We start from the raw sequence: 57671 nt of genomic DNA, 5'->3' as shown, positions 1-57671 counted from the left end.
CATTACCCATTATCTATGCACTCAATCGCTTTGCAACCCCCTCCCACGAAAGAAAAGGAAAAACCACCACCAAAAGATGCCACCAAGCTAGCGATAGCGACAAAAACAAACAAAAAAAACCAATTGAAACAATGACTTTAATTTTCACTAAAAAAAACATTAATGACAGATTTAACGTTTTTACGATGACAAAAGTGAACATGAAAAATGGAAAACGTTTTTCTGCGTTTGAATTTTTAGTCCTTTCCACTCCGTGTAAACAAATGGCTTCATCCGCCATAAAGATGCTCAAATCTGTTACCTGGTGATGACATTCAGGAAGGGGAAATCTGGCGGATAAAGCAATAGTGTGACTTATAAGGCATTCAGATAAAAATTGAAGGCAGTGCGTCTTTTTATACAAACTCTGACTAACTGACAGCAAAAACCCCGGCAAGCCGGGGTTTTTCACTGGGTAGCAGTAATACGAAAGTGCCGTACAGAGGCATCACTTGAGATTGAGCACATCCTGCATGTCATAAAGACCGGCACCCTGCTGACCAAGCCACTTGCCCGCTCGCACAGCACCGTTGGCGAAGGTCAGGCGACTGGAGGCCTTGTGGCTGATCTCCACCCGCTCGCCGATATCGGCAAACATGACGGTATGCTCCCCCACCAGATCGCCGGCGCGAATGGTGGCAAAGCCGATGGTATTGCGATCCCGCTCGCCAGTGATCCCCTCGCGGCCATAGACGGCACACTCCTTGAGATCGCGGCCCAGGGTTTTGGCGACCACTTCACCCATGGAGAGCGCAGTACCGGATGGCGCATCCACCTTGTGGCGATGGTGCCCTTCGATGATCTCGATGTCGGTATAATCCCCCATCACCTTGGCGGCCTGCTCCAGCAGTTTGAACACCAGGTTGACCCCGACCGAGTAGTTGGAGGCGAACACGATACCGATCTGCTTGCCCGCCTCTTTCAGGGCGGCCTTGCCTGCATCATCAAAACCGGTGGTGCCGATCACCATCTGCTTGTGGTGGGCCAGCGCAAAGGCCAGATTGGCCAGGGTCACCTCGGGGCGGGTGAAGTCGATGATAAGATCAAACTCGTCACGCACCTTGTCAAGACTGTCACTGATGGCCACACCCAGATGGCCCAGCCCATTGAGCTCACCGGCATCAAGACCGATCACCGCCGAGCCCGGCCGCTCCAGCGCAGCACCAACCACCACGCCATCGGTGTTGGTGATGGCCTCCAGCAGCACCTTGCCCATACGACCATTACAGCCCATCACAGCCACACGGATCGGATTGTCCATCTCCACCCTCTCATCTCTTTTAATTATGGAAAGAGACCGTTTTACCAGCCTGTGCCAGCTTTGAAAAGCCCACAGTGAGCCAGCAGAGACAACCGACAAATAAACGAAAATATTTAATTTAATCCGAACATTTAACGGATTTAGTCAGAGTGACAAAATCGAAAGATAAAAACACCTATCCATCTGGACGTCTATCTTGACCAGGCGAGGTTGACTCACTACTGTGGGCACCCCAATGCGGCAGGATGCCCGCCCTGTTTTCCCCCTATCCCTATCCGATACAGGTACAAAGCAGTTTATGACAGGAGGTCATTGTTCAATTTCAGAGGAACACATGATCCAGACTCAACCCAGTGCCAGGGCCTTGCTGCCACTTCTGGTTTTTCTCGCACTCTTTATCGGTACCGGTACCTGGCTGACCCTGCAGGGGGTCGAGTTCGCCTTCTATCAACTGCCCGCTCCGGTTGCAGCCTTGCCTGCGGTGATGCTCGCCCTGCTGCTTGGCAAAGAGAGCTTCAACAGCAATCTGGAGACCTTCTTCAAGGGAGTCGGCCACAGCAATATCATGGCGATGTGCCTTATCTATCTGCTGGCGGGCGCCTTTGCCAGCGTGGCCAAGGCCACCGGCGGGGTTGATGCCACCGTGGCGCTGGGTCTCTCCCTCATCCCTGGCTGGGCGCTGTTGCCCGGGCTGTTCCTCATCTCTGCCTTTATTGCTACCGCCATGGGCACCTCCATGGGCACCATAGGTGCCGTGGCGCCGGTCGCGCTGGGCGTGGCACAGGCGGCCGGTATTGATCCGGTGCTGATGGCGGGAACCATTCTCTCCGGCGCCATGTTTGGCGATAACCTCTCCATCATCTCCGACACCACCATCGCGGCCACCCGCAGCCAGGGGTGCGAGATGAAGGACAAGTTCCGCGAGAACTTCAAGATTGCGGCCCCAGCTGCCATCGCGGTGATCCTGCTCTATCTGACCCTGGGCTCAGTGGGTGAATCCCCTGCCAACGGCAGCGCCATCGAGCTGTTCAAGGTGATGCCTTATCTGCTGATCCTGGGGCTGGCGCTCGCCGGGGTGAATGTGTTTGTGGTGCTGGGGATCGGTATTCTGGCCGCCGGAGCAGTGGGCATGATCAACGGCTACGCCATCGGTCAGTTCAGCAAGGATATCTATCAGGGCTTTACCGGCATGCAGGAGATCTTCCTGCTCTCCATGCTGATCGGCGGTCTCGGCGCCCTGATGGAACGTCAGGGTGGACTGGCATGGATCAGCGAGCGCATCAGCGCCCTGATTGCCCGTTTCACTCGCGAGCACAATGGTGAACAGAACGAGAAAGCCGCCGAGCTCGGCATCGCTGGGGTGGTGAGCCTCACCAACCTCTGCACCGCCAACAACACGGTGGCTATTATCGTCGCCAGCAAGGTAGCCCGGGATCTGGCCGAACACCACGGTGTCACCCCGCGCCGCGCCGCCTCCATGCTCGATATTTTCTCCTGCGTGGTACAGGGTCTGATCCCCTGGGGCGCACAGGCGCTGCTGCTGGGCTCCATCTTCGCCCTGTCACCGCTGGCGGTAGTGAGCATGAGTTTCTACCCGATGGCGCTCGCGGTGGCGGCACTGATTGCCGTGTTCGTGAAGCACCAGATGCGCGGCAAAGCTGACAAGTAACAGACCAGACGCTGGCGCGCCGACATGCTGTCAACAGGGGCCACACCCTGGCCCTTGTTGACTCACTATCGGATCAGCCAGCATTTATCCCACCGTTCCGGGCATCAGCCGTCCGGGACGGGGTTTCCCTGTCCCCCTTAACGTCAAGAGTGAATGTGCTAAGGTAGAGCGCGTTCAAGCCATCGATGCGCAGCTATACCAGAGGTTCCCCATGCATGAGTCCCAACCCGAACGTCAATCCCTGCGCCAACTGGTTCGTCAACGCCGCAAAAATCTGAGTCCGGCCGAGCAGCAAGCGGCGGCCCAACAGCTGCTGGCCCAGTTCAAGCAACACCCCGAGATCCTCGCCGCCAAACGCATTGCCCTCTATCTGGCCAATGACGGGGAGATCAATCCCTTGCCCACCATCCATTGGCTGTGGGCCCAGCACAAAGAGGTCTACCTGCCGGTGCTCCACCCCTTTACTCCGGGTCACCTGCTCTTTTTGCGCTATACCGCCACCAGCCCCATGGTACGCAACCGCTACGGAATCGAAGAGCCGGAGCTGGATATCCTGCAGGTGGTGCCCCACAGCACGCTCGATCTTATCTGCACCCCGCTGGTCGCCTTCGATGCCCAGGGCAATCGTCTTGGCATGGGGGGCGGCTACTACGATCGCACTCTCGCCATCTGGCATGAGCACAAGCTGGGCCCCAAGCCGCTCGGCATTGCCCACGACTGCCAGCAGGTGGATGCGGTCCCGCAAGAGGAGTGGGATGTACCGCTGCCCCAGATCATCACCCCGAGCCACTGCTGGCGCTTTGAATAGGCTGTTTTTGGCAGGCAGCCCCTGCTTTGTGCGCGCAAACGCAGAATAAACAGGCAAACGATTTACAAAGTCCCTCTTTTTGCCCCGGAACGTGAGCAACAAGGTCGCGACGGGGTACCGGGTTGGATATAATGCGCCCGCTTTTTTCTTAAGGAACGATCATGACTCAAGATGAAATGAAGAAGGCGGCCGGTTGGGCTGCGCTCAAGTATGTGGTTCCCGGCACCATCGTCGGGGTAGGCACCGGCTCTACCGTCAACCACTTTATCGACGCGCTGGCGACCATGAAGGACGAGATCAAGGGGGCGGTATCCAGCTCCGTTGCCTCCACCGAGCGCCTCAAGGGCTTCGGCATCACCGTATATGATCTCAACGAGATCGACGCCCTCTCCGTCTATGTGGATGGCGCCGACGAGATCAACGCAACCCGCGATATGATCAAAGGCGGTGGCGCAGCCCTGACCCGCGAGAAGATCGTTGCCGCCGTCGCTGACAAGTTCATCTGCATCATCGACAACACCAAGACCGTCGACGTGCTGGGCCAGTTCCCGCTGCCGGTGGAAGTGATCCCGATGGCCCGCGAATACGTGGCCCGCGAAATTCGCAAACTGGGTGGCAACCCGGTGTGGCGTGAAGGCGTGGTCACCGACAACGGCAACCACATTCTGGATGTGAAAGGCATGGCCATTACCGACGCCAAGGCACTGGAAGTACGACTGAACGCCATTGTTGGTGTGGTCACCAACGGCCTGTTCGCCGCGCGCGGCGCCGACGTGGTCCTGATCGGTACGCCTGACGGCGTGATTACCCAGTAATCCCGACACCGGCAGCACAGTGCAGCGGCATCCTCCCTCGCACGCCAGCGCCACTCTGCCACCTCTGACGCAGCAGCGGCGTTGATTGAGCCCCGGGATGGGATATGACCCAAACATTGCACTGTGAATAAATGACGGCGCCTGATGGCGCCGTTTTTATTTATCCCTCAACAAGTTGCATACGGATGTTTACAACATTCGTTGATAACTTCAAAGAATTTGACTTTCGTCACAAATATTCCCTCTCCCAAACGTTTTTGCTACTTTACGGTTTTCTTCGCACACCAAATCTGCACTTACGTTTGCACATACAGAGGGATCGTCATGACTGCCAAGTTTTCGTTGGACAAGGATAAAATCAAGGTTCTGCTGCTGGAGGGGGTTCACCCCAACACCGTAGAGACCTTTCGTGCCGCAGGTTACACCAGTGTGGAGTATCTCAAGACCTCGCTCTCCGAAGAGGAGCTGATCGAGCAGATCCGCGACGTCCATTTCATCGGGCTGCGCTCCCGCACCCAGATCACCGAGAAGGTACTCGACGCCGCCAACAAGCTGGTCGCCATCGGCTGCTTCTGCATCGGTACCAACCAGGTCGAGCTGGAAGCGGCCCAGATCCGCGGTATTCCGGTCTTCAACGCCCCCTTCTCCAACACCCGTTCGGTCGCCGAGCTGGTACTGGGCGAGATCCTGCTGCTGCTGCGCGGCATCCCCGAGAAGAACGCCAAGTGCCATCGCGGCGTGTGGGAAAAACTGGCCAACCGCTCGGTGGAAGCGCGCGGCAAGAAGCTTGGCATCATCGGCTACGGCCACATAGGTACCCAGCTTGGCATCATCGCCGAGAGCATCGGCATGAAAGTTTATTACTACGATATCGAGAACAAGCTCTCGCTGGGTAACGCCATTCAGGTGCCGAGCATGGTCGAGCTGCTCAATATGTCTGACGTCATCAGCCTGCACGTGCCGGAGACCGCCTCAACCAAGAACATGATCGGTGCCGAGCAGCTGCGGATGATGAAACCGGGCGCCATCTTCATCAACGCCGCCCGCGGTACCGTGGTGGATATCGACGCCTTGGCTGACGTCATCAAGAGCGGCCATATCGCCGGTGCCGCCATCGACGTCTTCCCGGTCGAGCCCAAGTCCAATGACGAAGAGTTCCAAAGCCCGCTGCGTGGCCTGGAGAACGTCATCCTGACCCCGCACATCGGTGGCACCACCCATGAAGCGCAGGAGAACATCGGGCTGGAGGTGGCCAACAAGCTGGTCAAATACTCCGACAACGGCTCCACCCTCTCTGCCGTCAACTTCCCGGAAGTGTCGCTGCCGGGCCACAAGGGCTCCAGCCGCCTGCTGCACATTCACCGCAACCAGCCGGGCGTGATGAACCAGATCAACCAGATCTTCGCCGAAGAGGGGATCAACATCGCCGGTCAATACCTGCAGACCAGCAGCCATATCGGCTACGTGGTGATCGACGTGGAGACCGAGCACAGCGAGAAGGCGCTCGCCAAGCTCAAGGAGATCAACGGCACCATCCGAGCCCGCATTCTCCACTGATAGACCCTTATCTGCGCAGCAAAAAGCCCGTCGTGATGACGGGCTTTTGTATAAGCAGAACCTAAAGGCAGCGTGATGGCTTACCACCACCCCAACAGGTTGCGGCCTACCAGCGCGCCCCACACCAGGGCATTAAGGGCCAACGCGATAAAGACGGCGGCAGAGCCCAAATCCTTGGCGCGACCGGAGAGCTCATGATGCTCGGAGCCAACCCTGTCTACCACAGCTTCAATGGCGGAGTTGAGGATCTCGACGATCACCACCAGCCAGCTGATGACGATAAGCAGCAGGATCTGGTTGAGGGAATCGCCAATCCAGAAGGCAAGTGGCATCAGCAACAGGATCAGCATCAGCTCCTGCCGAAACGCCGCCTCGTTAATCCAGGCTGACTTGAGCCCCTTCATGCTGTAACCGGTTGCGTTGATGATGCGGGTGACCCCGGTTGCCCCTGGCTTTGCCACGCTATCTACCTCATTTGGAATCGATTTTGGCCTCACATCCTATCAGAGCCCCCCAAGGTTTCAATCAGGGGACTTTTGCTTTATTTTATCTCTTTGCTTTTTCGCCCCTTGCGGCTGACACCACCCACTCGAGACTTGAGTTGTATGTCCATTCACACAGATGAATTGCGCACCCGTCGCCTGGAGTCACTGATCACTCCGAGCGAGCTTGCACACGCGTTTCCGATCACCGATACCATTGCCCAGAATCTGCTGGATGCCCGTCGCGAAGTGGAAGCCATTCTGGCCGGAGACGATCAGCGCCTGCTGGTCATTGTCGGCCCCTGCTCTATCCATGATCCCGCTGCTGCTCGCGAGTATGCCCTGCGCCTCAACGCCCTGCGCGAGCAGTATAAAGAGAGCCTCTGCATCGTGATGCGCACCTACTTCGAGAAGCCGCGCACCATCGTCGGCTGGAAAGGGCTGATCAATGACCCGCGCCTTGATGGCAGTTTCGATGTAAACGAAGGGCTGAAACTGGCGCGCAAACTGCTGGTCGACATCAACGAGATCGGCATGCCCACCGCCACCGAATTCCTCGATATGGTGACCGGCCAGTATATTGCCGACCTCATCACCTGGGGCGCTATCGGCGCTCGCACCACCGAATCCCAGGTACACCGCGAGATGGCTTCGGCCCTCTCCTGCCCGGTCGGCTTCAAGAACGGCACCGACGGCAATACCCGCATCGCCATCGATGCGGTGCGCGCCGCCCGTCACAGCCACATCTTCTATTCGCCGGACAAAGACGGCAAGATGACCATCTACCGCACCGCCGGTAACCCCTTTGGTCATGTGATCCTGCGTGGCGGCCACCGCCCCAACTACGACACCGCCAGTGTCGATGAAGCCTGTGAAGCGCTTGCCGATGTGGGCCTGCCGGAGCGTCTGGTGGTCGATTTCAGCCACGGCAACAGCATGAAGGATCACCGCCGTCAGCTGCTGGTGGCGCAAGATATCTGCGATCAGCTGCGCCGCGGCCGTACCGGCATCGCCGGCATCATGGCAGAAAGCTTCCTGGTGGAAGGGCGTCAGGATGTGGAGAACGGCTGCGCCGCCACCTTCGGCCAGAGCATCACAGATGCCTGTCTGTCATGGAACGACACCGAAACCCTGCTGGCGATGCTGGCAGAGGCTGCACTGGTACGCCTTGCCAAGCGGCAAGCCTGAGCCCCGATGACGAGTATCGGCTGGCAGATAGTCCCCCTCGACGAGACGCTGCTGGCGCAGTGGGCAACCCTGCGCCAGCAGCTGTGGCCGCACCACGCACTTTCGGCCCACCTGCAGGAAGGGGTTGAGATGTTGGCCAATGCACATCTCAACGCCTTTCTGGCGCTGGATGAGCAGAGTCAGGCGGTAGGCTTTGCCGATGCAGCCCTGCGCCACGATTACGTGAATGGCTGCAACAGCAGCCCTGTGATGTATCTGGAAGGGGTCTATGTGCAACCGGCCTCGCGCCAGCGTGGGGTGGCCCAAGCCTTGATCGCTCAGGTGGCGCAGTGGGGCCGCGAGCTGGGTTGCCGGGAACTGGCCTCCGATGCCGCCATCGACAATCTTGACTCGCAGCAGATGCACCAACAACTCGGCTTTGCCGAAACGGAGCGAGTCGTATTCTTCAAAAAGGCCCTCGGCTGACGCCAGGGCCTTGCTTGTTTCTCACAAACTGGGCATAAACCAGACCCGGCCGCCCGCCTCGATGCGCTCGGTCTTTATCTGGAACACCTGCGCCAGCAGCGCCTCATCCACCAGCTCGACACCCCCTTCGCGCACCACCGCGCCCCCTTGCAGGCAGAGAATGCTGTCGGCCCAGTCGATGGCCAGATTGATATCGTGGATGGCGAGCACCACCAGCAAGCCCTGCCCGGCCAAGGTTTTCAGCAAGCGCAATAGCGCCAGCTGGTGATGCAGGTCGAGCCCCGCCAGCGGCTCGTCCAGCAGCAGCACCTTGCCGGTCGGATTGAGGCTCGGCCACACCTGCAGCAGGGTGCGGGCAATCAGCACCCGCTGCTGCTCGCCCCCCGACAACCGGCTGAAGTCACGAGCCAGCAAGGCTTCCAGCTCCAATGCCTCGCACAATGCATTTATCGCCTCGTTCTGTCTGGCAGGTGCAACCATCTCATCGAGCCCCAGGCTCAACACCTGAAACACCGGAATATGAAACAGCTGGGGCTGACGCTGGGGCAGCATGGCGCGCCGTTTGGCAAGCTCAGGCCAACTCATGTCAGTAAGCACTTCCCCCCCCAGCAGCACTGTGCCATCGGCGGGTAAAATCCCCGCCAGCGCCCCGAGCAGGGTCGACTTGCCACTGCCATTGGGGCCAAGCAGCGCCACCAACTGGCCGCCATGCCAGCGGATATCCAGGGGAGAGAGCCGTCCGGCAATGGCGAGTGCGCGCACCTCCAGCAGCGGCGCAGCAGCACGAGAAGAAACCGGCATGGGATCAGCGGGTGACATCGGTATCTTGCCTCAACAACGGGTAAATAAGGAGACTGCGCACCCCGACCAAATCATGCAGATATTTATGCAGCACCATCGGCAGTTTGCCTCAATAGCAGGTAGATAAAGAGCGGCGCCCCCACCGAGGCGGTGATGACGCCGATAGGCAACTCCCCCGCGCTCAGGGTGGATCGAGCAACCAGATCGGCCGCCAGCAGCAGGGCCCCGCCGCCAAGCGCCGAAGCAGGCAGCAGAAAGCGCTGATCGCTGCCACCGCAGAGCCGCAGCAGATGGGGCACCACCAACCCGACAAAACCGATGACGCCGCACAACGACACCGCCACACCGGTCAGCAGACAGACCGCCAGCACCAGCCGCACCCGCATCTTGTCGACATCCATCCCCATCAGGCGGGCCTGGGTCTCCCCCAGCAGCAACTGTTGCAGCGCCTTGCCCTGCCAGCAGAGCCAACCCAGGGTGAGCGGCAGCACCAGCCACCACCAGCCGAACTGCTGGCTGCCGTAAGAGAGGCTCCCCATCATCCAGAACATGAATTCACGCAAGGAGCCGTCGTCGGCAAAGTACATCAGCCAGGTCATGGCCGCATTGGTGAGGATGCCGATGGCCACCCCAAACAACAGCAAGCGAGCATGACCGAGACGCGCCCGGCGAGCCAGCCGAATGAGCAGCATGGTCACCAGCAGGGCGCCACCAAAGGCCGCCAGCGACAGCCCCCAGCCGGGCAGATAGAAGCCGAGGGACTTGGCCACCGCCATCGCCACCATGGCGGCAAGGCCAGCGCCGCTTGAAACGCCAAGCAGCCCGGGTTCGGCCACCGGGTTGTGCAGCATCACCTGCAACACGGCGCCGCCACAAGCAAGGGCTGCGCCAGCCAAGAGGGCCAGCAAGGCGCGCGGCAGGCGCAGCTCCAGCAGGATGCGCTGTTCGAGATCGCCAAGAGGCTGCCAGGGCAGCAGCACAAACTCGCCCCAGACGAGGGAGAAGAGAAACAGCAGCAGGGTCAGCAGCGTCAGGCCACAGAGCCAGCGCCGCTGCCAGCGCTGCTGGCGGGCGATAAGGGAGAGGTACAAGGAGGATCCCCGAATAACAAGGCTTTCCCCCGGCCCTGTCGCAGCGCCGGTGGAGAAGCAGGAAAAGGGCATGATAACAGTGGCTTGCCACCCAAGGTCAAGGCTGGTAACGCTTGGCCATCACCCTTATCTCGCCGCTGGCCACCAGATTTTGCAGCGCCACCAGCAAGGGCTGGCGCAGCGACTGGTGAGGTGAGTGCTTGCTCATCCCCAGATAGAGGGTCACCGGCGTGGCGGGGCGGTAGTCCGCCTTGCCTATCCGGCTGGCATTTCCCTGACTCAGGGCATAGTCCACCTGACAGTCGGTGCCAATCATCAGCGGCAGGTGACCGCGCTGCACCATGCGCAGCAGCTGATCTTCGGTGGGTACTCCGTGCTTGTCGAGGCGGCTGTCACTGTTGAAAGGCTCAAAGTAGGCCGAGTTGAGCACATAGCCCACCTTCACCCCCTGCAGATCGCGGTATTGGTGGATCCGGGCCACATTGACCGGCTGACCATAAAACGCGGGCCAGCACTGATAGTAGGCAGGCTGCAGATAGTCGATGAACTGCGCCCGCTCGGCGGTATAGGCGAGGCCAATCATCAGATCGACCTGACCGGTCTGCATCTGCTTGAGCGCCCTGCCCCACGGCATCCGCCGTACCTGCAACTCAATGCCGCTCGCCTGTTGCAACCGGCGCAGGATGTCCATGTCGAGCCCCTGCAACCGGCCATCCGCTTGCAGGATGCGAAATGGCGGCCACAGATCGGTGGCCACCGTCAGCGTCGGGGTCGCACACACCGGCATGGCAAATAACAGTAACAACACAATCCCGCATAACTTGCCCATCCCGTCGCATACCTCGCACGGCTTATCCTGTTGGTTAAAAATACCCTCCCGCACCACGTATGAAAACCCGTGGTTCAGGGATAAAATGCGCCGGATTTTCAAGGAGAACCCTATGAACCCGATTTTCACCAGTATCGGTCTGCTGCTCTGCAGCAACGTCTTTATGACCTTCGCCTGGTACGCTCACCTCAAGAGCATGAACCATAAACCCTGGATCATTGCCGCCCTGGTGAGCTGGGGTATCGCTCTGTTCGAATACCTGCTACAAGTGCCCGCCAACCGCATCGGCCATACGGTGATGAGCGTGGGCCAACTGAAAATCCTGCAAGAAGTGATCACACTCACCGTATTCGTCCCCTTCTCTATCTTCTATCTCAAAGAAGATCTGAAATGGGACTATCTCTGGGCAGGGCTCTGCATTCTCGGTGCGGTCTTTTTTGTCTTTCGCGAGAAACTGACCGGCGCCTGAGGCTGTACACTCAATATCATCCCGCTCATGGCATCTCATTGATCGACGAGGCAAAAAAATGGAATTGCGAGACATGTTACAGATCCTGGCCAAGCAGGATGGCTCAGACCTCTATCTGTCGACCGGCGCGCCCCCCTGCGCCAAATTTAACGGCGGCCTGCGCCCCCTCAACGAAACGCCGCTGGAGCCGGGGGAAGTGGCGCGGATCGCCGCCGAGATCATGGATGGCGAGCAGAAGCAGCAGTTCGAGAAGGATCTGGAGATGAACCTCGCCATCTCCCTGCCCCAGATCGGCCGCTTTCGAGTCAACATCTTCAAGCAGCGCAACGAAGTCTCTCTGGTGGCCCGCAACATCAAGACCGAAATCCCCCGCTTTGAAGATCTCAAACTCCCGCCTGTGCTGCTCGACACCATCATGGAGAAACGCGGTCTGGTACTGTTTGTCGGCGGTACCGGCTCGGGTAAATCCACTTCGCTGGCGGCGCTTATTGACCATCGCAACCGCAACAGCGGTGGCCACATCATCACCATCGAGGATCCGGTGGAGTTCGTTCATCGTCACCGCAAGAGCATCATCAACCAGCGGGAGGTTGGCGTGGATACCCGCAGCTTCCACGCAGCCCTGAAAAACACCCTGCGTCAGGCGCCGGACGTCATTCTTATCGGCGAGATCCGCGATCGCGAGACCATGGAACATGCGCTGGCCTTCTCCGAAACCGGCCACCTTGCCATCTCCACCCTGCACGCCAACAACGCCAACCAGGCGCTGGATCGCATCATCAACTTCTTCCCCGAGGAGCGCCGCCCCCAGCTGCTCAACGATCTGGGCAACAACCTCAAGGCTTTTGTCTCCCAGCGGCTGGTGAAAACCACCGATGGCGGTCGCCGGGCCGCAGTGGAGATCATGCTTGGCACCCACACCATCCGCGACATGATCAAGCGCGGCGAATTTGGCGGCCTCAAAGAGGTGATGGAAAAATCCAAGGCCCTCGGCATGGTCACCTTCGACAGCGCCCTGTTTGATCTGGTAGTGGAAGGGGTAATTGAGGAAGAAGAGGCGGTGAAAAACGCCGACTCGGCCAACAACCTGCGCCTCAAGATCAAGTTGTGGAAGGAGAAGGGGCAGATTGCCAGCAGCAGCGATGCCACTGGCTGGAGCCTCGAACCCACCAAGGACGAGAAGGGCGATTTTTTCTAACCTGCCCCTCGAGACCCCCGGGCCCGCCCGGGGTTCTCTTTATCCAGCACGGCTGACCCGACTGATCCCTCAGCTCACGCAGATCACAACCAGTCAGCACCAACGGCGAACGCGCTGGCAATACGCCACATATTCGTCGCCGAAACGGGCGCGCAACAGCCGCTCCTCCGGCATGATCTGAAAGCGAGTCAGCCAGGCCACCAGCACGATTGGCCCAACCCAGACCCAACTTCCACCCAGATAACAGCCCCAGGCGGCCAGCCAGCAGAGCAGACCCAGATACATGGGATTGCGGCTGACACGATAGACGCCACAGGTCACCAGACGGCTGGTGTGCTGCGGCTTGGTGGGGCTGACCGTGGTCTGGTGGTGACGAAACCGTTGCAGGGCACCAAAGCCCATGATGGCCCCCGCCACGACCAGCATAGCCATCAGCGCCATTACCCAAATGCCGGGCTGGCTCTCCCCTCTTAGCCACCACATGGCCCCGGCACAGAGCAGGAAGATCAGCGGTGGTGGCAAACGTAACTCAAGATTGACCATTTTCTTCCCCTGACGAGTGTCGGCCGAACCCGTGTTGCGGTAGACTCCCACCCAGTCAGCGCCTGTTGAGAGTGACAAAGATCATAATAATAACAACAAGTTGTGGTTAAACCACCACCAATGTGGCCGACCCCGTCCAAACTATCCAACGCGAATAACAAAAAGGAATCACCATGCACAAGAAAACTCTGCTGGCTACCCTGATCTTCGGCCTGCTCGCGGGCCAAGCCGTTGCGGCTCCCTATCTGCCCCTTGCGACGGATCATCGCAACGGCCAGGAGCAAACCGCCAGCAACGCCTGGTTGGAAGTGGATCTGGGCGCCTTTGAGCACAATATCCAGACCCTCAAGGATCGTCTCGGTGACAAGGGCCCGCAGATCTGCGCCATCATGAAGGCCGACGCTTACGGTCATGGCATCGACCTGCTGGTCCCCTCCGTGGTCAAGGCCAATATCCCCTGCATCGGCATCGCCAGCAACGAAGAGGCGCGCGTCGCCCGCGAGAAGGGCTTTACCGGCCGTCTGATGCGGGTGCGTGCTGCCACCCCGGATGAAGTAGAGCAGGCCCTTCCCTACAAGATGGAGGAGCTGATCGGCAGTCTGGTGAGTGCCCAGGGTATCGCCGATATCGCCCAGCGCCACCACACCACCATTCCGGTGCATATTGCGCTCAACTCCGCCGGCATGAGCCGCAACGGCATCGACCTGCGTCTGGCCGATGCCAAGCAGGATGCGCTGGCCATGCTCAAGCTAAAGGGGATCACCCCGGTCGGCATCATGACCCACTTCCCGGTTGAGGAGAAAGAGGACGTCAAGATGGGACTGGCCCAGTTCAAACTGGACTCCCAGTGGCTGCTGGAAGCGGGCAAACTGGATCGCAGCAAGATCACCATCCACGCCGCCAACTCCTTCGCCACCCTGGCCGTGCCGGACGCCTACTTCGACATGGTGCGCCCGGGCGGCCTGCTCTACGGCGACTCCATCCCCTCCCACACCGAATACAAGCGGGTGATGGCATTCAAGACCCAGGTCGCCTCGGTCAACCACTATGCAGCGGGCAACACCGTCGGTTATGACCGCACCTTCACCCTCAAGCGCGACTCCTGGCTCGCCAACCTGCCGCTGGGCTACTCCGACGGTTATCGCCGCTCCCTGAGCAACAAGGCCTATGTGCTGATCCAGGGTCAGAAGGTGCCGGTGGTCGGCAAGACTTCCATGAACACCATCATGGTGGATGTGACTGATCTGAAAGGGGTGAAACCCGGCGACGAGGTGGTGCTGTTTGGCCGTCAGGGTGACGCCGAAGTGAAACAGGCGGATCTGGAGGAGTACAACGGCGCCCTGCTGGCGGACATGTACACCATCTGGGGCTACACCAACCCCAAGAAGATCAAACGCTGATAACACGATATGAAAAAGGGCTCCCGCGGGAGCCCTTGTTGTTATTGCTTAATTGTCTGCCGCGCTCAAGCGGCCTTTTTACGGGTCACAAACAGACTCAGCCCCATGGATGCCAGCAGGATCAACGCGACTACGCCCAGTGCAATGCCGGTCGGGATCTTGAAGATATCCAGCAGCAGCATCTTGACCCCGATAAACATCAGGATCAGCGCCAGACCGTATTTAAGCAGGGCGAAGCGATCAGCCACACCCGCCAGCAGGAAGTACATGGCACGCAGACCCATGATGGCGAAGATGTTGGAGGTCAGCACGATGAAGGGATCCGTGGTCACCGCGAAGATGGCCGGGATACTGTCCACCGCAAAGATGAGATCGCTCACCTCCACCAGCACCAGGATCAGCAGCAGCGGGGTGGCATAGCGCACACCGTCACGCCAGACGAAAAACTTCTCCCCTTCCAGGGTCTCGGTCACCTTGAAGCGACGGCGCATCCAGCCTAGCAGCGGATTGTTGGCCAGATCCGGCTCCTTGTCGGCCGCCCACAGCATTTTGGCACCGGTCAGCAGCAAGAAAGCGCCGAACAGGTAGAGGATCCAGTGGAACTGCTCGATGAGCCAGCTGCCCGCGAACACCATACCGGCACGCATCACGATGGCACCCAGCACCCCGTAGAGCAGCACCCGGCGCTGCAGCTCGGCCGGAATGGCAAAGTAGCCGAACAGCATCAGCCAGACGAAGACGTTGTCCACTGCCAGCGCTTTCTCGATGAGGTAGCCGGTGAGGAACTCCAACCCCTTCTGGTTGGCGATTTCACGGCCCGCGCTGTGATCGAGCCAGAGCCAGATAGCCAGGTTGAAGAGCAGCGCCACGCTGACCCAGATGAGGGACCAGACACCCGCCTCTTTGAGGGACACCTTGTGTGACTTGCCGCCACCGACAAAGCGTATGTCTATCCATAACAGGACCAGCACTATGCTGAAGAAACCGGTCCACATCCACCATTCACCCATGTTCACTTCTCCCAAAAACGACAAAACCCACGACCGGGAGGCAGTGGGTTTGCGTTTGGAGCAGATACACCTTGCCTCTCGGCAAGGTCTCACTTACAGCTGATTTGCATCGACTGCCCGGCTGCCGGGTGCACTGCAGGATATGGGTGCACCGTAATGACGACAAACCGGCGAGAAGTTACTCCCCTTGTTGCGCGGATAGTAGCAGCGGTAAAAGATAACGCCAAGGGGCATCTTCACTGCCGTCAAAAATAAATCGGGGCCCCATCAAGGAGCCCCACAAGCAGGTTCAACACATCCCCATCAGAGCGGGTCGACCTTGAGGCAGGAGACCGCGTGATCGAAGTTCCCCTCCAGCACTGGGCGGGTCTTGGCACACTCGGGGCCAGCCACCGGGCAGCGGGTGCGGAACACGCAGCCTGACGGAGGATTCATCGGTGAGGGCAAATCCCCCTCCAGGATCTGGATCACCTTGTTGCGCTCCAGCTCAGGGTCCGGGATCGGCACCGCTGACATCAGCGCCTTGGTGTAAGGATGCAGCGGGTTGGCGAAGATCTCCTTGCGGGTCCCCAGCTCGACGGCGTTGCCCAGATACATCACCAGCACCCGATCGGAGATATGCTTGACCACCGACAGGTCGTGGGCGATGAAGATAAGCGACAGCCCCATCTCCTTTTGCAGGGATTTGAGCAGGTTGACCACCTGCGCCTGAATGGATACGTCAAGCGCCGAGACCGGCTCGTCACAGATGATCATCTTGGGCTCGAGGATCAGTGCCCGGGCAATCCCGATCCGCTGGCACTGACCGCCGGAGAACTCGTGCGGATAGCGGTTGACCAGGTTGGGCAACAGCCCCACCTTGCTCATCATGGCACGCACCTTCTCCTTCACCTCTTCCCGTGGCAGGTTGGGGTAGAAGGTGATGAGCGGCTCGGCAATGATGTCGCCGATGGTCATGCGCGGGTTCAGGGAGGCCAGCGGATCCTGGAAAATCATCTGGATCTCTTTGCGCTTCTCGCGCAGGGCATTCTGATCGAGCTTGGTGAGATCGTCACCCAGCCACACCACCTTGCCATCGGTGGCCGGTACCAGACCGATGATGGCGCGGGCAAAGGTGGACTTGCCGCAGCCGGATTCACCCACCACGCCGAGGGTCTCCCCCTCATAGAGACGCAAGGTCACGCCATCGACTGCTTTCAGATCAGACGGCTTGGCCCAGGGCCACGCCTTGCCACTCTTTATACTGAAGTGGACCTTGAGGTCAGACACTTCCAACAGCAATTTTTTGTCGGCACCCATTTAGTTGGCCCCCTTGTTCATGGCATCCGAAACCCAGTGGCAAGCACGCTCCCGGCCGTCGTTGAACGGGGTCAGGATCGGTGACTGCTGGCCGCAAATTTCGCTGACCCGGTGGCAACGCTCCTGGAAGGGGCAGCCGGTCGGCAGACGCAGCAGGTTGGGCGGATTGCCCGGGATGGTGGGCAGCACTTCCCCTTCGGTATCGAGACGAGGAATGGCGCGCAGCAGGCCTTCGGTGTAGGGGTGGCTTGGGCGATAGAAGATATCGTCTACTTTGCCGTACTCCATGGTACGACCGGCATACATCACCAGCACCTTGTTGCAGATACCGGCGACCACGCCAAGGTCATGGGTGATCATGATGATGGCGGTGTTGAACTCGCGCTTGAGCTCGTTCATCAGAGTCATGATCTGGGCCTGTACGGTCACGTCGAGTGCGGTAGTCGGTTCGTCGGCGATCAGCAGTTGCGGCCGGCAGAGCAGTGCCATGGCGATCATCACCCGCTGACGCATGCCGCCGGAGAACTCGTGGGGATACATGCCCATCCGCTTGCGCGCTTCGGGAATTTTCACCGCATCGAGCATCCGCACCGACTCTTCGAACGCTTCCGCCTTGCTAACGCCCTTATGCAACATCAGCACTTCCATCAGCTGATCCTGCACCTTCATGTAGGGGTTGAGCGAGGTCATGGGGTCCTGGAAGATCATGGCGATCTTCTCGGAGCGGATCTTGTTGAGCTTGGACTCCGGCAGGTTGAGGATCTCTTCGCCCTGAAACTTGGCGGAACCGGTAATAATGCCGTTCTTGGCCAGCAGCCCCATGATGGCAAAGGCCGTCTGGGATTTACCGGAGCCGGACTCGCCGACGATCCCCAGGGTTTCACCCGCAGAGAGAGAAAAATTGAGGTCGTTGACCGCCACCACATTGCCATCCGGGGTCTTGAACTCGACCCGCAGATCTTTCACATCCAGTAACTTCATATAAAAACTCCTTATCGATCTTTCGTGATGCTTTCCTGTCGACCCGATGCTCGATTAACGATCTTTCGGATCGAGGGCGTCACGCAGACCATCCCCGAGGAAGTTGAAGCAAAACAGGGTCACCACCATAAAACCGGCGGGGAACAGCAGTTGCCAGATGGCCACTTCCATCGACTTGGAGCCTTCATCCAGCAGGGCACCCCAGCTGGTCATCGGTTCCTGAACCCCAAGGCCCAGGAAACTCAGGAAGGATTCAAACATGATCATCCCCGGCACCAGCAAGGTGGCGTAAACGGCCACGATACCGAGTACGTTCGGTACGATGTGACGGGTGATGATCTTCCACTTGGAGACGCCACAGACGTGGGCCGCCTCGATAAACTCCTTGCTCTTGAGGCTGAGAGTCTGGCCGCGCACGATACGCGCCATGTCGAGCCAGCTCACCGCCCCGATAGCGATAAAGATGAGTGCCAGATTGCGGCCAAAGAAGGTGACCAGCATGATGACAAAGAACATGAAGGGGAAGGCGTTGAGGATCTCCAGTACCCGCATCATCAGGCTGTCGACCCGCCCGCCGATAAAGCCGGAGGCCGCGCCATACAGGGTGCCGATGATGACCGCCACCATGGCGCCCATGATGCCGACCATCAGGGAAATCCGGCCACCCAGCAGAGTGCGCACGAACAGATCGCGCCCCAGGCTGTCGGTACCGAAGTAGTGACCCGCTTCCATATCGGGCGGCGACTGCATGGCGCCCCAGTCCGGATCGTCAAAGGTGTATTGGGACAAATGGGGGCCAAAGATGACCGCCAGACCGATGATGGTCAGAATGATCAGGCTGGTCAGGGCCGCCTTGTTGCGCAGGAAACGGCGACGGGCATCCTTCCACAGGGAGCGTCCCTCCACCACTTCCACTTTTTGCGCGAACGCCTCGACGGCATCGCGTTTTTCAGTTGAAACAACCATGATGAACTCCCGAATTAGTAACGGATCTTGGGATCGATAAAGGCGTAGAGAATATCGACCACAGCGTTAAAGGTGATGGTGAGGGCGCCGACCAGAATGGTCAGACCGAGCACCATGGAGTAATCACGGTTAAGGGCACCATTGACGAACAGCTGACCGATCCCCGGCAGACCGAAGATGGTCTCGATCACCACGGAACCGGTGATGATGCCGACAAAGGCCGGGCCCAGATAGGAGACCACCGGCAGCATGGCCGGACGCAGCGCGTGTTTCAGGATGATGTGGCGCAGCGGCAAGCCCTTGGCACGGGCGGTACGGATGAAGTTGGAGTTCATGGTCTCGATCATGCTGCCCCGCATGATCCGCGAGATGGCAGAGATGTAGTACATCATCATGCCGAACACCGGCAGCACCATAAACTGGATGCCACCCCCCTGCCATCCACCGGCAGGGAACCAACCCAGATGAATACTGAAAAACAGCACCAGCAAGGGCGCCAGCACAAAGCCCGGGATCACCACCCCGGCCATAGCCGACGACATCAGCAGATAATCGATGATGGTGTTCTGTTTCAGTGCCGCTATGGTGCCGAAGGTGACCCCCAGCAACACGGCGAAGAAGAAGGCCGTAGTCCCGATCTTGGCGGATACAGGCAACGCCTGGCTCACCAGATCATTGACGGTGAAATCCTTGTATTTGAAAGAGGGGCCCAAATCACCCTGCACCAAGTTGCCCAGGTAGGTGAGATATTGCATGCCAATGGGTTTGTCGAGCCCGTATTTGGCCTCAATGTTGGCGATGACTTCGGGGGGCAGTGAACGCTCGCTGGTAAAGGGGTTACCGGGGGCGAAACGCATCATGAAGAAAGAGACGGTGATCAAGACCAGCAGAGTCGGGATCGCTTCCAATAGCCGTTTAAAAATGAATTTCAACATAGACATTTCCTGTCCTGTACTGCTTCCAAATGGTCGCGGTTGTAATAAAGGCCCGCCGTCCGGCGGGCCCTGCTTGTTATGCGACTTGTTGCTTTAAATCAGTGAGCAATGATGTACATATCTTTGCTGTAGAGGTTATCCAGCGGGTTGGCCGGGTAGCCGCCTACATAGGGTTTGACCATACGGGCAGTCACGTACTGGTAGATGGGGGCGATCGGCATGTCCTTGGCCAGGATCTCTTCAGCCTGGACGTAGAGCTTGTTACGGGCCGCCACATCAACCTGATCACGGGACGAATCCATCAGCTTGTCGAACTCCGGATTGGAGTACTTGCCGTCGTTGTTGCCGTGGGTGGTCTGCATCAGATCCAGCATGGAGGAGGCTTCGTTGTAGTCGGCGATCCAGCCGGCACGACCTACGTCAAACTGACCCTGTTTCTTGGTTTCCAGGTAAGTTTTCCACTCCTGGTTGACCAGGCTCACCTGCACCCCCAGCTTCTTCCACATGGAAGCCACAGCCACAGCCACTTTCTTGTGGTTGTCGTCGGTGTTGTAGAGCAGCTCGAACTTCAGCGGCTTGCTGGCATCGAAACCGGCCTCTTGCAGCAGCGCCTTGGCCTTGGCATCACGCTCGGCCTGGGTCATCTTCGACCACTCGGGCGCTACCGGCTTGAAGCCATCGACGAAGTCCGGCACCAGGGTGTAACCGGGCGTCTGACCCTGCCCCATCACCTTGTCGGCGATCACGTCGCGATCGATGGCATAGGAGAGCGCAGTACGGACGCGCACATCGTCAAACGGCTTCTTCTTGACGTTGTACTGGTAGTAGTAAGTACCAACATAACCGGTCACTTTCAGCTCGTCCGGCTTCTCTTTCTTCATCTGCTTGAAGCGCTCGATGGGCATCTGATAGGTGATGTCCACTTCGCCCGCCAGATAGCGGCTCAGGTCAGCGTTGGTAGACTGGATGGGCAGATAGACCACCTTGTTGATGACGGTCTTGCCATCGTTCCAGTAGTGCTTGTTGCGCTCCACTTCGACGCGCTCGTTCACCACCCAGTTCTTCAGGGTATAGGCACCGTTGGATACCATATTTTCCGGCTGGGTCCACTTGTCACCGAACTTCTCGATCACCTTCTTCGGTACCGGATAGGTGGTGGTGTGGGAGAGCATGCTGACGAAGTAAGGGATCGCTTTCTCGAGCTGCACTTCGAAGGTGTAGTCGTCGGTCGCCTTCACGCCCAGCGTATCAGCGGGTTTCTTGCCAGCGATAATATCGGTGGCGTTGGCGATAGTCGGGATCTCCAGATACCAAGAGTAAGGAGAGGCGGTTTTCGGATCAACGGCACGCTGGAAAGCAAAAACGAAATCGTGGGCAGTGACCGGGTCACCGTTGGACCACTTGGCATCTTTGCGCAGGTGGAAGACGTAGTGCTTGTTATCCTTGGTTTCCCAGGATTCAGCCACAGCCGGGAGAATTTCCCCTTTCGGGCCGGATGCAACGAGACCCTCGAACAGGTCGCGCAGGATATTGGATTCGACCGTTCCTTCGGTCTTGTGCGGGTCAAGGGTCGCAGGCTCTGAGCCGTTGCCTTTTACCAGTTGCTGGACTTCAGCCAGCTTGGTTCCCGCCGGGACATCGGCAGCCTGAGCCACATTGACACCACCAAACAGTGCAGCCATCAGCAATGTGTTAATCATTGTTTTTTTATGAGTCATTTCCCTACTCCAACAAGAACATTCCATGCGTTTTTTAAAGTGACGGGGTTAAAACCCGCTCCCAGCATAATTCCCTGCCAATTCCGATAATGCAACAGATATTGTCAGGGTAATCGTCATTTTCTGGTCAAAAAATCAGCCATCATGTGCTTTTTCAGTATTAAAACACCAGCAAGGTGCTCATTTTTCACACAAACGACCGATTCTAGAAAAGACCGGGCAAAAAGCAACCAATAAAAAGCCGGTCACGAGGACCGGCTTTCATAAAGCGGAGCTGGCTCACATCAAACTGGGGAAAACCCCCTTGATACCGGCCACCATGATCTCGATACCCAGCGACATCATGATAAGACCCATGATACGGGTCACCACGTTGATGCCGGTGTTGCCCATGATCTTGAACAGCAGCGGCGCGGCGCGGAAGATGAGCCAGGAGCAGAAAGAGAAGACCACGACAACCACTGACATGCCGAGCAGCTGCTGCCAGTGGCTCTGGCTGGCATAGACAATCACTGAGGAGATGGCACCGGGGCCCGCCATCAGCGGCAGCGCCAGCGGTACCACGGCGATAGACTCGCGCACCGCCAATTCGCCCTTCTCCTGTTTGTTGTGCTTTACCTCGCCCAGCTTGCCCTGCAGCATCGACCAGGCAATCAGGGTAATCAGCGACCCACCGGCGATCCGGAACGATGCCAGCGAGATGCCAAACCCATCGAGGATCAGCTGCCCCATATACATGGAGACCAGCAGGATCACCATCACCGCGATATTGGCGGTGGTATTGGTTTTCATCCGCTCGGCCTGGGTATGGTGGCTGGTCAGGCTGACAAACACCGGCAACAAACCAAGCGGATTGATAATTGCGAACAAACCGACAAAAAACTTCAGATACAACGAGACGTCAATTGCTGCCATAGGCGCCTTCCAATAGAGTTTCGGGCCCAGCGGGCCAGTCCATTAATTTCGTGCGTAAATTTACATCATAGCCAGAGTGGGTACCAATCAAATAATCTCACCATTTTGAGGGTTTTTTAGTTAGTTCATCTAATGCATCCGCGCTAACTGGCATAAACCGATGCCAAAAGCCCTTTCTACCGCCCGACACGCGCCAGAAAAGTGAGCGCAAGCCTGCTTAATCATGACCAGAGAGTCCGACGATGACTGACCGAATGACCAAGCGACTCGAGAGAATCCAAGCTTTGCCTTCCTACTATTTCAGGCCAGACATCACTTCATTGACTCGGCAAGAGAGCCACAATGCAAAAACCGGGAAAGCGGGCAGAAATGGCCCCCTCGGGGAATAAAGCGGATTAGTCATGGATTAAAACAACAATCATTTTTGCAACAAACGCTGGAATAAAGTGCGTTTGTCGGTGATTTTGAAACCGATTCACTCATATTTACTAACCTATACCGCCAAAATAGCTCTGCAATCCTATGTTCGATTGCAATTAACCACTTGATAAATGTGGTTTATTACCCTGCGTTAACAAGCCTCTCACCTTTCCCTTTGATGCACATTCCGATAACATCAGTCAAACAAGGATTGTGAAATAAAATTTCTTTTGTTCTTTTGTTACACATGATCCAGATCAAGTTTTTCTGAGTCAGCCACGCTCTATAATCGACTCAGAAAGCGATTTAGTAAGGCATGTGAAAAAGCTGTTGCAACGATACCGTCTTGACAGGGCGACTATAATTGCCGGGCATTGCCAACGTCTTACTAAACAGTTTTCAAATAATCAGGAGATAAACATGGCAGTAACCAATTTGGCTGAACTGGATGCACTGGTCGCCCGCGTTAAGGAAGCCCAGCGTGAATTCGCCAGCTTCTCTCAAGAGCAGGTAGACAAGATCTTCCGTGCCGCCGCCCTGGCCGCCAACAACGCCCGTATCCCTCTGGCCCAGATGGCCGTGGAAGAATCCGGTATGGGTATCATCGAAGACAAGGTTATCAAGAACCACTTCGCCTCCGAATACATCTACAACAAGTACAAAGACGAGAAGACCTGCGGCATTCTGAGCGAAGATGATCAGATGGGTACCATCACCATCGCCGAGCCGGTAGGTATCATCTGTGGTATCGTTCCGACCACCAACCCGACCTCCACTGCGATCTTCAAATCCATGATCGCGCTCAAGACCCGCAACGCCATCATCTTCTCCCCGCACCCCCGTGCCAAGAACTCCACCAATACCGCTGCCAAGCTGGTACTGGATGCCGCTGTTGCCGCTGGTGCGCCGAAAGACATCATCGGCTGGATCGACCAACCGTCTGTTGAGCTCTCCAACGCCCTGATGAAGCACGACGACATCAACCTGATCCTGGCCACCGGTGGCCCGGGCATGGTGAAAGCAGCCTACTCCTCCGGTAAGCCTGCTATCGGTGTGGGTGCCGGTAACGTACCTATCGTTATCGACGAAACTGCCGACGTGAAGCGTGCGGTTGCCTCCATCCTGATGTCCAAGACTTTCGATAACGGCGTGGTCTGTGCTTCCGAGCAGGCGGTCATCGTTGTTGATGCCATCTACGACCAAGTTAAAGAGCGCTTTGCATCCCACAAGGGCCACGTGCTCTCCAAAGAAGATGCTGACAAGGTACGTAAAGTCATCCTGATCAACGGTGCCCTGAACGCCAACATCGTTGGCCAGCCAGCCACCAAGATTGCCGAGATGGCAGGCGTGACTGTACCGGCTGATACCAAGATCCTGATCGGTGAAGGCGTCAAGCTATGTGCAGAAGACGAGTTTGCTCACGAGAAATTGTCCCCGCTGCTCGGTATGTTCCGTGCAAGCAGCTTCGAAAACGCCGTTGATATGGCCTGTGACATGGTCAACATCGGTGGTATCGGCCACACCTCAGGTCTGTACACCGACCAGGACCGCAACGCTGACCGCATCAAGTACTTCGGCGACAAGATGAAGACCGCGCGTATCCTGATCAACACTCCGTCTACCCAAGGCGGTATCGGTGACCTGTACAACTTCGCAATGGCTCCGTCCCTGACCCTGGGTTGCGGCTCCTGGAGCGGTAACTCCATCTCCGAAAACGTGGGTCCGAAGCACCTGATCAACAAGAAGACAGTCGCAAAACGGGCAGAAAACATGCTGTGGCACAAACTTCCGAAATCCATCTACTTCCGTCGTGGTTCCCTGCCGATCGCTCTGAGCGACCTGGAAGGTAAAAAGCGTGCCATGGTCGTAACTGACCGCTTCCTGTTCAACAACGGCTACGCCGATGAACTGGTCAGCCTGCTGAAAGCACAGAATATGGAAGTGGAAGTGTTCTACGAAGTAGAAGCTGACCCGACCCTGGCTGTGGTTCGCAAAGGTGCCGAGATGGCCAACTCCTTCAAACCGGACGTTATCCTGGCGCTGGGCGGTGGTTCACCGATGGATGCGGCCAAGATCATGTGGGTGATGTACGAGCACCCGAACACTGCGTTCGAAGATCTGGCCATGCGCTTTATGGATATCCGCAAGCGTATCTACAAGTTCCCGAAAATGGGCGTGAAGGCCGAACTGGTCTGTATCACCACCACTTCCGGTACCGGCTCTGAAGTCACTCCGTTTGCAGTAGTAACCGATGAAGTGTCTGGTCAGAAGTATCCGCTGGCTGACTACGAGCTGACCCCGAACATGGCCATCGTTGATGCCAACCTGGTCATGGGTATGCCGAAGTCCCTGTGTGCATTCGGTGGTATCGATGCCGTGACTCACGCCATGGAAGCCTATGTTTCCGTACTGGCTAACGAGTACTCCGACGGCCAGGCGCTGCAAGCCCTGAAAATGCTGAAAGAGTACCTGCCGTCCAGCTATCAGAACGGTGCCAACGACCCGATCGCTCGTGAGAAGGTGCACAATGCTGCCACCATCGCCGGTATCGCGTTCGCCAACGCCTTCCTGGGTGTGTGCCACTCCATGGCTCATAAACTGGGTGCCGAGTTCCACATTCCGCACGGTCTGGCTAACGCTCTGCTGATCAGCAACGTCATCCGCTACAACGCGAACGACAACCCGACCAAGCAGACTGCGTTCTCCCAGTACGACCGTCCGCAGGCTCGTCGTCGTTACGCCGAAGTCGCTGACCACCTGGGTCTGACTGCTGCCGGTGACCGCACCGCAGCCAAGATCGAGAAGCTGCTGACCTGGCTGGACGAGCTGAAGGCTACCCTGGGTATCCCGGCCTCTATCCGCGAAGCTGGCGTAACTGAAGCTGACTTCCTGGCCAAGGTTGACCAGCTGGCTATCGAAGCTTTCGATGACCAGTGCACCGGCGCCAACCCGCGCTACCCGCTGATCAGCGAGCTGAAGCAGGTTCTGCTGGACTCCTACTACGGTCGTCCGTTCACCGAAGCCGCTCCGGTAACTGCTGCCCCGGTTGAAGCCAAGGTTGAAGGCAAGAAGAAATCCAAGGCCTGATAACCGGTCCTGAGATAACAAGCCCGCGCACTGCGCGGGCTTTTTTTTATCTGCCACTTATCACAGAGCTCCTCTCTCCACCCGATTGCGGTAGTGCAGCCCCTAACGTCCCAACCAACCAACCAACCAACCAACCAACCAACCAACCAACCAACCAACCAACCAACCAACCAACCAACCAACTCGCCCCAGCCAATCCGTTATCGACATCCCAACCTGTGACTCTGTATTGATGGGCACCTCTGATAACAAGAGCACGCCCCATCACCTCCTCTCCCCTACCCGCAACGCAATTACCCTGACGGGCAGATGTGAGCAGTCAACGCAATCTCAAGAGCTAAAGGTGTGATAAACAGGATAAGCGGAGCCTCGCTAACGCAACGCAGCAGAACTGCCGACTGGCGTACGTACAGGGCCAACCGACTGGCATGAATAGAGCAATGATAATGCGCAGAGAAAGCGGGAAAGACTGTCAGTGAAGAGAGTTGCAGCACCAGTTGCGCAACCGACACATCAGCAGTTGCCACGATGCAAAGATAAAAAAATGGCAGCCATCAGGCTGCCATCGAGAGAGCACAATTCAGCGATCAGAGGGTAGCAGCGACTTCATCGGAGATGGAGCCGTTGTGATACACCTCTTGCACATCGTCCAGATCTTCCAGCATGTCGATCAGACGCATCAGCTTGGGTGCAGTTTCTGCATCCAGCTCAGCTTCGGTGGAGGGGATCATGGTCACTTCGGCGCTCTGGGCCTTGAAGCCGGCAGCTTCCAGACCATCCAGCACGGTACCGAAGTCGTTCGGGGTGGTGTACACCTCGATGGTGCCATCCTCTTCGGTGACCACGTCATCGGCGCCCGCTTCCAGCGCGGCATCCATCAGGGCATCTTCGTCTACGCCCACGAAGGTCAGCAGACCTTTCTTGCTGAACAGATAGGCGACGGAGCCGTCGGTACCCAGGTTGCCACCGCACTTGCTGAAGGCGTGGCGCACTTCGGCTACGGTACGGTTACGGTTATCGGTCAGGCACTCTACCATCACGGCAGAGCCAGCCGGGCCGTAACCTTCGTATACGATGGTCTCGAGCTGTTCGCCATCGCCACCACCGGCGCCACGCTGAATGGCACGGTTGATGGTGTCGCGGGTCATGTTGTTGGTCAGGGCGGCAGTCACCGCAGCACGCAGACGCGGGTTGTTGGCGGGATCGGCATCACCCAGACGCGCGGAGGTAGTGATTTCGCGGATCAGTTTGGTGAAGATCTTGCCACGCTTGGCGTCCTGAGCGGCCTTGCGGTGTTTGATGTTGGCCCATTTACTGTGACCTGCCATAGAGACTCTCCGTTATTTTTTAAATGTCAGTAACACTGATCATGACTAACCCAAGGGAAACACAGAGGCCGCACGGCGGCGGCCTCCGGTGCCGGTATCGGCTTACTCGTCGCCCTTGACGGTGGTTGCAATCGCCAGCTCACCCAGTTGGGCGGCATTGGCAAGGCTGGGGGCGTCTGTCATCAGACAGGCGGCCGCGGTCGTTTTCGGGAAGGCGATGACGTCCCGAATGTTTTCGGTGCCGGTCAGCAGCATGCTGAGACGGTCCAGACCGAAGGCCAGACCGGCGTGCGGCGGGGTACCGTACTTCAGCGCATCCAGCAGGAAGCCGAACTTCAGGCGCTGCTCGGCCGGGGTGATACCCAGGATATCGAACACGGTGGATTGCATCTCGCTGTTGTGGATACGGACAGAGCCGCCACCCACTTCGTAGCCGTTGATCACCATGTCGTAGGCGTTGGCGTAAGCACCCACAGGGTTGGCTTTCAGCTCGGCCGGGCTCATGTTGCTCGGCGCGGTGAACGGGTGGTGCATGGCGGCCAGACCACCTTCACCATCTTCCTCGAACATCGGAAAGTCGATGACCCACAGCGGTTTCCAGCTGTTCTCCAGCAGGCCCAGGTCGCGACCCACTTTCAGACGCAGGGCGCCCATAGCATCGCAGACCACTTTCTTGCTGTCAGCGCCAAAGAAGATGATGTCGCCGTCGGCTGCGCCAGTACGAGCCAGGATCTCGCGCACGATCTCGTCAGAGAGGAACTTGGCAACCGGAGACTGCACGCCTTCGATGCCGTTGGCGGCTTCGTTAACCTTCATCCAGGCCAGGCCCTTGGCACCGTAGATGCCGACAAACTTGGTGTATTCGTCGATCTGCTTGCGAGAGAGCTCGGCACCGCCCGGGACTTTCAGGGCAGCCACACGGCCTTTCGGATCGTTGGCGGGGCCCGCGAACACGGCGAACTCGACAGCAGTCAGCAGATCAGCCACATCAACCAGCTCCATTGGCAGACGCAGGTCCGGCTTGTCGGAGCCGTAGCGACGCATGGCTTCGTCGAAGGTCATGATCGGGAAGTCGCCCAGATCCACGTTCAGGATGTGCAGCCACAGTTTGCGGATCATCTCTTCCATCACTTCACGCACCTGCGGCGCGGTCATGAAGGAGGTCTCCACGTCGATCTGGGTGAATTCCGGCTGGCGGTCGGCACGCAGGTCTTCGTCACGGAAGCACTTGACGATCTGGTAGTAGCGATCGAAGCCGGACATCATCAGCAACTGCTTGAACAGCTGGGGTGATTGCGGCAGAGCGTAGAACTTGCCCTTGTGCACGCGGCTCGGCACCAGATAGTCACGGGCACCTTCCGGGGTGGCCTTGGTCAGCATCGGGGTCTCGATATCGAGGAAGCCGTGCTCGTCCATGAAGCGGCGTACGAAGGCGCTGGCCTTGGCACGGGTCTTCAGGTACTTGGCCATCTCGGGACGACGCAGATCCAGGTAGCGATACTTGAGGCTGATCTCTTCGCTGTTGACCTGATTGAAGTCCAGCGGCAGCGGCTCGGCACGGTTGATGATGTTGAGTTCGTGGGCGAACACTTCGATGGCGCCAGTGGCCATGTCGCTGTTGCGCTGGGACTCGGGACGGGTGCGCACCACGCCGGTCACCTGGATGCAGAACTCGCCGCGCAGCTCGGAGGCCAGGGCGAACGCGTCCGGCTTGTCCGGATCGAAGAACACCTGAACGATCCCTTCCCGGTCGCGCATATCGATAAAGATCAGACCGCCGAGATCACGACGACGATGAACCCAACCGCACAATGTAATGGTCTGCCCTGCATGGGCCTCATTGACCTGTCCGCAATAGATAGAGCGCATGGACTTCTTCCTTCGAAATTGTAGAGAGACGGTTAACCTTGGGCCGCCGGGCACGACTGGCAAGCACCGTCTGTCTCACTGCTGGCCAGATTCTTTTTCTTACCCGGTTTGAAATCAGTCTCGTACCATCCGGTTCCCTTGAGCCGGAAGCCTGCCGCCGATATCAGCTTGACCAGATTCGGCTTGCTACAGGCCGGACAGTCGGTCAGGGGGGCATCGGAAAGCTTTTGCAGTTTTGCCAATTCATGGCCACAGACGTCGCAACGATATTCGTAGATAGGCATGGGTCACAAGAAATTGAAAAACAAAAGGGCTGGCATTATAGAGGAAAACCCCCTTTTGGGTAAAATGGCCAGCGGCCTCCTTTCGCCAGTTTTTTGCACTCGATGGCAAAAAGCGGGCAAAAAATCGGCACGAATGCACCTAGAGCGAAGAGAATAGCCATCATGAGCCTCTATTTGGGCCTGCCACAGTGGTCCCACCCCAGCTGGCCCGGCCAGTTGCTGGGCCTTGGCGCCAAGCCTGCCGAACACCTCGCCCACTACGCCACCGTGTTCAATTCGGTGGAGGGCAACACCACCTTCTACGCCCTGCCGACACCGGATACTGTGCAGCGCTGGGCCGATGCGGTACCCGATCACTTTCGTTTCAACTTCAAATTTCCACAAACCATCAGCCACCAGAGCGATCTGGTGAGCGCAGACAAGCAAGTCGCCGACTTTATTCGCCTGCTCGCCCCGCTGCACGACAAGCTGGGGCTGCTCACCCTGCAGTTGCCCGCCCGTTTCGGGCCACAGGGGCTGGCCAGACTGGCGGCCTTCATCGATCGGCTGCCGCGGGCGTTTCGCTACGCCCTCGAAGTGCGTCACCCTGAGTTCTTCGCCAAGGGGGAGGCCGAGCGGGCATTGAACCGGCTGCTGATGGAAAAGGGTGTGAACCGGGTGATGCTCGATAGCCGGCCACTCTTCTCGGTGCAAGCAACCACGCCAGCCCTTGTCGATGCCCAGGGCAAGAAACCGCGCCTACCGGTGCATCTGCTGGCCACCGCCAACGCCCCCATGGTGCGCTTTATCGGCCTGCCGGACCCGGCGGCCAATCACCCCTTCCTGCCCAACTGGCTCCCCCACTGGCGCCAGTGGCTTTCCGAGGGCAAGGATCTCTACCTCTATATACATACTGCCGACAACGCCCAGGCACCTGAGCTGGCCCGCCAGATCACCCGCTTGCTGGAGCAGGAGATGGCCCCCTGGCCGGGGGAAAACGATCGCGCACGGCAGGGAGTGCTGCGCTTTTAGCCAACCCATTCTGCGGCCATCGTTTCGCTGCAAAAAAAGTGCTTTTTTGTGGCGTGGCAAGCCCTGGCGTCAAGACAAACGGCCATCAATCCTCTACACTACCGCCCCAAGTAAGGGTCCGGAACATGGCCCGTACGAACAGGACAGGTCCAAAGGATTTCACGACCAGCCACCCCGTTCGTAAACAGGTGATAAATCTACTCTGATGGGTGTCACCCAACGACTCAATTGAACAATACAGCCGGGTGATGTCCCGACTGTCAGGTTGCGCCAGCATGCATACCAAAGATCAAATTTTTGCCGCCCCGATCGCCCGATTGGGAGACTTCTGTTTTGACGAACAGGTCGTCGACGTGTTTCCCGATATGATCCAGCGCTCGGTGCCGGGTTACAGCAACATCATCTCCGCCATCGGCATGATGGCCGCCCGCTACGCCCAACCCGAGAGCCGACTCTATGATCTCGGCTGCTCACTGGGCGCTGCGACCCAGGCGATGCGTCGCCATGTCAGCCAGCCCGGCTGCCGCATCACCGCGGTGGATCTCTCCCATCCGATGATCGAGCGCGCCCGCGCCCACCTCTCCGGTTTCAAATCCGAGGTGCCAGTGGAGCTGGTGGAAGCAGATATCTGCGACATCGAGATCGAGAACGCCTCCGTGGTGGTGCTCAACTTCACTCTGCAATTTGTCGAGCCAGAAAAACGGGCCGCCCTGATCCAGCGCATTCACGATGGGCTACGCCCGGGCGGGATCCTGATCCTGAGCGAAAAGTTCCGCTTCGAAGATGAACCGGTCAACGAGCTGCTCATCGATCTGCATCTCGACTTCAAACGGGCCAATGGCTACAGCGAGCTGGAGATCAGCCAGAAACGCACTGCCCTTGAGAACGTGATGCGCACCGACAGCCTGCCGGTGCATCAGGCTCGTCTGCGGGATGCCGGTTTCGTCCATCAGGATCTCTGGTTCCAGTGTTTCAACTTCGGCTCCATGATTGCCATCAAATCCAGCGACGCCCAGCCATGATCGACTTTGCCAATTTCTATCAACTGATTGCCAAAAACCGGCTGAGCCACTGGCTGCATACCCTGCCCGCCCAGCTGCACGCCTGGCAACATGACAACCAGCATGGCGACCTGCCGCGCTGGAACCGCGCCCTCAACAAGCTGCCGGTGGTCTCCCCAGGCAACATCGAGCTGAAAAGCCGGGTCGAGATTGGCTCGGCCGAGAGCCTTGGCGAAGGTGAACGCAAGAAGGTCGAGAGCCTGCTGCGCCACTTCATGCCCTGGCGCAAGGGGCCATTCACCTTGCACGGCATCCACATCGATACCGAGTGGCGCTCTGACTGGAAGTGGGATCGGGTGCTGCCCCATATCAGCCCGCTCGAAGGCCGTTACGTGCTGGATGTGGGCTGCGGCAGCGGCTACCACCTCTGGCGCATGGTAGGTGAAGGGGCCAAGCTGGCGGTCGGCATCGACCCTAGCCCGCTGTTCCTCTGCCAGTTCGAGGCCATTCGCCACTTCGCGGGCAATGATCAGCGCGCCCACCTGTTGCCGCTCGGCATTCAGGAACTGCCGGATCTGCGTGCCTTTGACACCGTCTTCTCCATGGGGGTGCTCTATCACCGCAAATCACCCATCGAGCACATCGAGCAGCTGCGCAATCAATTGAAAGATGATGGCGAGCTGGTGCTGGAGACGCTGGTGATTGATGGCGGGGTCAACGACGTGCTGATGCCCACCGACCGTTACGGCAAGATGCGCAACGTCTGGTTTATTCCCTCAAGCCGCGCCCTCAAGCTGTGGGTCGAGCGCTGCGGCTTCACCGACGTGCGGATAGTAGACGAGAATATGACCAGCACCGACGAACAGCGTCGTACCGACTGGATGATTAATGAATCCCTGAGTGACTATCTGGATCCAGACAATCCGGCACTCACGGTAGAAGGACACCCGGCGCCGAAACGTGCCGTACTGATTGCCCGCAAGGCCAAAGACTAGCCGGTGGCGCTTGTGGAAGTTACACTGACCCAATTCCAGGAAGCACAGTTAAATGAATGACATGAAAAGCAAATTAAAAGGAATGACCCTGCTCTCCCTGCTTAGTCTCGGCGGGTGTGTCAATATGGAAAAAGCGCCTCAGGTCCCTGCTCTGACGCTGGCCGAGCTTCGTAGCGAGCTGAGCCAGAGCGAGCAGCGCCTGCAAACATCCATGGAACAGCAACAGAAGCAGTATGTGCAGCAACAGCACCTGCTGGTTCAGCTCAACACAGATGTCACCAATATGAAAGAGTCCGTCAAGCAAGTAGACCACAAGCTCGCCACCCTCCCCTCCGAACCGCCCAAGCCGATGGCCATCCCCACCGAGAAGTGCCCGGCCCCCAATCAGGGTCACACCATCGATGGCAAGCTGATGGTCGGTGAAGCCGAGTGGATCTGGGTTGATGCGGCCAACGACGCCTTCCAGGCGCGGGTCGATACCGGTGCGACCACCTCCTCCATCAGTGCGCAGGAGATCACCATTTTCGAGCGCAACGGCAAAAACTGGGTGCGCTTCTTCCTGAGCCATCAGGAAGTGGACGACAAGATCCAGATCGAAGCGCCGCTGGTACGCCATGTACGGGTGCGTCAGGCCTCTGCCGACGATCTGGACCGCCGTCCGGTGGTGCGTCTGGCCGTGCGCATTGGCGACATGACCGAAAAAGCCGAATTTACCCTGAAAGACCGTAGCGACATGACCTTCCCTGTGCTGCTGGGTCGCGAATTTTTGAAAGACATCGCCGTGGTTGATGTGGCCCGCGAATATATCCAACCCAAACCCAAGCTCAAGGATGTGAAATAATCCATGGTTTCCCGTAAGCCGTTCTATTTGCTGGTAGCCCTGCTGTACATTGTCGGCCTGGGGATGACGATCTATCACCATATCGCGTTGGATGTGCCGCTGACGCCTGGTGAAAAGCGCCAGATCTGGTCCATCGAAGCCAAGCTGGAGTTTGAGGCGACCGGTGAGCCGGTGATCGCCTCTCTGGCCATTCCGGGCACCCAGCCCGGTTTCACCCTGATGAACGAGAACGCCGCCAGCCCGGGCTACGGCCTCTCCTTCGTCGAGAAAGATGGTGATGCCCGCGCCGAGTGGTCCATCCGCACCGCCTCCGGCCGTCAGGAGCTCTACTACCGCGTCGATATGATGGCGGATGCCCACGCCAAACCGGCCGCCAATCCGCAGCCGCCTGCCATCGAGAAGCAGATCGAAAGTGAGCCTTATGCCACCGCGATGAAGCAGATCCTCGAGCGGGCACAGGAGCGCTCTGCCGACGGCTACACCCTGACTCGCGAGATCATCAAGGAGATCGAGAAGCAGGAGCAGAACGCCGAGCTGCTGAAAAAGCACAAGAGCCGCGCCAACCTGATCGCCGAGCTGCTCAACAATGCTGACGTCCCCACCCGCGTGGTGCATGCCCTGAATCTGGAAGATGGCCGCCGTCGTCAGGAGCTGGTGGATTACCTGCAGGTATTCAACAGCCCGACCGACTACAAGCTGTTCAACCCGCAAACCGGTGAACAGGGCCGTCCGGCCAACCTGCTGCTGTGGGAATACAACTCCGGCGCCCTGCTGGACGTGACCGGTGGTCACAACTCCCGTGTCAGCTTCTCGATGATCGAACAGGAGCAGCCGGTCAGCGTGGCACTGGCGCAGAAGTTCGAAAAATCAGAGATGATGAACTTCTCCATCCACAGCCTGCCGCTGGAAGAGCAGACCCTGTTCAAGGGCTTGCTGCTGATCCCGATCGGCGTGCTGATGGTGGTGTTCCTGCGGGTGCTGGTGGGGATCAAGACCTCAGGTACCTTTATGCCGGTGCTGATCGCGGTCGCCTTTATCCAGACCTCGCTGGTCACCGGTCTCATCGGCTTCCTGCTGATCGTCGGCACCGGTCTCATCATCCGCTCCTATCTGTCTCGGCTTAACCTGCTGCTGGTCGCCCGAATATCGGCCATCATCATCATGGTTATCTCGATGATCGGTATCTTCTCCGCGTTCGCCTTCAAGCTGGGGCTGACCGACGGCATGAAGATCACCTTCTTCCCGATGATCATCCTCTCCTGGACCATCGAACGGATGTCCATCCTGTGGGAAGAAGAGGGCCCGAAAGAGGTGTTCCGCCAGGGCGGCGGCTCTCTGCTGGTTGCCGTCATCGCCTATCTGGCTATGGATAACGAGCTTATTCGTCACCTCACCTTCAACTTCCTCGGCCTGCAGCTGGTGCTGATGGCGACCGTGCTGTTGATGGGTAACTACACCGGCTACAAGCTGAGCGAATTGAAGCGCTTCAAGCCGCTGGTGGACGAGATGAAATCTGGCGTCACCCCGGGTAAGGACAAGTAACCGATGTGGTTCTGGGAAAAATACACCACCCCGTGGAGCCTGTCCCAATCAGGCATCCTCGGCATGAACAAGCGCAACCACTCCTACATCAGCCGCTACAATCCGCGCAGCCTCTATCCGCTGGTGGATGACAAGCTGCAGACCAAGCAAATTGCACTGGATGCAGGCGTTACCGTGCCTGAGCTGATCGGTACCATCCGTGCCCAGCACGATGTGGGTCGCATCACCGAGCTGGTAAAAGATTGGCCGGGCTTCTGCATCAAGCCGGCCCGTGGCTCGGGTGGCAAGGGGATCCTGGTGATCCTGCGTCAGGAAGATGGCCTCTTCTATAAACCCAACGGCAGCGCCTCCAACGGTCAGGATCTGGAGCGCCATGTATCCAACATTCTGGCGGGGCTCTATTCGCTTGGCGGCAAGCCAGACGTGGCACTGGTGGAAGGCCTCATCAACTTTGATGATGTGTTCGACGGCTACTCTTTTGAAGGGGTACCCGATGCTCGGGTCATCATCTTCAAGGGGTTCCCGGTGATGGCGATGATGCGCCTCTCCACCGCCGCCTCCGACGGCAAGGCGAACCTGCACCAGGGCGCCGTGGGGGTGGGTCTGTGCCTGCGTACCGGTCGTGCCCTGCGGGCGGTGCAGTTTGGCAATCCGCTGCGCCACCATCCGGATACCGGCCTCGACCTCTATGAGCTCAAGGTCCCACACTGGGATACCCTGCTCACCCTGGCGGCCTCCTGCTACGAGATGTCGGGTCTGGGCTATATCGGTACTGACATGGTGCTGGACAAGTTCCGCGGCCCCATGCTGCTGGAGCTCAACGCCCGTCCCGGTCTTGCCATCCAGATCGCCAACGGTCGCGGCCTGGTGCCCAACCTCAAGACCATCGAGAAGCTGGGGCAGGTGAAGATGAACGTGGAGCAGCGGGTCAATTTCGCCAAGGATCACTTCGGGATCTTTGAGGAATAACACCTCCGCTTGTGAACTGAGCGCGCCTATGGCGCGCTTTTTTTATGGCGATTGTCTGTCGGCATATCCCCCCACCCAGCCATTCGGATCAGCACCTCATTTCGAAACGACGAGTACGCCAGCGAACGGCAGCTTGGAATAACGAAGGAGCGAAGGAGCGAAGGAGCGAAGGAGCGAAGGAGCGAGAAGAGTGTGACCGGCGATGTCAGGGGGATAGATGACTCACAGGTATAAAAAAACCGGCGCCAAGACGCCGGTTCTTCAAGGAGAGTACGACCCGATTACAGGGAGTCAGCATTCTCGGACAGGTACTTGGCAACGCCGTCCGGAGAGGCTTGCATACCTTTTTTGCCTTTTTCCCACTGAGCCGGGCACACTTCGCCGTGCTCTTCGTGGAACTGCAGGGCATCGACCATGCGCAGCATCTCGTCGATGTTGCGGCCCAGCGGCAGATCGTTGACAACCTGGTGACGAACGACACCGTTCTTGTCGATCAGGAAGGAGCCACGGAACGCCACACCGGCTTCCGGATGCTCAACATCATAGGCTTTGCAGATTTCGTGTTTCACGTCGGCGATCAGCGGGTACTTGACCTGACCGATACCGCCATCTTCCACTTTGGTGTTGCGCCATGCGTTGTGGGAGAACTGGGAATCGATGGAAACACCGATCACTTCCACGCCACGCTTCTGGAACTCTTCATAACGGTGATCGAAGGCAATCAGCTCGGACGGGCAGACGAAGGTGAAATCGAGCGGATAAAAAAAGACAACAGCAGCTTTGCCTTTGATGTGGGATGACAGGTTGAATGAATCAACGATCTCGCCATTACCCAGAACAGCTGCGGCGGTAAAATCGGGTGCGGGACGGCCTACCAATACCATATTCAATTCCTCTTTATGTGAAGTGAACAATCCGGTGAGGATTGGGCTACCTAGAGCCAAGTCCATCTAATTCAAGCGACAAACTATAGACCCGGTGGTAGATTAGTTAAATCAAATTAAATAGATAGCATTAATCGGGTTTTTCTATGCAACGTTGGCCCAGCCTCAAACAGCTGCAATATCTGGTCGCTCTCGATGAGCACAAGAACTTCAACCGCGCCGCCAAGGCCTGTCATGTCAGCCAGTCGACCCTGAGTACCGGGATCCAGACGCTGGAGGACATGATGAACCTGCAACTGGTGGAGCGGGACCACAAGAGCTTCATTATGACCCCGGTCGGCATGGAAATCGTCGAGCGCGCTCGCAATTTGCTCTCCGATGCACGGGATCTCATGGAGCTCGGGCAACATCAGGGCGGCGTGATGCAGGGGACGGTACGTCTTGGCTGCATTCCCACCATCGCCCCCTTCCTGCTGAGCAAGCTGCTGAAAGAGTGCAGCAAAACCTATCCTGACCTCGAATTGTTGCTGCGTGAAGACACCACCAGCAATCTGCTCAAGCAGCTGGAACAGGGTCAGCTCGACTTGCTGATCCTCGCCCTGCCCATCGAGATCGGGGGATTTCACTGCAAGACCGTCGGTCAGGATCCGTTCCACATGGTGATGCCCGCCAGCATGGCGGCCGGTCTGCATACCCCGTTCGACTACAAGGAGCTGCCCAACCAGAGCATCTTCCTGCTGGAGCGGGAGCACTGCCTCACCGAGCACGCAGTGAGCGCCTGTCGCCTGCGGGACAAGAGCAAGATCAACCCGTTCGCCGCCACCAGCCTGCACACCCTGGTACAGATGGTGGAAGCGGGTCTTGGCACCACCTTCCTGCCGCAGATGGCCATCGATGCCGGCATTCTTGCCAACTCCGATCTGGTGGCCATCCCGCTGCCGGGAGAGACCCCCTATCGCGAGATCGGGCTGGTCTGGCGCCCCAGCACCACCCGGGTGCAGACCTTCTACAAGCTGGCCGAGCTGCTTAAACCGCTGATCAGCCACAACGAGTGACAACAAACGCCAGCCCTCGGGTTGGCGTTTTTCAGTTCCCCGCCACATTTTTCCTCTCGGAGACTAGGTCTGGAGCCAGATCCCTGTTTATGATGGAAAAGTTGTCGCGTGCCCTCCTGCCCCCAGAACGATTTGGCAGGATATGCGTTCGATAAATGTCTCGTTTGGTAGACCCGTCCGTGGAGAGAGCCCGATGTATCGCAAGCTGTTGCTATCCCTGCTGACTCTGCTGCTGGCCGCCTGCTCCAGCACGCCGGAGCCACCTCCGGCCCCCCGGCAGAGCAGTGCCTTTGATGGCTTCTACCAACAATGGCGCGGTGTTCCCTACCGCATGGGCGGCGCCAGCCGCGCCGGGCTAGACTGCTCCGCCTTCACCCAGCTCGCCTACAGTCAGGTGCTGGGCTTCAACCTGCCAAGAACCACCGAATCTCAGGCCAGCATTGGCAAACCGGTGGATCGCTACCGGCTGCAACACGGGGATCTGGTCTTCTTCAAAACCGGCTGGCAACAGTACCATGTGGGGGTCTACACAGGTGCCGGCGAGTTTATTCACGCCTCCACCAGCAAGGGAGTGATCCGCTCCCGCCTCGACAACGTCTACTGGAACAGTCGCTACTGGCAGGCACGTCGGGTGACCCAGTAACCGCTCAAACGCCTGCTTGCGGCACAAGTTGCGTGCCGATACTCTCCGTCAATCCCTGTCGCGATGTCGGGACACACAACCCGCGCTTATAACTCAATTGGCCCCAAAGCCTGCATATCACACCATTTTGTGATAAGGTGGTGGCCAATTTTTAACACTTTCGCCTTTTTCTCATACGCTCTCTGTCCTGATTGACAACAAGCGAGGCAATAACAAGCAGCGCGCGGCGAAAGTGGAGTGTGGCGCAACACTGCCGGACGGGTGGCCCACTGCTGCAGTATCAAGGGTTAAATAGATAAGGAGATCGTACAATGAAACAGTATCAAAGCTGGCTGGGGCAATACCTGATGAGTCGCCGTGACGGTGACCACGCCATGGCATGCGAGATGGCGAGTTCCATCTGCGAGTTCTGGCAGCAGCAGGGAGATGAAAACGAACTGGACAAGTGGCAGCAGATTTACCAGAACCATCTGGAAAAGACCACCTGATCCCGACCGTTGCCTTGCTGCCAGCCACGGTTGGCAGCAAGGCAACTCGCGACCAACCACCATCAGCCAACCCCTCTCCCCCAATTTTCCCGCTACGTTAAACCGCAACCTTCGTTCACTCGCGCTTTACCATCTTCATGTTGCTCTTGCGCACCGGCCTCGGTTCATTCCATCTCGGCCGCCATCCCCTGTGCCCAGTCGATAAAGGCCTGGATCTTGGGACACGCCCGATTGGGCAGGGTAGCCATGTAATAACGCTGATCGCACTTGACCTCCAAGCCGGGGAAAGGGGCCACCAGCTCGTTGCGTGCCAGTCGCTTGCTCACCAGATTCTTGCGCCCCATGGCGATCCCGGCGTGATTCATGGCGGCGATGATGGCGAGATCCGAGCGATCAAAACCCATGCTCAGCTGGCATGCCTCGAGGCTGACCCCGGCGTGGCGAGCCCAGCAGCTCCATTCATCGGTATCCGAGTCAAATCCCCATGCCTGCCGATCATGGAGCAGCCGGCACAAGGACAAGTTGGCGGGATTGCCGACAAGCCCGTGCTGCTCGGCATATTCCGGGCTGCAGACCGGCAGCATGAACTCATCCATCAGCGGGTGGATGGCAAGCCGCTCCGGGCTCTTCTCATCGAAATAGAGGGTCAAATCGATGCCATAACCATGCAGGTTGATGTTCTCGTTGCCGGTGATGATATTGAGCTCGATCTGCGGATGCAGGCGGGAGAAATCAGCCAACCTGGGCACCAGCCAGCACTGGGCGATGGAGGGACGCGAATAGATGGTCAGGGTACCGGAGAGCTCCTGATTCTTGATCTCCAGGATCTCCTGATTGATGAACTCCAGCGAAGATTTGAGCGCCCAGAACACCCGCTGCCCATCCGCCGTCAGTACCACCTTGCGGTGAAAACGCTCAAAGAGCTTGAAGCCCAGCTCCTCTTCCAGCGCGCTGATCCGGTGACTCACGGCACTGGGACTCAGCGACAATTCATCAGCTGCCATGGCAAAGGATCCGTGGCGGGCGGCCGCCTCGAAGGTGTGCAGCTTGGCCAGCTGGTAGCCACTCAGCAGCTTGTTGCGCGATATGTAATTATCCCCGTTATACATTCATCCCCCTCTTGGCAATGGCCACCGATGATACACCCACAGGCCACCTTCAGGATGAAACCAAAAGACCCAAAGAGTGTGATTTAGATAAATTGTGACCAATGTAGCGCCTTTGCATCACCTCAGCTCACCCAAGTGGTCGATTTCATCATTTGTCAGCCCCGCTTCATTTTCATTCAATAAGCGCATAAACAATCACACACAACAGATGTCGAGGCGCAGTATGAGTTCAGAGGTATGGGTCATCGCTACCTTGCTAAGTAGCATCGTTCTTATCGTGGTCACCATAGTGAAGGGCAAGGTGCATCCTTTCCTTGCCCTGCTGCTGGCAAGCTTCTATGTGGGCACCCTGATGGGGATGGAGCCCCTCAAGATGGTCAGCACCATGGAAGCGGGCATTGGCGGCACGCTAGGCTTTCTCGCCGCCGTCATCGGTCTTGGCACCATACTTGGCAAGATGATGGAGGTGTCAGGGGCGGCGGAGCGCATCGGTCTCGCCCTGCAGAGATGCCGCTGGCTCTCGCCTCAGGTCATCATGGTACTGGTCGGTCTGGTGTGCGGCATCACCCTGTTTGTCGAAGTGGGGGTAGTGCTGCTGATCCCGCTCGCCTTCTCCATCGCCCGCAAGACCAGAACCTCGCTGCTGACCCTGGCCATTCCGCTCTGCACCGCCCTGATGGCTGTGCACTGCATAGTGCCGCCGCACCCGGCAGCCCTCTACGTCACCAATCAGCTGGGGGCTGATGTCGGCTCGGTCATCGTCTATGGCCTCGCGGTCGGGCTGTTTGCCTCGCTGGTGGGCGGCCCGCTGTTCCTCAAGCTGCTGGGTAACCGGCTCCCGTTCAAGGAGGTGCCCGCAGCCTTTGCCGATATCAAAGCCCGCGATGAAGCAACTCTCCCGACTTTAGGCGCCTCGCTCTTTACCGTGCTGCTGCCCATCCTGCTGATGCTGGCCAAGACGGTCGCCGAGCTCAATATGGAGCACGCCAGCCACCTCTATACCGTGCTGGAGTTTATCGGCAACCCTATCACCGCCATGTTTATCGCTGCCTTCACCGCCTACTACGTGCTGGGGATCCGCCAGCAGATGAAGATGGAAGGGCTGCTTAACAAGACCGAGGAGTGCTTCTCCTCCATCGCCAACATTCTGCTCATCATCGGGGCAGGCAGCGCCTTCAACGGCGTACTCAAGGCAAGTGGGCTGGGCGATAGTCTGGCCACTATCCTCTCCCAGCTGGATATGCACCCCATTCTGCTCGCCTGGCTGGTGGCTATCGTGCTGCACGCCGCCGTGGGCTCCGCCACCGTCGCCATGATGGGCGCCACCGCCATCGTCTCCCCCATCATGGCGCACTACCCGGATATCAGCCCGGAGATCATGACCCTGGCCATCGGCTCCGGTGCTATTGGCTGCACCATGGTGACTGACTCTCTATTCTGGCTGGTCAAACAGTATTGCGGCGCCACCCTGAACGAAACGCTCAAGTACTACACCACCGCCACCTTGGTCGCCTCCCTGATGGCGCTGGCCGGTACCTTCCTGCTCTCCTTTATCGTGTAACAAGACCGAGAACACTATGAAAAACATCGACGTCCAACAGCTCACAGCGCAATTTCCACTAGTGCAATCCCTGATCGCGCTTGAGCCAGTCACCTGGTTCAACCCCAACACCACCACTCTGGCAGTCGGTCTGCCCTATGTCGGGCTCGATAGCCGCAATGTGGCGGATGCCTCAGCCCGGCTCGCCCGCTTTGCCCCCTACATCTACGAAGCTTTCCCCGAGACCCGCGCCAGCAACGGCATTCTGGAGTCAGAGATCGCCGCCATTCCGGCGATGCAACGTACCCTCAATGAACGGTACGGGGTCGAAGTGACCGGTAAGTTGCTTCTGAAAAAAGACAGTCACCTGCCCATCTCCGGCTCCATCAAGGCACGCGGCGGTATCTACGAGGTGCTGACTCACGCCGAACAACTGGCGATCAAGGTCGGTCTGCTGCGGGAGGAGGATGACTACCGCAAACTGTTCAGCGACGAGTTTCGCCAGTTCTTCAGCCAGTACAGCATTGCGGTGGGATCCACCGGCAACCTCGGCATGTCTATCGGCATCATGAGCGCCAAGCTCGGCTTTACCGTCACCGTCCATATGTCCGCCGATGCGCGGGAGTGGAAGAAGCGCAAGCTGCGCGAACACGGGGTGATAGTGGTCGAATATGCCGAAGATTACGGGGTGGCGGTGGAACAGGGGCGCAAAGAGGCCGAACGCGACCACAACTGCTTCTTTATCGACGACGAGAACTCCCGCACCCTGTTCCTCGGCTACTCGGTGGCGGGCGAGCGGGTTAAAAAGCAGTTCGACCAGATGGGCATCAAGGTGGATGCCGACCACCCGCTGTTTGTCTACCTGCCTTGCGGCGTGGGTGGCGGCCCGGGCGGCGTGGCCTTTGGTCTCAAGCTCGCGTTCGGAGACAACGTCCACTGCTTCTTCGCCGAGCCCACTCACTCCCCCTGCATGTTGCTGGGGGTCCACACAGGATTGCACGATGCCATTGCGGTGCAGGATCTGGGCATCGATAACCTCACCGCAGCCGACGGCCTCGCGGTAGGTCGCGCCTCCGGCTTCGTCGGCCGCGCCATGGAGCGGCTGCTGGCGGGCTTCTACACCCTGAGCGATCAGGAGATGTATGACCTGCTGGGACTGCTGGCGCGCGATGAGCAGATCACACTCGAGCCCTCCGCTCTGGCTGGTATGGCTGGCCCGTGGCGGGTGGCAGCCAATCCCGAGTGGCTCACCGTGCGCGGTTGCGATGCCGCAACCATGGCACAGGCCACCCATCTTGTGTGGGCCACCGGCGGTGGCATGGTGCCCGCCGAAGAGATGGCAAAGTACCTGGCCAGCGCCAAGATCTAGGCTGTTTTGCCACTTTTATCTGCAAATCAACCCGCCATCACGGCGGGTTTTCTGTTTTGGGAACAAGGGGATGGGGCAGTTCTGTCGCAATCCATGGCGACAATTTCCCCAAGTTGGTCAGTTTGTGCTAAAATGGCGCTCATTTTTTGACATCTCGCGTCACGTTCGCCGCCAGATGGCCCATCGGGCTCTCTGCCCGGGTCGTGAATTTGCACCATCATGCCTGATGATGTTCCCCCCAAGATGAGCCGACAGGCTCCCGTCAAGGTGGGCACCCTCAAGGGCACATGAGATAAGGAGATCGGGTAATGAAACAATATCAAAGCTGGCTGGGAGATTATCTGATGAGTCGACGTGACGGAGATCACGCGATGGCTTCGGAACTTGCCAACACCATCTGCGCCTTCTGGAAGGCCCAGGGTGATGAAGCAGAAACCAGCAAATGGCAGCAACGCTATCAGCAACACGTAGAGCAGGCGCAATAAGCCCCTTCACTCTTTCGCGATAAAAAAACCGGCGCACATGGCGCCGGTTTTGCGTTTCTGGCAAACAGCAGATTACATCTGGTCGATCATGTCCTGAGCAAACTGGGAGCAGGAGCGCAGGGTGGCCCCTTCCATCAGACGCTCGAAGTCATAGGTGACGGTCTTGTTGCGGATCGCCGCTTCCATCCCCTTGATGATGAGATCGGCCGCTTCGACCCAACCCATGTGGCGCAGCATCATCTCGGCGGAGAGGATCAGGGAGCCCGGATTGACCTTGTCCTGACCGGCATACTTAGGTGCAGTACCGTGGGTCGCTTCGAACAGGGCCACGCCGTCACCGATGTTGGCACCCGGCGCGATACCGATACCGCCAACCTGCGCGGCCAGCGCGTCGGAGATGTAGTCGCCATTGAGGTTCATACAGGCGATGACGTCATACTCGGCCGGACGCAGCAGGATCTGCTGCAGGAAGGCGTCGGCGATGACATCCTTGATGACGATGGTCTTGCCGGTTTTCGGGTTCTTGAAGGAGCACCAGGGGCCGCCGTTAATCAGCTGGGCACCGTACTCGTTCTGGGCCAGAGCATAACCCCAATCCTTGAAGGCACCTTCGGTGAACTTCATGATGTTGCCCTTGTGCACCAGAGTCACGGAGTCGCGATCGTTGTCGATGGCATACTCGATGGCGGCACGCACCAGACGCTCGGTACCGGCTTTGGACATCGGCTTGATGCCGATACCGCAGGACTCGGGGAAGCGAATTTTCTTAACGCCCATCTCGTTTTGCAGGAAGGCGATCACCTTGTTCGCTTCGGCACTGTCGGCCTTCCACTCGATGCCGGCGTAGATGTCTTCGGCGTTTTCGCGGAAGATCACCATGTCGGTCAGATCAGGACGCTTCACCGGGCTCGGGGTGCCGTCGTAGTAACGCACCGGACGCAGGCAGATGTAGAGATCCAGCTCCTGACGCAGGGCTACGTTGAGGGAGCGAATACCGCCACCGACCGGAGTAGTCAGCGGGCCCTTGATGGCCACGCAATATTCACGAATGAAATCCAGGGTTTCGGCCGGCAGCCAGGCACCTTCGCCATAGACATGAGTCGACTTCTCGCCGGTATAGATCTCCATCCAGGCGATCTTGCGCTCGCCCTTGTAGGCTTTCTCGACCGCAGCATTCACCACATTCAACATGGCCGGGGTTACGTCAACACCGATGCCATCCCCTTCAATAAACGGAATGATCGGATGGTTGGGAACCTGCAGCTTGCCGTTGGCATCGACTGTGATTTTCTGACCCTGGGTCGGGATTACTACTTTGCTTTCCATCGGCATCTCCTAACTTCCGTTTGTTATCAACTTGTTTGTTGCGCGCGGCCATCTTAGCCCATTCATTTTCATAATAAAACGACAAGAAAGCATGTCAGACCAAAGAGGTAGCCACCCACCAGTGCGCCGTCACCACGCCTTCCCGACACAGCCCCGTTATCCCTCCAGCTCGCTGGCCGCAGCCTGCGGCTGACTCAGGGAACGATACTGGGAAGGGGTCAAGCCGGTCTTCTGTTTGAACACCCGGCAGAAGTAGTTCACGTCACTGTAACCGCAGCGACTGGCAACCTCTTCAAGACGAAAGCGGTACTTTTTCAGCATGAATTTGGCCCGATCGATCCGCACCCAGCTGATGTAATCGGCAAGGCGCATATGGCCCTGCTCGCGGAACAGGTGGGAGAGATGGCTGGCCGAGACGTTGAAGCGGTGGGCAATGGAGTCACGGGTGATGGGACGGTGAAAGTTCTCCTGGATATAGATGCAGATCCCGTGAAAGAGCTCTGCCCCCCGTGGCCGATCCGTGGCGGACTCCAGCAACAGCTGACGGGCACTCGCCAGCAGGGCCTGCAGCAGGTGATCATCGGTGGGGGAGCGACCAGGATCCTCGGTCAGTACGTTCAGCGCCGCCAAAATGTGTTCGATCACATGGCCCGCCCGCGCCATGATGCTGTGCTTTTGCACATCGAAAAAGTCCGGATCTTCACGGCGCTTGCTCACCAGACTGAACCCCAGCTGGCGTTTGCCAAACAGTAGGCTCAGCACCGAGCAGTCGGTGGTCCAGAGCGGCTTGTTCCAGCCGTTGGGGGGAATATAGAGCGCCTGCCCTGGTAACACGCTGATCTCTCTGACCCCCTCCTCCTTGTCCCAAATTTGGTTGAGATACTCGCCACTAAAGACCAGCTCGAGGCGGGGAAAGTTGACCTGATAGCTGAAACTGGGTGGCACCCCCTGTTCACTGGCAAACCAGATTTGGTCAAATGGAACCTGTTCGCTCAGGGCTCCGTCGAGCAGTTGGCTGAAGATGAGAGACATGGTGATCCTGATCAAGAGAGAGGCAAGCGGTTGCGGCGCGCGCGACCGCCCATGTTATAGTCCGGTCCACAGCAGTAATGCCACCCTTTTCTGCACCCGATTTTCTTCAAACTAGACGAGGCGTCCCTTATGAGCAGTAGCGATCTGCCCTCCTTTCTGTTGATGCAAAACCCGATTCAAGGCTATGACTGGGGCAGTCATGACTCCCTCACCACCCTGTTTGGCATTGCCAATCCGGAGGGCAAACCCCAGGCCGAACTCTGGATGGGGGCTCACCCCAACGGCTGCTCCGAGGTGACGCTGGCGGGCAGTGTGCAAAAGCTCTCTTCGGTGATCGACAGGGCTCCGGCCGCCGCGCTGGGTGAGGCCACCTTCGCCCGTTTTGGCAGCCTGCCGTTCCTGTTCAAGGTGTTGTGTGCCGAGAAGGCTCTCTCCATTCAGGTGCACCCGAGCAAGGCTCAGGCTGAAGCGGGCTTTGCCAAAGAGGAGGCCGCAGGCATCGATATCAAGGCGAGCAATCGCAACTACAAGGATCCGAACCACAAGCCGGAGCTGGTCTTTGCCCTCACCCCCTATCAGGCGATGAACGGCTTTCGCGCCATCCCTGCCATTCTGGCACTGTTCGAGCGGGTCAATCTGGCGGCCATCGCCGATCTGACCGCAGCCCTTGCCGCCAGCCAGAATGAAGCGGGCCTGCAGCACTTCTTCCACCAGCTGCTGGTACTGGAAGGGGCGCGCAAGGAGGAGGCGCTGGCGGGGCTGCTGGCCTATGCCGCCGCCCATCAGGATGAGGAGACGTTTGCCCTCATCACCAGTCTGGCGGCCCAGTACCCGGGAGATGTGGGCCTCTTCTCGCCGCTGCTGTTGAACGTGGTGACGCTTGAGCCAGGTCAGGCGATGTTCCTCGATGCCTGTACCCCGCACGCCTATGTGCGCGGCACGGGTCTCGAGATCATGGCCAACTCGGACAACGTGCTGCGCGCCGGCCTCACCCCCAAATACATCGATGTGGCAGAGCTCTTGGACTGCACGCGCTGCCAGGCCAAACCGGACGACCAGATCCTGCTGGCCCCCCGCTGTGATGGTGCGGTACAGCACTTCGACGTGCCGGTACCTGACTTCACTTTCAGCGTCTACCCGGCTGGCGAGCACCAGCTCACCACTGCCAGCGCCGAGATCCTGTTTGCCATCGATGACACTGTGACCCTCAAGCAGGGCGATGAGACGCTGCTTCTCGAGAAGGGCCAGTCTGCCTTTATCCCGGCCGCCACCGGCAGCTACCAGCTGCTGGCCGAAGGGCGGGTCGCTCGCGCCGGCAACCGCTGCTAACGGGCACATCCTGAGGCTATGCCCCATTCGAATATGCACAAGGGCCATCAATGATGGCCCTTGTTTTTTATCCCCATCCATCCCCTTTCATCGCTTCACAACACGGTTGACCATACTCACAGAGTTATCTCCCTCCCAATTAATGACAATAAAATCACTTGAGGCGCCTGCTATTTGCCAACCAGCTCACACTATTGACCCATAACAAATCACACAAATATCCATTCCATCAAAGAAAACTCATCATCGACCTAGACACTCAGATAAGATTTTGCACGAACGAAACAAATGTAAGTGATTGATACTAAGTAATTAAATTAATATTCACATCGAATTCAATCATCACGCCAAAACGAGATGAGAATCACAGCTCATTCTTGCCAGCACAAAAATCCAGTAAACGGCACATTTGTCCGATTTCGGCACCGCGCTAACGGGAGAACAATATCCAGGTCAATTGTTCCCCCCATCATGCGGCTCGGCAACGGAGCCAGGAGAGTAATATGTTACCCACCATGACCAACGGCAGACTCATCTGCCTGGAGTTGAAGGCCACCAGCAAGGAGGCTCTATTCGACGAGATGGCACAGATGCTGGCGCGCGATGGCGCCGTGTCTGATCAACAGCAATTCGTCAAGGATATCTGGGCCCGCGAGCAGCTGGACTGCACCGGCTTCGAGCAGGGTGTCGCCCTGCCCCATGCCAAGAGCAAGGCGGTCAGTCGTCCGGCCATTGCCATCGGTGTCAGCCGTCAGGGTATCGAGTACGGCGCCGAAGATGGCAAGCCAACTCAACTGATCTTCATGATCGCCTCCCCGGATGGCGGCGCCAACCACCACATCGAAGTGCTGGCGGAGCTCTCTACCCGTCTGCTGGAGCCGGGCTTTATCGAGCAGATGAAGGCGGCCACCACCGTCGAGCAAGCGCTGACCCTGCTCAAGCAAGGCCCGAAAGTGCAAAAACCGGCCCCAGCCGCCAAACCGGCTGCCACTGCACCGGCTGAACCCGAAGAGCGCACCTTCAAGGATCGCCTCAATACCATGAAGCAGCACCTGCTGTTTGGTACTTCCCACATGATCCCCTTCATCGTGGCCGGTGGTGTGCTGCTCTCCCTGTCGGTGATGATGAGCGGCAAGGGCGCCGTGCCGGAAGCGGGCTTCCTCAAAGACATGGCCACCATGGGTATCGCCGGTCTGACCCTGTTTACCGCCGTACTGGGTGGCTACATCGCCTACTCGCTGGCTGACAAGCCGGGCCTGGCTCCGGGCATGATCGGCTCCTGGATTGCCGTTCAGCACTATCAAACCGGTTTCCTTGGCGCCATTCTGGTGGGCTTTATCGCCGGTTTCGTGGTCAATCAGCTCAAACGGATCAAGCTGCCTGACTCCATGACCTCCCTTGGTTCCATCTTCATCTATCCGCTGATCGGTACCTTCCTGGTGTGTGGCATCGTGATGTGGGGCATCGGTGCCCCGATCGCCGCAATGATGGAAGGGATGAACCACTGGCTCTCCAGCATGGCGGGCTCCGGTAAAGTGATGCTGGGTGCCATTCTGGGTGGTATGACCGCCTTCGATATGGGCGGCCCGGTCAACAAGGTTGCTACCCTGTTTGCCCAGACTCAGGTCAACACCCAGCCCTGGCTGATGGGCGGCGTCGGCATCGCCATCTGTGTACCGCCGCTGGGTATGGCACTGGCTACCCTGATGTCTCCGAAGCGTTACAAGAAAGAGGAGCGTGAATCCGGTAAAGCGGCCGCCATCATGGGCATGATCGGTATCAGTGAAGGTGCTATCCCGTTTGCTGCCGCTGACCCCATGCGTGTTATCCCGGCCATCGTCGCAGGCGGCATCGTCGGCAACATCACCGGCTTCATGATGCACAGCATCAACCACGCCCCCTGGGGTGGCTGGATTGTCCTGCCGGTTGTTGAAGGCAAGATGGGCTACATCCTGGGTACCATCCTCGGCGCCCTGACCACCGCCATCATCGTCAACCTGCTGAAGAAGCCGGTGAGCGAAGAAGATGATGTAACCACCACCCAAACCAGCTTCGAAGTCATTGAAGCGGAAGGGGAAGCAGACGTACTGGCCATCACTGCCTGCCCGTCTGGCGTGGCCCACACCTTCCTGGCCGCCAAGAGCCTGCAGAAAGCCGCCGCCAAGCAGGGGATCAAGATCAAGGTCGAGACCCAGGGCGCCAACGGCATCATCAACCGCATCACCGCCAAGGATGTCGCCAACGCCCGCTACGTCATCTTCGCCCACGATGTGGCCATCAAATACCGTGAACGCTTCACCGATATCGAAGTCATCGATGTGAAGACCAAGGAGGCGATTCACAATCCGGAAGGTCTGCTGGCCCGCACGCTGGGCAACAAGGAAAACGCCGCCTGATAGCCGTCAGACTCCACCTATCACAAGGGGCCCTTCACGGGCCCCTTTTCGTTGCCTGCCGAGCAATCGCACATCATCCCACCGACCAAGCCACTGATTTAAAACATATTAACCAGTCACATCACGGATCTTGGCGAGCCGTCACAGAACGGTGACGTGTAAAAAAACAGCAATTGAAGCGCTGGTCAGATCTCATGTCAAATGGCTCCGCCTACTAAACTGGAGTATCACAAAAATGATAAAAATCAATAAATTGGTTCTGGCTGTTACCCTCACCCTCACTGCCACCCCCTTGCTGGCCGCCCACTGGGAATGCGGCCAGCACGTGCGCTTCGGCCTGCCCTCCGAATCGGATCAGAAGCTCTGCCGTGAAGGGTATGCCGTCGGCTACAACTACGACTACAAGGTGGCGGACTGGGTCTCCTACCGGATGACCGCCCAGAGCGCACAGGGCACAGTGCCCCGCAAGGATGCCTTCGCCGAGGACAGGGAGATCCCGGTCGCCTACCGCGCCACCCTCTCCGACTACAAGGGCTCGGGCTACGACCGTGGCCATCAGGCCCCGGCGGGGGACATGAAATCGAACAAGAACACCATGAAAGAGAGCTTCCTGCTGAGCAACATGACACCGCAGATCGGGGTGCTCAACCAGAAGGCGTGGCGCGTGCTGGAGGACAAGGTGAACAAGTGGGCGGTCTCCCGCAAGGATGTGCAGGTGATCACCGGCCCCATCTTTACCGGCTCTGAAGAGTCCATCGGTCAGGGTGTGGCGATCCCGAGCGCCTACTACAAGATCGTGATGGACCCGGCCAGACTGCAGGCCATCGCCTTTATCATGCCGCAGGAAGAGGTGCCCATCAGCCAGATCGCCGACTACCGGGTCTCGGTACGCGAGGTGGAGGAACAGACCCAACTCAACTTCTTCAGCGATATGCCCGAAGAGCAGCAAGAGACGCTGGAAGCCCGCATCTCCCCGATGTGGAACTGACCGCGAATACTCGTCAGCAGATAGATTGAGACGCCATCAGTCTTGCATCGCGATAGAGGGAGGGGCCAGCGCCCCTCCCAGCAGGGGGAGTTACGCTCCCCCTGCCCTTTTCAGATGGCAGCTGACCCTTTGCGGCCACTTTTGCGGCCACAGGTGTGGCATCACCCGACGACCCGCCTCGACTCACAGTTTGCCACGCCGTTAGCTGGTATATTGCCCTCTCTTTGGCACTAACAGACTGAATTGACGCACATTTGCCTTATCCCATCGGCCCACAAGCCGCTGCGCCACGGCGCGATTCAGCCCGACAGAGGACCTTTTGATGAAACAGACCCTTCTAGCCCTCACCCTCGGCGGCCTGCTGGCGCTCTCGCCCCTCGCCCTGCAAGCGGCCGAGAGCTCGATGCAAATGGAGCACGACCTCAATACCCTGGTCAGCAAACGCCAAGCGGTGGACATGTTGCTCGGCGAAGCGCTGCAGATCTACAAGTCGCCAGCCAAAATCTCCCACGCCGGTTTTACCGCCAAGATGCCAAGCAATATGGAGCTGGTGACCGAGCGGCTGCTGGCCGCCTACCAGCTGGAACCCTACCGCACCGACCTACTCATCTCGGCGGCCAACGCCCAGATCTACAACGGCAACCTGAGCCGCGCCATCACCTTGCTGGAGCAGGCGCAGGCCGTCGCCCCCGATGATCTCGACATCAACAGCTATCTCGCCATCTGGCAGCTGGTGAAAGGCAACAAGGAGGCCTCCCGCAGCTATCTGGCGAAAGTGGCGGATCGCAACAGTGGCCGCGCCGCCGATCTGGAGGAGATCATCGCCCGGGTGCAGCGGATCACCGCCGCCCCGCTACAGACCGAACTGACCGAGGATCAGGTCAAGGCCACCAAGGAGGGCAAACGCGCCATCGTCACCCTGGGCTACGCCCTCAATCCCGACGGCAGCATGGACAAGATCCTGCTGGGCCGGCTGCAAACCACCCTTGAGCTGGCCAAAGCCGATCCGGAAGCGCTGATCATCCTGACCGGCGGCGTGCCGCAGAATCGCCAGACCGAGGGCAAGCTGATGGCTGACTGGCTGGCCAACCACGGCATCGACCGCAGCCGCCTGATTGAAGAGAACTACGCCACCAGCACGGTAGACAACGCCCTCTACAGCGCCTATGCCCTCGCCCGCCACCAGATTGACTATGCGGTGCTGGTAAGCTCCGCCAGCCATGTACGCCGCGGCCAGACGGTGCTGGAAATCGCCTGCGACCAGATTGGCCCGGCCAACATCAAGGTGGCGAGCGTCAGCTACCCTGACAAGCCCCTCGAGGAGCTGGCCACCCCGAGCGAGAGCGAGCTGCTCGGCATCTACCGCGACGCCCTGCGCACCTACGGCATGTGGAGCTACCGATCTGCCCCGCTGATCGAGCGTTGATCGACCATCAACACGAAAAGGAGAGGGAGGCGTGATGCCTCCCTCTCTTTTTATTGACCGATGATTGGCCAAGCCGCGCCCGTTAGCTGACGATAAAACCCTGCGAGGGGGTCGCTTTGGGATCATCACCGAAGCGGTTTGGTCCCTGCTGACCGTTGCAAACCATAAAGTAGATAAGCACCAGAGTACCGATAATGGGGATAAGCCCGAGCAGCAGCCACCAAGCGCTGCGGTCGGTATCGTGCAGGCGACGGGCCGCCACCGCCAGCGATGGCAGCAGCACCGCCAGCGAATAGATGGAGCTGATCAGCTCATTGTCGCCGCCAATCAGCTTGTCCACCATGCCGAGCAGCAGCATAACGATGACGTTGCACAGCACAAACATCCAGTATTCGGTGCGACGGGCCCGCCCGCTGAATACCGCATATTGCTTGAGGACCGAGATGTACCAGTTCATTGCGCCTCCTGAGTGGCCTTTATGCCTATGAATAAAAAGAGAGTCGATAAAACAAGTAGTTAAGAGCTTAGCGCGATCATCCCCCCGAGTCGACAATGATGCCCGAACGCCTCCCAAACTAATCAGCTGCGGCAATCATTGACCGACCGAGCCGGAAGATAATTTGCCCTTCAACAGGGCAAATCACCCCCATCAGTGCATCACTCTCGTCACAAGCAGGAAAATGGTGCTTAATAATCCATTAGCAATCGTATGGACTCAGCGTGAGGATAGCGGTAGATTCGGCGCCCAATCCTGAACAGGATCTGTGTCTCCCTCCCATAATGAATCCACTTATTCATTACTTCTCCTAACACAGGGATAGCCATGAGTATTACACGCAGAGATTTTCTCAACGGCGTTGCCATCACCATTGCGGCAGGCGTCGCCCCCATCAATCTGCTCAAGGCTGCCGAAGGCGGCAGCACGCTGGCAGATAAAACCCTGGCCTACCCGCCCGCCCTCACTGGCCTGCGCGGCAACCACCCGGGCTCTTTCGAACCGGCCCACAGCATCGCCCGTGACGGCAAGCAGTATGATTTTGCCAATATTCCCCTAGAGGGAGAGGTCGATCTGGTGATCGTCGGCGCCGGGATCAGCGGTCTGGCCGCCGCCTGCTTCTATCAGCAACTGCTCGGCGCGGATAAGAAGATCCTGCTACTCGACAACCACGACGACTTTGGCGGCCACGCCAAGCGCAACGAGTTCACCACCCCCGATGGCCTGCGTCTGGGTTACGGCGGCAGTGAGTCCCTGCAATCACCGCGTTCGGTCTACAGCCCGGTGGCGCTGGGTCTGCTCAAGGCGCTGGAGGTCAACATCGACGAGCTGGCCGCCGGTTTCCAGCAGACCTTCTATCCGGATCTGGGGCTGAGCCGTGGCGTCTATTTCGACGAGAAGCACTTTGGCGTCAACAAGATAGTGAACGGGGATCCGGGCCACAACGTGGCGGACGATATCCCCCGCGATCGCCTGAACGGCCGGCCGCTGGCAGAATTTATCGGTGACTTCCCCCTCGATGATGCCGACAAGGCCGCCCTGTTGGCCCTGCACGAATCGAAGATCGACTACCTGAGCGGCATGACCCGCGAGCAGCAGGACGAGTGGGTGACCCGCAACAGCTACATCACCTTCCTGCGCGATAAAGTGGGCCTGAGCGAGCGCGCGATCACTTACTTCCAGCAGCGCACCAACGACTTCCAGGCGGTCGGCATCGACGCCACCGCCTGCGCCGATGCGCGTCTGTGCGCCTTGCCGGGTTTCGACGGCCTCAATCTGACGCCGCTGGATGCCGAGGAGCAGGCGGAGCTGGACGATCCCTACATCTTCCACTTCCCCGATGGCAACGCCGGTCTCACCCGCCTGATGGTGCGCAAGCTCATTCCGCAGGTGGCGCCGGGTCACACCATGCAGGATGTGGTGCTGGCCAAGTTTGACTACAGCAAGCTCGACCTGCCGGAGCACAAGGTGCAACTGCGCCTTGGCAGCACGGCGTTGCAGGCCAAAAACGTGCGCCTCGCCGACGGCAAGCTGGCGGTGGATGTCACCTACATCAAGGAGGGGAAACTGCACCGGGTGCGGGCCAAGCAGTCGATCATGGCTGGCTACAACATGATGATCCCCTACATGGTGCCCGAGATGCCGGAGCCCCAGAAGGAGGCGCTGCGCCAGAATGCCAAGGCACCGCTGGTCTACACCAAGGTGGTGATCAAGAACTGGCAAGCCTTCGTCAAGCTGGGGGTGCACGAGGTCTACTCCCCCGCCGCACCCTACAGCCGGGTCAAGCTCGACTATCCGGTCAGCATGGGTGGCTACGAGCATCCCAAGAGCCCGGATCAGCCGATGTGCCTGCACATGGTCTATGTGCCGACCCTGCCGGGCAGCGGTCTGTCGGCCCGCGAACAGTCCCGCAAGGGGCGCGCCATGATCCTCGGCATGCCGTTCGAGCAGCATGAGCAGATGATCCGCGAGCAGTTGCAGGGGATGCTCGGCAGCGCCGGTTTCAACCATGAGCAGGATATCCTTGCCATCACGGTCAACCGCTGGTCCCACGGCTACTCCTATGTCACCAACACCCTGTTTGATGACGAAGCGCAGTGCGAAAAATGGATTGAACTGGGTCGCCAGCCGATCGGCAACATCACCATCGCCAACTCGGATGCAGGCTGGAGCCCCTACGCCCACGCCGCCATCGACGAAGCGTGGCGCGCCGTCAACGAGCTGGTTGCCATGAGCAAGGGAGGTGCCCAATGAGCCGCGCCCTGTCACTGACCGCCAGCGCCCTGATGCTGGCTCTGCCCGCCCTTGCCGCCAACGCAGCCCCCGCCATGTCGGCGGGGGAATACGTGGCCAAGCTCGGCGATTGCGCCGCCTGCCACACCAGCGAAACCAGCAAGCCGCTGGCGGGCGGCAAAGGGTTCCCGACCCCCATCGGTACCGTATTTGCCACCAACATCACCCCGGACAAGACCCACGGTATCGGCAACTACAGCCTGCTGGAGTTCATCAAGGTGATGCGTGAAGGGGTGGCCCGCGATGGTCATCGCCTCTATCCGGCCATGCCCTACACCGCCTACGCCAAGATGAGCGATAAGGATCTCGAAGATCTCTATCACTACCTGATGAAGGAGATGCAGCCGCTGGCCATCGCCAACAAGGAGAGCGACATCCCCTGGCCCCTCAACATGCGCTGGCCGCTGATGGGCTGGAACTGGATCTACCACGATGACAGCCGCTTCACCCCGGTGGCGGGCAAGAGCGAAGAGTGGAACCGCGGCGCCTATCTGGTGCAAGGCGCCGGTCACTGCGGCAGCTGCCACACTCCGCGCGGGCTCGGCATGCAGGAGAAAGCGCTGACCGAGGCGGATCCTGTCTACCTGAGCGGTGCGGCGCTGGATGGCTGGTATGCCCCCGACATTCGCGGCAGCCGTTACAGCAAGCAGGCGCTGATCGACCTGCTGAAAACCGGCCGCAGCCAGCATGAAGCGGTCGCGGGTCCCATGGGGGAAGTGATCACTCACAGCAGCCAGTATTTCAGCGACGCCGATCTGGCCAGCATCGCCACCTATCTCACCGATCTGAAAGATGAACCGGTGGCGGAGAAAGGTGCCCGCGCCTACGCCAGTGCCAGCGGCAAGGCGGACTACGCCATGTACTGCTCCACCTGTCACGGGGTCAACGGCCAGGGCAATGACCACGTCATCCCCTCGCTGGTCAACAACCGCACCGTGCTGGCGAACGATCCGTCGAGCCTGATCAACGTGCTGCTGCACGGTGCCGAAACACCGGTCACCCACGGCCATCTGGGTTACCACATGCCGGGCTATGGCTGGACCATGGATGACGAGCGGCTCGCCGAGCTGGTCAACACCCTGCGCGCCTCCTGGGGCAATGAAGGCTCCGCCGTCAAGGCGGCGGCGGTCAAGGCCCAGCGCGAGCTGCACGGCAAGGAGTAAGGGCAGTCAGCCCTCTCTTGGCCAAGTGCCATAAAAAACGGGCCTCCACTGGAGGCCCGTTTGCTATTGATGAACCAGGTTCCGGTGCTTATCCCTTGCGGGATTTGGGCCCCGGCAGTGGCGCCGTTGGCTGGCGGTAATCGCCATAGGGGAAGATATTGCGAAACCGCTGGGCCACCGGTTCGGGGATGGAGCGGGAGAAGATCAGCTTCACGCCATCGCCATCACGCTGCCCCACAATACGACCGCGCACCGTATCGTGGCGCAGGATCTGTTTGGCATGGTCAATAAAGGCGGGTGACACCTTGCCCTGCTTGACCACCACCTTGCCGGGTGCAAGGCGGATTTCGAACAGGGCACCACGCCCCAGCTTCATCAACCACCAGATCAGGGCTATCGCCACTATCAAGGAAATCCAGGCCATCTTCATCCCTCCCAAGCTCTTGATATCAGGCAGTATAAGCGGCCGTGCGTTCTGATTGTTTGGCGCCGATCACAGCCCCCGCGTCAGCGCAATAGCGCCCCTTTGCTCAGCAATCCTTGCCCCAGCCCACCAGCGTCTCGCGATAGAGCGCCAGCAAGGCTTCATCGCGCACCGCCACCCCGACCTGCTGCGGGCGATAGGCTGCCCAGTCATCGTGGGTGTGGCGTTTGCCATCGAACTTTTGCAGGGTGTGGCCAATGGCCGGGCCGCTGGTGATCACCCGCACCGGCCCCTCGCGCAGGGTAAAGAGGGTCGGGTCAATGACATAGGCGATAGCGGACGGGTCGTGAACGTGGCAACCGGAGAGCCCCAACTTCTCGGAGTAGAAGCGCAGGTAGAAGCGGCTGACATCCCACAGGAAGCGGCCCGGCTCCCCCGCCTTGTCTCTGAGTTCATCCAGATAGGCGCTGCTGAAGAAGCTCTGCTGGGTCACGTCCAGCCCGATGATCACCACCGGCCAGTCGGCGGTAAAGACCCGGTCGGCGGCATCGGGATCGTCGTGGATATTGGCCTCGGCATAGGGGGTGACGTTGCCACGATGGCCGTTGACGCCAAAGGCGCCGCCCATCACTACTACCTGTTTCACCAGCGAGACAATCTCGGGCGCCTGTTGTAGCGCCAGCGCCAGATTGGTCAGTGGGCCGATAGTGACCAGGGTGATCTCCCCCGGCGCGGCTTTCACCGCCTCGACAATATATTGCCAAGCGGGGCGAGGATCCGGAGCGATAGTCACCTCCCCCGCCTCCATGTCGCCAAAGCCGCTCGGGCCGTGGACTATGGTGGTGGGGCCGACCGGCTCGCGCAGCAGCGGGGTGGCAGCGCCTTTGGCCACATCCGCCTTCATGCCGTACTTCTGCTTGAGCCAGAGGGCGTTGCGGGTGCCATTGTCGATGGTGGCGTTACCAAAAACAGTGGTGATGGCGAGCAGCTCGATGGCGGGGTGGGCCTCGGCAAACAGGATGGCCATGGCATCGTCGATACCCGGGTCGGTATCCAGAATGATTTTATGGGTCATGAGAAATTCCTACGGTGACAAACCCTGCGACAAAAGGGAGAGTCTACCCGGCTGACGCCCCCATATCCCGGCATGGGATCACAGAGCGGGCCTTTGCTCCCGGCAGCGGGGGCGCGGCTGGCGACAATCTGCACAAAAAACGGCGCGGCCCTGTTGCCAGCGCCGCGCCCTTTATCGTTGTTCTGTCCCGTCCTGAATATGGTTTACACCTTTCCCCCCAATAAATGGAGAGCCCGATGGGACAAGGTGTGAAACGGACACAGCGCGATTACTCGCTGACTTTTAAACTGGCACTGGTCGAGCAAATTGAAAAAGGCGAGCTCACCTACAAACAGGCTCAGGTGCGTTATGGCATTCAGGGCCGT

Annotated in this window: 51 protein-coding genes and 1 pseudogene; 29 read left to right on the top strand and 23 right to left on the bottom strand. The window is 58.6% G+C overall.

What is annotated here, in order from left to right; genetic code table 11:
- Positions 1–487: 487 nt before the first annotated feature.
- The gene (gene dapB / locus LRL22_RS06385; protein ID WP_005347132.1) at positions 488–1300 is read right to left on the bottom strand and encodes a 4-hydroxy-tetrahydrodipicolinate reductase; all 813 of its coding nucleotides are present in this window, start codon (positions 1298–1300) and stop codon (positions 488–490) included.
- A 334-nt stretch (positions 1301–1634) separates the two neighbouring features.
- On the opposite strand from dapB, the gene LRL22_RS06380 reads away from it, so the two are divergent.
- The 4 genes from LRL22_RS06380 (at position 1635) to serA (ending at position 6149) form a co-directional block, all read left to right on the top strand.
- Positions 1635–2969: a Na+/H+ antiporter NhaC family protein gene (locus LRL22_RS06380; RefSeq protein WP_129503682.1), complete on the top strand. Its 1335-nt coding sequence runs from the start codon at positions 1635–1637 to the stop codon at positions 2967–2969.
- A gap of 211 nt (positions 2970–3180) precedes the next feature.
- On the top strand, positions 3181–3777 hold the full coding sequence (locus LRL22_RS06375) for a 5-formyltetrahydrofolate cyclo-ligase (RefSeq protein WP_005337635.1): 597 nt from the start codon (positions 3181–3183) through the stop codon (positions 3775–3777).
- Positions 3778–3938: 161 nt separating this feature from the next.
- Complete coding sequence (gene rpiA / locus LRL22_RS06370) at positions 3939–4592, top strand: ribose-5-phosphate isomerase RpiA (protein ID WP_005353106.1); 654 nt, start codon at positions 3939–3941, stop codon at positions 4590–4592.
- A gap of 324 nt (positions 4593–4916) precedes the next feature.
- The gene (gene serA, locus LRL22_RS06365; RefSeq protein ID WP_005337639.1) at positions 4917–6149 is read left to right on the top strand and encodes a phosphoglycerate dehydrogenase; all 1233 of its coding nucleotides are present in this window, start codon (positions 4917–4919) and stop codon (positions 6147–6149) included.
- Between the two features lie 80 nt (positions 6150–6229).
- Here the strand turns inward: serA and LRL22_RS06360 are convergent, their stop codons facing one another.
- Positions 6230–6610 carry a diacylglycerol kinase gene (locus tag LRL22_RS06360; RefSeq protein ID WP_111899524.1) on the bottom strand — a complete coding sequence of 127 codons (381 nt, stop codon included), beginning with the start codon at positions 6608–6610 and terminating at the stop codon, positions 6230–6232.
- A 144-nt stretch (positions 6611–6754) separates the two neighbouring features.
- Here LRL22_RS06360 and LRL22_RS06355 point away from each other — a divergent pair, with 144 nt between their 5' ends.
- Positions 6755–7819, top strand: coding sequence for a 3-deoxy-7-phosphoheptulonate synthase (locus LRL22_RS06355; protein ID WP_199427219.1), 1065 nt, complete (start codon positions 6755–6757; stop codon positions 7817–7819).
- A 6-nt stretch (positions 7820–7825) separates the two neighbouring features.
- Positions 7826–8284: an aminoglycoside 6'-N-acetyltransferase gene (gene aac(6'), locus LRL22_RS06350; protein WP_199427220.1), complete on the top strand. Its 459-nt coding sequence runs from the start codon at positions 7826–7828 to the stop codon at positions 8282–8284.
- A gap of 21 nt (positions 8285–8305) precedes the next feature.
- Here the strand turns inward: aac(6') and LRL22_RS06345 are convergent, their stop codons facing one another.
- From LRL22_RS06345 to LRL22_RS06335, 3 genes are all read right to left on the bottom strand, one after another.
- Positions 8306–9103: an ATP-binding cassette domain-containing protein gene (locus tag LRL22_RS06345; protein ID WP_270904981.1), complete on the bottom strand. Its 798-nt coding sequence runs from the start codon at positions 9101–9103 to the stop codon at positions 8306–8308.
- A 65-nt stretch (positions 9104–9168) separates the two neighbouring features.
- Complete coding sequence (btuC, locus tag LRL22_RS06340) at positions 9169–10176, bottom strand: vitamin B12 ABC transporter permease BtuC (protein WP_103252339.1); 1008 nt, start codon at positions 10174–10176, stop codon at positions 9169–9171.
- Positions 10177–10273: 97 nt separating this feature from the next.
- Positions 10274–11005, bottom strand: a complete 732-nt coding sequence (locus tag LRL22_RS06335; protein WP_270904980.1) for a substrate-binding periplasmic protein — start codon at positions 11003–11005, stop codon at positions 10274–10276.
- A gap of 112 nt (positions 11006–11117) precedes the next feature.
- Here LRL22_RS06335 and LRL22_RS06330 point away from each other — a divergent pair, with 112 nt between their 5' ends.
- Positions 11118–11474, top strand: coding sequence for a DMT family protein (locus LRL22_RS06330; protein WP_005337656.1), 357 nt, complete (start codon positions 11118–11120; stop codon positions 11472–11474).
- A gap of 58 nt (positions 11475–11532) precedes the next feature.
- On the top strand, positions 11533–12672 hold the full coding sequence (tapW, locus tag LRL22_RS06325; RefSeq protein WP_005353124.1) for a type IVa pilus ATPase TapW: 1140 nt from the start codon (positions 11533–11535) through the stop codon (positions 12670–12672).
- Positions 12673–12765: 93 nt separating this feature from the next.
- Here tapW and LRL22_RS06320 read toward each other — a convergent pair whose 3' ends face one another.
- Entirely contained in the window at positions 12766–13215 is a 450-nt protein-coding gene (locus LRL22_RS06320; RefSeq protein WP_204483132.1) for a methyltransferase family protein, read from the bottom strand.
- Between the two features lie 173 nt (positions 13216–13388).
- Here LRL22_RS06320 and alr point away from each other — a divergent pair, with 173 nt between their 5' ends.
- The gene (gene alr, locus LRL22_RS06315; RefSeq protein WP_088869323.1) at positions 13389–14615 is read left to right on the top strand and encodes an alanine racemase; all 1227 of its coding nucleotides are present in this window, start codon (positions 13389–13391) and stop codon (positions 14613–14615) included.
- A gap of 65 nt (positions 14616–14680) precedes the next feature.
- On the opposite strand, the gene LRL22_RS06310 is transcribed toward alr, so the two are convergent.
- From LRL22_RS06310 to LRL22_RS06280, 7 genes are all read right to left on the bottom strand, one after another.
- On the bottom strand, positions 14681–15625 hold the full coding sequence (locus LRL22_RS06310) for a TerC family protein (RefSeq protein WP_005337664.1): 945 nt from the start codon (positions 15623–15625) through the stop codon (positions 14681–14683).
- A gap of 303 nt (positions 15626–15928) precedes the next feature.
- A complete protein-coding gene (gene oppF / locus LRL22_RS06305) occupies positions 15929–16924 on the bottom strand; it encodes a murein tripeptide/oligopeptide ABC transporter ATP binding protein OppF (RefSeq protein WP_005337666.1) in 996 nt (331 codons plus the stop codon).
- Positions 16925–17905: an ABC transporter ATP-binding protein gene (locus LRL22_RS06300; protein WP_005337668.1), complete on the bottom strand. Its 981-nt coding sequence runs from the start codon at positions 17903–17905 to the stop codon at positions 16925–16927.
- 54 nt (positions 17906–17959) lie between these two features.
- Complete coding sequence (oppC, locus tag LRL22_RS06295) at positions 17960–18871, bottom strand: oligopeptide ABC transporter permease OppC (RefSeq protein ID WP_139407229.1); 912 nt, start codon at positions 18869–18871, stop codon at positions 17960–17962.
- A 14-nt stretch (positions 18872–18885) separates the two neighbouring features.
- Positions 18886–19806 carry an oligopeptide ABC transporter permease OppB gene (oppB, locus tag LRL22_RS06290; RefSeq protein ID WP_005337672.1) on the bottom strand — a complete coding sequence of 307 codons (921 nt, stop codon included), beginning with the start codon at positions 19804–19806 and terminating at the stop codon, positions 18886–18888.
- Positions 19807–19904: 98 nt separating this feature from the next.
- Entirely contained in the window at positions 19905–21524 is a 1620-nt protein-coding gene (locus LRL22_RS06285; protein WP_204479669.1) for an ABC transporter substrate-binding protein, read from the bottom strand.
- A gap of 279 nt (positions 21525–21803) precedes the next feature.
- Complete coding sequence (locus LRL22_RS06280) at positions 21804–22439, bottom strand: YchE family NAAT transporter (protein ID WP_005337678.1); 636 nt, start codon at positions 22437–22439, stop codon at positions 21804–21806.
- An 840-nt stretch (positions 22440–23279) separates the two neighbouring features.
- Between LRL22_RS06280 and adhE the strand changes: the two genes are divergently transcribed.
- On the top strand, positions 23280–25946 hold the full coding sequence (gene adhE / locus LRL22_RS06275) for a bifunctional acetaldehyde-CoA/alcohol dehydrogenase (RefSeq protein WP_106844015.1): 2667 nt from the start codon (positions 23280–23282) through the stop codon (positions 25944–25946).
- A 587-nt stretch (positions 25947–26533) separates the two neighbouring features.
- Here the strand turns inward: adhE and LRL22_RS06270 are convergent.
- The 3 genes from LRL22_RS06270 to LRL22_RS06260 form a co-directional block, all read right to left on the bottom strand.
- Positions 26534–27274: a YebC/PmpR family DNA-binding transcriptional regulator gene (locus tag LRL22_RS06270; RefSeq protein ID WP_005337681.1), complete on the bottom strand. Its 741-nt coding sequence runs from the start codon at positions 27272–27274 to the stop codon at positions 26534–26536.
- Positions 27275–27376: 102 nt separating this feature from the next.
- Positions 27377–29143 (bottom strand): aspartate--tRNA ligase, encoded by a 1767-nt coding sequence (aspS, locus tag LRL22_RS06265; protein ID WP_064339827.1) that lies wholly within the window; start codon positions 29141–29143, stop codon positions 27377–27379.
- Positions 29144–29175: 32 nt separating this feature from the next.
- Positions 29176–29427 carry an FmdB family zinc ribbon protein gene (locus tag LRL22_RS06260; RefSeq protein WP_270904979.1) on the bottom strand — a complete coding sequence of 84 codons (252 nt, stop codon included), beginning with the start codon at positions 29425–29427 and terminating at the stop codon, positions 29176–29178.
- Positions 29428–29589: 162 nt separating this feature from the next.
- Between LRL22_RS06260 and LRL22_RS06255 the strand changes: the two genes are divergently transcribed.
- From LRL22_RS06255 to LRL22_RS06230, 6 genes are all read left to right on the top strand, one after another.
- Entirely contained in the window at positions 29590–30438 is an 849-nt protein-coding gene (locus tag LRL22_RS06255) for a DUF72 domain-containing protein (protein ID WP_270904978.1), read from the top strand.
- A gap of 275 nt (positions 30439–30713) precedes the next feature.
- Positions 30714–31460, top strand: a complete 747-nt coding sequence (gene cmoA, locus LRL22_RS06250) for a carboxy-S-adenosyl-L-methionine synthase CmoA (RefSeq protein ID WP_005353159.1) — start codon at positions 30714–30716, stop codon at positions 31458–31460.
- Positions 31457–32434, top strand: a complete 978-nt coding sequence (gene cmoB, locus LRL22_RS06245) for a tRNA 5-methoxyuridine(34)/uridine 5-oxyacetic acid(34) synthase CmoB (RefSeq protein ID WP_270904977.1) — start codon at positions 31457–31459, stop codon at positions 32432–32434. The genes cmoA and cmoB overlap by 4 nt, the downstream gene beginning before the upstream one ends.
- Before the next feature lie 52 nt (positions 32435–32486).
- Positions 32487–33275, top strand: coding sequence for an ATP-dependent zinc protease family protein (locus tag LRL22_RS06240; RefSeq protein ID WP_005337698.1), 789 nt, complete (start codon positions 32487–32489; stop codon positions 33273–33275).
- Between the two features lie 3 nt (positions 33276–33278).
- Positions 33279–34817 (top strand): inactive transglutaminase family protein, encoded by a 1539-nt coding sequence (locus LRL22_RS06235; RefSeq protein ID WP_005337699.1) that lies wholly within the window; start codon positions 33279–33281, stop codon positions 34815–34817.
- A 3-nt stretch (positions 34818–34820) separates the two neighbouring features.
- Positions 34821–35786: an alpha-L-glutamate ligase-like protein gene (locus LRL22_RS06230; RefSeq protein WP_005337700.1), complete on the top strand. Its 966-nt coding sequence runs from the start codon at positions 34821–34823 to the stop codon at positions 35784–35786.
- 281 nt (positions 35787–36067) lie between these two features.
- Here the strand turns inward: LRL22_RS06230 and LRL22_RS06225 are convergent, their stop codons facing one another.
- Complete coding sequence (locus LRL22_RS06225; RefSeq protein WP_005337701.1) at positions 36068–36670, bottom strand: peroxiredoxin C; 603 nt, start codon at positions 36668–36670, stop codon at positions 36068–36070.
- Positions 36671–36816: 146 nt separating this feature from the next.
- On the opposite strand from LRL22_RS06225, the gene LRL22_RS06220 reads away from it, so the two are divergent.
- The 3 genes from LRL22_RS06220 (at position 36817) to LRL22_RS06210 (ending at position 38856) form a co-directional block, all read left to right on the top strand.
- Complete coding sequence (locus tag LRL22_RS06220; RefSeq protein ID WP_270904976.1) at positions 36817–37725, top strand: hydrogen peroxide-inducible genes activator; 909 nt, start codon at positions 36817–36819, stop codon at positions 37723–37725.
- Positions 37726–37918: 193 nt separating this feature from the next.
- Entirely contained in the window at positions 37919–38368 is a 450-nt protein-coding gene (locus LRL22_RS06215) for a C40 family peptidase (RefSeq protein WP_005337703.1), read from the top strand.
- A 311-nt stretch (positions 38369–38679) separates the two neighbouring features.
- A complete protein-coding gene (locus LRL22_RS06210) occupies positions 38680–38856 on the top strand; it encodes a hypothetical protein (RefSeq protein WP_005337704.1) in 177 nt (58 codons plus the stop codon).
- A 164-nt stretch (positions 38857–39020) separates the two neighbouring features.
- Here the strand turns inward: LRL22_RS06210 and dsdC are convergent, their stop codons facing one another.
- On the bottom strand, positions 39021–39965 hold the full coding sequence (gene dsdC, locus LRL22_RS06205; RefSeq protein ID WP_270904975.1) for a DNA-binding transcriptional regulator DsdC: 945 nt from the start codon (positions 39963–39965) through the stop codon (positions 39021–39023).
- A gap of 223 nt (positions 39966–40188) precedes the next feature.
- Here dsdC and dsdX point away from each other — a divergent pair, with 223 nt between their 5' ends.
- The 3 genes from dsdX to LRL22_RS06190 all read left to right on the top strand — a co-directional run bounded on the left by dsdX (position 40189) and on the right by LRL22_RS06190 (position 43359).
- Positions 40189–41526, top strand: coding sequence for a D-serine transporter DsdX (gene dsdX / locus LRL22_RS06200; protein ID WP_270904974.1), 1338 nt, complete (start codon positions 40189–40191; stop codon positions 41524–41526).
- A gap of 16 nt (positions 41527–41542) precedes the next feature.
- Positions 41543–42874: a D-serine ammonia-lyase gene (locus tag LRL22_RS06195; RefSeq protein ID WP_270904973.1), complete on the top strand. Its 1332-nt coding sequence runs from the start codon at positions 41543–41545 to the stop codon at positions 42872–42874.
- Positions 42875–43182: 308 nt separating this feature from the next.
- A complete protein-coding gene (locus LRL22_RS06190; RefSeq protein ID WP_005337712.1) occupies positions 43183–43359 on the top strand; it encodes a hypothetical protein in 177 nt (58 codons plus the stop codon).
- 72 nt (positions 43360–43431) lie between these two features.
- Here the strand turns inward: LRL22_RS06190 and icd are convergent, their stop codons facing one another.
- Entirely contained in the window at positions 43432–44685 is a 1254-nt protein-coding gene (icd, locus tag LRL22_RS06185; RefSeq protein ID WP_270904972.1) for an NADP-dependent isocitrate dehydrogenase, read from the bottom strand.
- A gap of 156 nt (positions 44686–44841) precedes the next feature.
- On the bottom strand, positions 44842–45717 hold the full coding sequence (locus LRL22_RS06180; protein ID WP_042056482.1) for a helix-turn-helix transcriptional regulator: 876 nt from the start codon (positions 45715–45717) through the stop codon (positions 44842–44844).
- 129 nt (positions 45718–45846) lie between these two features.
- Here LRL22_RS06180 and manA point away from each other — a divergent pair, with 129 nt between their 5' ends.
- From manA to LRL22_RS06160, 4 genes are all read left to right on the top strand, one after another.
- Positions 45847–47046: a mannose-6-phosphate isomerase, class I gene (gene manA, locus LRL22_RS06175; protein WP_270904971.1), complete on the top strand. Its 1200-nt coding sequence runs from the start codon at positions 45847–45849 to the stop codon at positions 47044–47046.
- Between the two features lie 503 nt (positions 47047–47549).
- Complete coding sequence (locus LRL22_RS06170; RefSeq protein WP_270904970.1) at positions 47550–49442, top strand: PTS fructose transporter subunit EIIC; 1893 nt, start codon at positions 47550–47552, stop codon at positions 49440–49442.
- Positions 49443–49677: 235 nt separating this feature from the next.
- Positions 49678–50430, top strand: a complete 753-nt coding sequence (locus tag LRL22_RS06165) for a DNA/RNA non-specific endonuclease (protein ID WP_042083927.1) — start codon at positions 49678–49680, stop codon at positions 50428–50430.
- 322 nt (positions 50431–50752) lie between these two features.
- Positions 50753–51856 (top strand): ElyC/SanA/YdcF family protein, encoded by a 1104-nt coding sequence (locus LRL22_RS06160; RefSeq protein WP_270904969.1) that lies wholly within the window; start codon positions 50753–50755, stop codon positions 51854–51856.
- Positions 51857–51938: 82 nt separating this feature from the next.
- Here LRL22_RS06160 and LRL22_RS06155 read toward each other — a convergent pair whose 3' ends face one another.
- Positions 51939–52313, bottom strand: a complete 375-nt coding sequence (locus LRL22_RS06155; RefSeq protein ID WP_058055890.1) for a DUF805 domain-containing protein — start codon at positions 52311–52313, stop codon at positions 51939–51941.
- A 366-nt stretch (positions 52314–52679) separates the two neighbouring features.
- Between LRL22_RS06155 and LRL22_RS06150 the strand changes: the two genes are divergently transcribed.
- A complete protein-coding gene (locus tag LRL22_RS06150) occupies positions 52680–54605 on the top strand; it encodes an NAD(P)-binding protein (protein ID WP_270818986.1) in 1926 nt (641 codons plus the stop codon).
- Positions 54602–55807 (top strand): cytochrome c, encoded by a 1206-nt coding sequence (locus LRL22_RS06145; RefSeq protein ID WP_270904968.1) that lies wholly within the window; start codon positions 54602–54604, stop codon positions 55805–55807. The genes LRL22_RS06150 and LRL22_RS06145 overlap by 4 nt, the downstream gene beginning before the upstream one ends.
- Positions 55808–55895: 88 nt before the next feature.
- On the opposite strand, the gene LRL22_RS06140 is transcribed toward LRL22_RS06145, so the two are convergent.
- Positions 55896–56231, bottom strand: coding sequence for a DUF3634 family protein (locus LRL22_RS06140; protein ID WP_005347215.1), 336 nt, complete (start codon positions 56229–56231; stop codon positions 55896–55898).
- A 106-nt stretch (positions 56232–56337) separates the two neighbouring features.
- Entirely contained in the window at positions 56338–57306 is a 969-nt protein-coding gene (locus tag LRL22_RS06135; protein ID WP_270904967.1) for a nucleoside hydrolase, read from the bottom strand.
- Between the two features lie 236 nt (positions 57307–57542).
- Between LRL22_RS06135 and LRL22_RS06130 the strand changes: the two are divergent.
- A pseudogene (locus tag LRL22_RS06130) lies at positions 57543–57671 on the top strand (IS3 family transposase); the annotation flags it as partial.

It is taken from the genome of Aeromonas sp. PI_26, from assembly GCF_027854445.1.
Lineage (GTDB): Bacteria > Pseudomonadota > Gammaproteobacteria > Enterobacterales > Aeromonadaceae > Aeromonas > Aeromonas veronii.
The sequence above is the reverse complement of the archived record's forward strand: the minus strand, read 5'-3'. Positions and strand labels throughout refer to the sequence as shown.

Excerpts from the sequence above, each read along its gene's own strand:
- LRL22_RS06335 (WP_270904980.1), bottom strand. The coding sequence starts at position 11,005 with ATGGGCAAGTTATGCGGGATTGTGTTGTTACTGTTATTTGCCATGCCG.
- LRL22_RS06145 (WP_270904968.1), top strand. The coding sequence starts at position 54,602 with ATGAGCCGCGCCCTGTCACTGACCGCCAGCGCCCTGATGCTGGCTCTG.
- LRL22_RS06165 (WP_042083927.1), top strand. The coding sequence starts at position 49,678 with ATGATAAAAATCAATAAATTGGTTCTGGCTGTTACCCTCACCCTCACT.
- LRL22_RS06310 (WP_005337664.1), bottom strand. The coding sequence starts at position 15,625 with ATGGGTGAATGGTGGATGTGGACCGGTTTCTTCAGCATAGTGCTGGTC.
- cmoA (WP_005353159.1), top strand. The coding sequence starts at position 30,714 with ATGCATACCAAAGATCAAATTTTTGCCGCCCCGATCGCCCGATTGGGA.
- LRL22_RS06190 (WP_005337712.1), top strand. The coding sequence starts at position 43,183 with ATGAAACAATATCAAAGCTGGCTGGGAGATTATCTGATGAGTCGACGT.
- dsdC (WP_270904975.1), bottom strand. The coding sequence starts at position 39,965 with ATGTATAACGGGGATAATTACATATCGCGCAACAAGCTGCTGAGTGGC.
- tapW (WP_005353124.1), top strand. The coding sequence starts at position 11,533 with ATGGAATTGCGAGACATGTTACAGATCCTGGCCAAGCAGGATGGCTCA.
- LRL22_RS06215 (WP_005337703.1), top strand. The coding sequence starts at position 37,919 with ATGTATCGCAAGCTGTTGCTATCCCTGCTGACTCTGCTGCTGGCCGCC.
- LRL22_RS06220 (WP_270904976.1), top strand. The coding sequence starts at position 36,817 with ATGCAACGTTGGCCCAGCCTCAAACAGCTGCAATATCTGGTCGCTCTC.
- LRL22_RS06280 (WP_005337678.1), bottom strand. The coding sequence starts at position 22,439 with ATGGCAGCAATTGACGTCTCGTTGTATCTGAAGTTTTTTGTCGGTTTG.
- LRL22_RS06255 (WP_270904978.1), top strand. The coding sequence starts at position 29,590 with ATGAGCCTCTATTTGGGCCTGCCACAGTGGTCCCACCCCAGCTGGCCC.
- LRL22_RS06375 (WP_005337635.1), top strand. The coding sequence starts at position 3,181 with ATGCATGAGTCCCAACCCGAACGTCAATCCCTGCGCCAACTGGTTCGT.
- oppB (WP_005337672.1), bottom strand. The coding sequence starts at position 19,806 with ATGTTGAAATTCATTTTTAAACGGCTATTGGAAGCGATCCCGACTCTG.
- LRL22_RS06300 (WP_005337668.1), bottom strand. The coding sequence starts at position 17,905 with ATGAAGTTACTGGATGTGAAAGATCTGCGGGTCGAGTTCAAGACCCCG.
- LRL22_RS06140 (WP_005347215.1), bottom strand. The coding sequence starts at position 56,231 with ATGGCCTGGATTTCCTTGATAGTGGCGATAGCCCTGATCTGGTGGTTG.
- oppC (WP_139407229.1), bottom strand. The coding sequence starts at position 18,871 with ATGGTTGTTTCAACTGAAAAACGCGATGCCGTCGAGGCGTTCGCGCAA.
- alr (WP_088869323.1), top strand. The coding sequence starts at position 13,389 with ATGCACAAGAAAACTCTGCTGGCTACCCTGATCTTCGGCCTGCTCGCG.
- LRL22_RS06270 (WP_005337681.1), bottom strand. The coding sequence starts at position 27,274 with ATGGCAGGTCACAGTAAATGGGCCAACATCAAACACCGCAAGGCCGCT.
- dsdX (WP_270904974.1), top strand. The coding sequence starts at position 40,189 with ATGAGTTCAGAGGTATGGGTCATCGCTACCTTGCTAAGTAGCATCGTT.
- LRL22_RS06260 (WP_270904979.1), bottom strand. The coding sequence starts at position 29,427 with ATGCCTATCTACGAATATCGTTGCGACGTCTGTGGCCATGAATTGGCA.
- LRL22_RS06195 (WP_270904973.1), top strand. The coding sequence starts at position 41,543 with ATGAAAAACATCGACGTCCAACAGCTCACAGCGCAATTTCCACTAGTG.
- LRL22_RS06160 (WP_270904969.1), top strand. The coding sequence starts at position 50,753 with ATGAAACAGACCCTTCTAGCCCTCACCCTCGGCGGCCTGCTGGCGCTC.
- LRL22_RS06225 (WP_005337701.1), bottom strand. The coding sequence starts at position 36,670 with ATGGTATTGGTAGGCCGTCCCGCACCCGATTTTACCGCCGCAGCTGTT.
- LRL22_RS06345 (WP_270904981.1), bottom strand. The coding sequence starts at position 9,103 with ATGTCACCCGCTGATCCCATGCCGGTTTCTTCTCGTGCTGCTGCGCCG.
- LRL22_RS06170 (WP_270904970.1), top strand. The coding sequence starts at position 47,550 with ATGTTACCCACCATGACCAACGGCAGACTCATCTGCCTGGAGTTGAAG.
- LRL22_RS06230 (WP_005337700.1), top strand. The coding sequence starts at position 34,821 with ATGTGGTTCTGGGAAAAATACACCACCCCGTGGAGCCTGTCCCAATCA.
- LRL22_RS06240 (WP_005337698.1), top strand. The coding sequence starts at position 32,487 with ATGAATGACATGAAAAGCAAATTAAAAGGAATGACCCTGCTCTCCCTG.
- LRL22_RS06155 (WP_058055890.1), bottom strand. The coding sequence starts at position 52,313 with ATGAACTGGTACATCTCGGTCCTCAAGCAATATGCGGTATTCAGCGGG.
- cmoB (WP_270904977.1), top strand. The coding sequence starts at position 31,457 with ATGATCGACTTTGCCAATTTCTATCAACTGATTGCCAAAAACCGGCTG.
- LRL22_RS06210 (WP_005337704.1), top strand. The coding sequence starts at position 38,680 with ATGAAACAGTATCAAAGCTGGCTGGGGCAATACCTGATGAGTCGCCGT.
- oppF (WP_005337666.1), bottom strand. The coding sequence starts at position 16,924 with ATGGGTGCCGACAAAAAATTGCTGTTGGAAGTGTCTGACCTCAAGGTC.
- icd (WP_270904972.1), bottom strand. The coding sequence starts at position 44,685 with ATGGAAAGCAAAGTAGTAATCCCGACCCAGGGTCAGAAAATCACAGTC.
- LRL22_RS06180 (WP_042056482.1), bottom strand. The coding sequence starts at position 45,717 with ATGTCTCTCATCTTCAGCCAACTGCTCGACGGAGCCCTGAGCGAACAG.
- LRL22_RS06355 (WP_199427219.1), top strand. The coding sequence starts at position 6,755 with ATGTCCATTCACACAGATGAATTGCGCACCCGTCGCCTGGAGTCACTG.
- LRL22_RS06285 (WP_204479669.1), bottom strand. The coding sequence starts at position 21,524 with ATGACTCATAAAAAAACAATGATTAACACATTGCTGATGGCTGCACTG.
- rpiA (WP_005353106.1), top strand. The coding sequence starts at position 3,939 with ATGACTCAAGATGAAATGAAGAAGGCGGCCGGTTGGGCTGCGCTCAAG.
- serA (WP_005337639.1), top strand. The coding sequence starts at position 4,917 with ATGACTGCCAAGTTTTCGTTGGACAAGGATAAAATCAAGGTTCTGCTG.
- LRL22_RS06135 (WP_270904967.1), bottom strand. The coding sequence starts at position 57,306 with ATGACCCATAAAATCATTCTGGATACCGACCCGGGTATCGACGATGCC.
- adhE (WP_106844015.1), top strand. The coding sequence starts at position 23,280 with ATGGCAGTAACCAATTTGGCTGAACTGGATGCACTGGTCGCCCGCGTT.
- aspS (WP_064339827.1), bottom strand. The coding sequence starts at position 29,143 with ATGCGCTCTATCTATTGCGGACAGGTCAATGAGGCCCATGCAGGGCAG.
- manA (WP_270904971.1), top strand. The coding sequence starts at position 45,847 with ATGAGCAGTAGCGATCTGCCCTCCTTTCTGTTGATGCAAAACCCGATT.
- dapB (WP_005347132.1), bottom strand. The coding sequence starts at position 1,300 with ATGGACAATCCGATCCGTGTGGCTGTGATGGGCTGTAATGGTCGTATG.
- LRL22_RS06235 (WP_005337699.1), top strand. The coding sequence starts at position 33,279 with ATGGTTTCCCGTAAGCCGTTCTATTTGCTGGTAGCCCTGCTGTACATT.
- LRL22_RS06330 (WP_005337656.1), top strand. The coding sequence starts at position 11,118 with ATGAACCCGATTTTCACCAGTATCGGTCTGCTGCTCTGCAGCAACGTC.
- LRL22_RS06320 (WP_204483132.1), bottom strand. The coding sequence starts at position 13,215 with ATGGTCAATCTTGAGTTACGTTTGCCACCACCGCTGATCTTCCTGCTC.
- LRL22_RS06150 (WP_270818986.1), top strand. The coding sequence starts at position 52,680 with ATGAGTATTACACGCAGAGATTTTCTCAACGGCGTTGCCATCACCATT.
- LRL22_RS06380 (WP_129503682.1), top strand. The coding sequence starts at position 1,635 with ATGATCCAGACTCAACCCAGTGCCAGGGCCTTGCTGCCACTTCTGGTT.